Below are 57,671 nucleotides of genomic sequence, written 5' to 3'. Positions count from 1 at the left end.
CGTTACTTCAAGGCAAACGGTGCGGCCGATGGCAGTGACGACGCTGTCGCCAGTGGTGACGGCGCAACTGCTGCAGGTGTTGGTTCGGAGGCGTCGGGCGCACAGAGCACGGCGGTGGGTAGCTACAACGTCGCCGCCGGTGATTACGCCAGCGCCGTCGGCTATGTGAACACCGCCAACGGCACGAACAGTTCGGCGTTCGGCAACTTCAACCAGGTGGATGGCGAGAACAGCAGTGCGTTTGGCTTCGCCAACCTGGTCGATGGTGACAACGCCATCGCACTGGGCAGCAACAGCGTGGCCAGTGGTGAAAGTGCCATCGTGATCGGCAACGGTGCCAGTGCCTTGGCCAGTGGTGCCGCAGCCATCGGCATGAATGCAGTGGCCAGTGGCCAGAACGCTGCGGCGTTCGGCCAGAACGCACAGGCCACCGGCCCTGGAGCGGTGGCGGTGGGTGGCAATGCCGTGGACGAAAATGGCGATCCGCTGATCACCTCCAACGGTGAGCCGGTGCAGACCGGTGCCACCAGTGCCGGCGTCGGTGGTACCGCACTCGGTGCCAGTGCCAATGCATCGGGCTTTGCCGCAACCGCAACCGGTGTCGGCGCATGGGCACAGGGTGATCAGTCCACCGCCAGCGGAGCAGTTGCCAATGCGGTTGGCGACTTCAGCACCGCCAGCGGTTCGCAGTCGTATGCGGAAGGAGTTGGGACCACGGCGGTGGGCTACAACGCCGCCGCCTATGAAGACGGCAACGTCGCCGTTGGCCGCAATGCCTCGGCCTTGGGCGCAGGCAGCCTGGCAATCGGTGATGGCGCTGAGACCGGCTTCGGCTTGTTCGGCATCGGCGCAACCAATGCCGTCGCCATCGGTAGCGGCAGCTGGGCCTTCGGTGATGACGCGACCGCAGTAGGTGCCAACGCCTGGGCCTTTGGCCAGCAGAGCACCGCCGTTGGTACCGGTGCCGAAGCCGGTGCGACCAACTCGGTGGCGCTGGGTGCAGGCTCGATTGCCGACCGCGCCAACAGCGTGTCGGTGGGTGATGTAGGTGCCGAACGGCAGATCACCAATGTTGCCGCCGGCACCGAGGGAACCGATGCCGTCAACAAGGATCAGCTCGATGAAGTGGCTGCGGTGGCGGCGGAAGGCCAGACCACGGCGAAATACTTCAAGGCTACCGGCAGCGCCGACAGCGATGCCGGTGCCTATGCTGAAGGTGACAACGCGACGGCCTCCGGTGAGGCGACCAATGCCATCGGCAATGGCGCATCGGCATTCGGCAGCGGTGCCAATGCAGTGGCCGATGGCGCAACGGCGGTCGGCATGAATGCCTTGGCCAGTGGCCAGAACGCCGCTGCATTTGGCCAGAACGCGCAGGCAATGGGCCCCGGTGCAGTGGCGGTGGGCGGCAATGCGGTAGATGCAAACGGTGATCCGCTGATCAACGTGGGCGGTGAGCCGGTGCAGACCGGTGCCACCAGTGCCGGCGTTGGTGGTACCGCACTCGGTGCCAGCGCCAATGCCGAAGGCTTCGCCGCAACCGCAACCGGTGTTGGTGCGTATGCCAAGGGTGATCAATCCACCGCCAGTGGTGCGGTGGCCAATGCACTGGGCAACTACAGCACCGCGACCGGCTCGCAGAGCTACGCCGAAGGCGTCGGCACCACTGCAGTCGGCTACAACGCAGCCGCCTATGAAGATGGCAATGTCGCCTTAGGACGCAATGCATCGGCCTTGGGTGAGGGCAGCCTGGCGATTGGTGATGGTGCCGAGACCGGCTTTGGCTTCTTCGGCATCGGCGCGACCAATGCGGTAGCGATCGGCAGTGGCAGCTGGGCCTTCGGTGATAATGCAACCGCGGTGGGTGCCAATGCCTGGGCCTTTGGCCAACAGAGCACCGCCGTTGGTACTGGTGCCGAAGCCGGTGCCACCAATTCGGTTGCGCTGGGTGCAGGCTCCATTGCCGACCGTGCCAACAGCGTGTCGGTGGGTGATGTGGGCGCCGAACGGCAGATCACCAATGTCGCTGCCGGTACCGAGGCAACAGATGCGGTCAACAAGTCTCAGTTGGATGCCGTGGCTGATATCGCCGGCGAGACCAACAAGTACTTCCAAGCTTCCGGCGATGGTGTGGCAACTGCCAGCGGTACCAACGCGGTCGCTTCCGGTTCGGGGGCGGTTGCCAGTGCCGAGCGCAGCACGGCGCTGGGTGCGTCAAGTACCGCGAACGCCAATGGCGCCACGGCGGTCGGTGCCGATGCATCGGCACGTGCCAGCAATAGCACCGCGCTGGGCCGGCAGACCTCGATCACCGCCACCAATGGTGTTGCCATTGGTTACGGTGCCTTCGCCAACAATGGTGCCAACAGCGTGGCGATCGGCGCGGGCGCCGGGGTCTCGGGGGCCAACTCGGTGGCGCTGGGTGCAGGGTCGCGTGCAGTGGAGGCCAATGTGGTATCGGTCGGTGGCGGCAACGGCACCAGCGGTCCGGTAACGCGTCGCATCGTCAACGTTGGTGCAGGACGCATCGCCGAAGGCAGCAGCGACGCGGTGACCGGCGGCCAGCTGCATGTCACCAACCAGCGTGTCGGCGCGGTGGAAACCCGCGTCACCGACATCGATGGTCGCATCGGCAGCATCGAGGGCGTCACCGCCAATGCGGTGACCTATGACGATGCCAGCCGCGACAAGCTGAGCCTGGCGGGGATCCAGGGCACCACGCTGGATAACGTGGCTGCCGGCGCGATTGCTGCGGGCAGCATGCAGGCCATCAATGGCGGGCAGTTGTTCCAGTCGCTGGGCAATATGGCCAGCTTCCTCGGTGGCGGTGCAGGCATTGGCATGCAAGGCATGTTTGTCGCCCCGACCTATGTCATCCAGGGTGCCAGCTACAACAATGTCGGTGCAGCATTGTCGGCACTTGATGGCCAGGTCACCTCGCTCAACAACCGTATTGCCAACAACGGCAATGGGAACGGTCACGGCAATGGCAACGGCAACGGCAATGGCAATGGAAATGGTCCGCGCTCGGAGACCGCGGCAGCCGCCGCGAGCAGCGGCGTAGCTCTGGGCGAGCAGGCCAAGGCCAACAACGTGGCTGGCAGCGCCGTCGGCAACAACAGCTACGCGCATGGTCCGAATGACACGGCGATCGGCAGCAATGCCCGTGTCAACGCGGATGGCAGTACCGCGGTAGGGGCCAACACCAGCATTGCCGCTGTTGCCACGAATGCAGTGGCGATGGGTGAAGGTGCCACGGTCAGTGTCGCCTCGGGTACCGCGATCGGTCAGGGCTCCAGCGTCACCGCAACCGGTGCCGTTGCCCTGGGACAGGGCTCGATCGCGGACCGTGCCAACAGCGTATCGGTTGGCAGCGTCGGCCATGAGCGGCAGATCACCAGTGTTGCCGCAGGCACGCAGGCCACCGATGCGGTCAACAAGGCGCAGCTGGACAGCGGTATCACCGCGGCCAATACCTATACCGATACCAAGTTCAGCAGCATGGCCGACAGCTTCGACATCTTCCGTGGCGATATCGACAAGCGACTGCGTCATGTCGACCGCCGCCTGGATCGCCAGGGCGCGATGAGCGCGGCCATGTTGAACATGGCCACCAGTGCTGCGGGCGTGCGCACGCAGAACCGGGTCGGCGTCGGTGTCGGCTACCAGGGCGGCGAATCGGCGCTGTCGCTGGGCTACCAGCGCGCTATCAGTGAGCGTGCCACCGTCACCTTCGGCGGTGCCTTCACCAGTGATGACAGCTCGGTGGGCGTGGGCGCCGGCTTCGGCTGGTAAGCGGTTTGGTTTCGCCCCCGCCTGCTGCGGCGGGGGCTTCCAGGTTCATCGCCAGTGGCCGTGCTGCCCCCGCAGTGCGGCTGTTGCGAGCCAGGACGGCAAAGCGATGCAGCGTTGAAGTTCCATCCCTGTTCTATCAAGACGAGAGATCCGACATGAAGAAGAAGACCCAGCTTGGTTTGGCGATCACCGGTGTCGTACTGATGGCTTCGATCGGCGCGCCCGCCGTATCCGCTGCAGAAATTGGACCTGCAAAAGTCGTTGGCCTGAGTGCGTCCACGGTGGATACCAGCGGTGGCTATCGGTTCGTGGTCAAGTACCGTGCCGGTACCAGCGAGCTGCGTGATGCGGCCACCCTCAATCGTGGCCTGGGTGCCGCGGCGGCGCGCGCCGGCTTGGATCGCGCCGTGGCGAAGACCTCCCGTGCCGCCGCGCGGCCGGCCGTCGAGGCTGCGTTGCTGCGTCGCATGGGTGCACCGGGCTGGAGCGTGATCAAGACCTCGCGTGCGCTCAATGCGCAGGAAGCCGCGGACTTCGTGCGTGAGCTCAAGGCCAATCCGGCGGTGGAACGCGCCGATATCGATCGCATGTACCAGCGCATGGTCGACGTGGCACCGTCGATGACCCCGACCGACCCCAACTATGCACAGTACCAATGGAACTTCTTCAACCCGACCGCCGGCGTGCGTGCGCCGCAGGCCTGGGATCTGTCGCAGGGCGAGGGTGTGGTGGTGGCGGTGATCGATACCGGCATCACACAGGGCAATCCGGACCTGCAGAACAACGTCATTCCCGGTTACGACATGATCAGCGACAAGCGCGTGTCGCGCCGCGATACGGATGGGCGTGCGCCGGGTGGCTGGGATATCGGCGACTGGGTGGAAGCCAACTACTGCACCGGCTGGGCGACCGGCGGCTCGCACGCCGCCGATGTCAGCTCCTGGCACGGCAGCCATGTGTCCGGCACCATCGCCCAGGAAACCAACAACGGCCGTGGCCTGGCGGGCCTGGCCTACAAGGCCAAGGTGATGCCGATACGCGTGCTGGGTTCCTGCGGTGGCTTTGGCAGTGATATTGCCGACGGCATTGTCTGGGCCGCAGGCGGCGAAGTGCCGGGGCTGCCGCTCAACACCAATCCCGCCGAAGTCATCAACATGAGCCTGGGCAGTGTGTCCCCCTCGACCTGCCCGACCGAGTACCAGGAAGCCATCGATCTGGCCAACAGCAAGGGTGCCATCGTGGTGGTGGCGGCGGGTAACGACAATGCCAATGCCGCCAGCTACACCATGTCTTCCTGCAACAACGTGATCAGCGTCGGCGCTACCGGCATTACCGGTGCGCGCGCCTACTACTCCAACTACGGTGCGCGGGTGGATCTGTCGGCGCCGGGGGGTGGCGGTTCGGTAGACGGCAATCCGAACGGCTATATCTGGCAGGTGATGAACGGCGGTGAGAAGGGGCCGGAGCCGAGCAACTGGATCCTGGGCGGCATGGGCGGCACATCGATGGCATCGCCGCATGTGGCCGCGGCGGTGGCGATGGTGCAGAGCGTGGTGGATACGCCGCTGACCCTGAACCAGATGCGCGACCTGCTGAAGAAGACCGCCACGCCGTTCCCGGTGGCGATCCCGGCCTCCACACCGATCGGCGCCGGCATCCTCAACATCAACGCTGCCCTGGTCAAGGCCACCGAGCCGCCGTGCGATCCCAACGTGGAGCAGTGCGGTCCCGAGGCAACCCCGCTGGTCAACAAGGTGGCAGTGACCGGGCTGGCCGGCAGCGCGGGCAGCGAGACCGTCTACAGCTTCCAGGCCGAGGCCGGCAAGGTGCTGACCTTCATGACCTATGGCGGTGCTGGCGATGTATCGGTGTATGTGCGCTACGACGCGGTTGCCAGCAGCACCGCGTTCGATGCCAAGTCCACCCGCGCGGGCAACAGCGAGACCGTGCGCGTGAACAAGCCGCAGGCAGGCACCTACTACGTCACCCTGGTGGGGGCGGGTTCCTTCAGCGGCGTGAGCCTGGTTGCCCGTCAGTAAACCTGACTTCTGCACGAGCTTGGAACCCCGGCATTGCCGGGGTTCTTTTTGCCTGTAATGCAGGTTCATGTGCACGACCGGCGGGTACGAACTGCTAAAGTTCGGGCAACCCAGGAGGATTGCGTGAACGCGGTAGCCCACGACGCCCAACTTGCGCCATCACCTGCCGACCGCATCGTCACCGAACTGTTGGCGCAAGGCCGGCTGAAAGAGGCGGACCTCCAGCGTGCCCGCCAACTGCAACGCGAATCCGGGGGGGATCTGCTGGTGTTGCTGGCCCGGCTGGGCCTGGTTTCCGAACGCGACCACGCCGAGGCTTGTGCCAAGGTGCTGGGGCTGCGGCTGCTGGCCGCCCGCGACCTGCCCGAACATCCGCCAGAACTGGTGGAAGGCGCCGAGCCGGTGCCGCTGCGCTTCCTCAAGCAGTTTCTGGTGCTGCCGCTGGGCGAGCAGCGTGGCCGCATCCTGCTGTGGATGGCTGATCCACAGGATGGCTATGCGATCGATGCGATCCGTCTGGCGACTGGCTGCGAGGTGGCGCCGGTGGTTGGCGTGCGCAGCGAAGTGGATGAGCTGATCGAGCGCTGGTACGGGCAGGGCCGCAGTGCGATGGGCACCATCCTGGAAACCACCGATGGCGAGCTTGCGCCGCTGGACGATATCGAGCACCTGCGCGACCTCGCTTCCGAAGCACCGGTCATCCGCCTGGTCAATCTGTTGATCCAGCGTGCAGTGGAGCTGCGCGCATCGGACATCCACGTCGAGCCGTTCGAGAACCGATTGAAGGTGCGCTACCGCGTTGATGGCGTATTGGTTGATGGCGAAAGCCCGCCGGTCAACCTCACCGCGGCGGTGATCAGCCGCATCAAGATCATGGCCAAGCTCAATATCGCCGAGCGCCGCCTGCCGCAGGATGGCCGCATCATGCTGCGGGTACAGGGCAAGGAGCTGGACCTGCGCGTGAGCACCATGCCCACCGCGCACGGGGAGAGCGTGGTGATGCGCCTGCTGGACCGCGAGGCTGTGGTGTTTGATTTCCAGCGGCTGGGTTTCAGCGAGGATTTCCTGCCACAGTTCCGCAAGGTGCTGGAGCAGCCGCACGGCATCCTGCTGGTCACCGGCCCCACCGGCTCGGGCAAGACCACCACGCTGTACACCGCGTTGAACCAGCTCAATACCGACAAGGTCAAGATCATCACCGTTGAAGACCCGGTGGAATACCAGCTGGAAGGCATCAACCAGATCCAGGCCAAACCGCAGATCGGGCTGGATTTCGCCAACGCCCTGCGCAGCATCGTGCGCCAGGACCCGGACATCATCATGATCGGCGAAATGCGCGATCTGGAGACCGCGCGCATCGCCATCCAGTCGGCGCTGACCGGCCACCTGGTGCTGTCCACCCTGCACACCAACAACGCCGCCGGCGGTATCACTCGCTTGCTGGACATGGGCGTGGAAGACTACCTGCTCACCTCCACCATCAACGGCATCCTCGCCCAGCGCCTGGTGCGCAGGTTGGAGCCGACCCATGCGCTGCGTTACCGCGCGTCGGACGAGGAAATCCAGCGCTTCGGCCTGCGCCGTTTCCAGCCGCAGGGCGACATCCATCTCTATCGCGCGCAGCCCTCGCCGCACGCACCCACCGGCTATCTCGGCCGCACGACCATCGTCGAGTTCCTGGTGATGGATGACGCGCTGCGCACTGCGGTGATGCGCAAGGCCGGCATGGGCGAGATCGAACAGATCGCACGCAAGGCAGGCATGCGCACCATGTACGAAGACGGCATCGGCAAGGCACTGCGTGGCGAGACCACGCTGGAAGAAGTGCTGCGGGTAACGGAGGACGCATGAGCCATCGCGTTCGCCTGGAGCGGTGCTGCTGATGCCGCGTTACCGTTACAAGGCGCTGGATGCCCGTGGCGACCTGCTGGAAGGGCAGATGGATGCGGCCAGCGAAGGCGAGGTGATTGCGCGCCTGCAGGAGCAGGGGCATCTGCCGGTGGAAGCCAGGCCTGCGACCGGTTCGGCGTTCGAGGGTGGCAGTTGGAAGCAATGGCGGCAACGCCCGTTTGCCGGTGCGACGCTGGTCCAGTTCACCCAACAGTTGGCGACCTTGTTGGGGGCAGGGCAGCCGCTGGATCGCGCCCTGTCGATCCTGATGGAAACGCCGGAAGACTCGCGTTCTCAGCGGGTGATTGCCGACATCCGCGACAGCGTACGTGGCGGTGCGCCGCTGTCGCAGGCGCTTGAACGCCAGCATGGCCTGTTCTCGCGACTGTACGTCAACATGGTGCGCGCCGGTGAAGCCGGCGGCAGCCTGCATGAAACCCTGCAGCGGCTTGCGGATTACCTGGAACGCAGCCAGGAGTTGAAGGGCAGGGTGATCAATGCCCTGATCTATCCGGCGATCCTGCTGGTGGTGGTCGGCCTGGCGCTGTTGTTCCTGCTCGGCTACGTGGTGCCGCAGTTCTCGCTGATGTACCAGAGCCTCGACGTGACCCTGCCTTGGTTCACCCGCGCGGTGCTGGAAGTCGGCCTGCTGGTACGCAAGGGCTGGTTGGTTTTCATCGTGGTGCCTGCATTGCTGCTGCTGTGGGTGGAACGCAAGCGGCGCGATCCGGTTTTCCGTCTGGCATTTGATACCTGGCTGTTGAAACGGCCGATGATTGGCGGGCTGGTCGCCAAGCTGGAGAGCGCGCGACTCGCGCGCACGCTTGGGACCTTGCTGCGCAATGGCGTGCCGCTGCTGGCGGGGCTGGGCATTGCCCGCAACGTGCTCGGCAACCGTGCCCTGGTCGCGGATGTCAGTGAAGCCGCCGAGGCGGTGAAGAATGGTGCCGGGCTGGCTTCGTCGCTGGGTCGCAATGGCCGTTTCCCGCGGCTGGCCCTGCAGATGATCCAGGTTGGCGAGGAGTCGGGCACGCTGGAAAGCATGCTGCTCAAGACCGCCGATACCTTTGAACAGGAAAGTGCCCGCGCCATCGACCGCATGTTGGCGGCGCTGGTGCCGGTGATCACCTTGTTGTTGGCGTCGGTGGTGGGCGTGGTCATCATCGCGGTGCTGGTGCCGCTGTACGACCTCACCAATGCCATCGGCTAATCCCTGGATTTCGGAAAGGAAGAAGAAATGAGGCGAACCCTGAAACAACCGCTGTCACGCGCACGCCAGGCTGGCATGAGCCTGTTGGAAATCATCATTGTCATCGTGCTGATCGGTGCGGTGCTGACCTTGGTGGGCAGCCGTGTGCTCGGCGGTGCCGACCGCGGCAAGGCCAACCTCGGCAAGACCCAGATCCAGACGTTGGCCAGCAAGGTGGAGAACTACAAGCTCGACACCGGCCGTCTGCCGGGCAAGCTGGAGGATCTGGCCACCCAGCCTGCAGGTGTGGCGGGCTGGCTGGGACCGTACTCCAAACCGGCGGAGTTCAATGACCCGTGGGGCAATCCGGTGCAGTACCGGGTGCCGGGTGAAGGACGTCCGTTCGACCTGATCAGCCTGGGCGCCGATGGCCAGCCCGGTGGCGAAAGCTACAACGCCGACATCCGTTACGAATAAGCCTTGATGGTCGCGCCGCGTTCTCCACTTCCGTTTGTTACCGCGCGTACCGTATCTGCGCGGCGTGGCGCGATGCGCGGCATGTCGTTGCTGGAGATGGTGCTGGTACTGGCGTTGGTGGCTGCGCTGGCGATGATGGCGGCCATGGCCATGAATGGCGGCATGGATGGCCTGCGCCTGCGTTCAGCGGGCAAGGCCCTGGCTGCCGAGCTGCGCTACACCCGCACCCGCGCGATCAGCACCGGCACCGTCCAGCAATTGCAGATCAATCCGGGCAGTCGGCGCTGGCAGGGTGCGGATGGTCATCATGGAGAGCTGCCGCAGGCGCTGACGGTGCGCTTCACCGGCGCTGGCCAATTGCAGACGCGCAGGGATGAAGGCGTCATACGCTTCTTTGAAGATGGCGCCTCCAGTGGTGGCCGTATCGAACTGCGCGCAGGCAAGGCGGTGTGGCGGATCGACGTGGCGTGGATCACCGGCGAGGTCAAGGCCGGTCCGTTGCACGAGGGCGCCGGATGAGGCGTCAGCGCGGTTACTCGCTGATTGAAGTGATTGTCGCCTTCGCGTTGTTGGCCTTGGCGATGACACTGCTGCTGGGCAGTCTGTCCGGCGCCGCACGCCAGGTCAGCTTGGCCGATGGCTATGGTCGTGCCGCCCTGCATGCGCAATCGCTGCTGGCGGTTGCCGGGGTTGAAGCGCCGCTGCAGGCGGGTCGTCAGCAGGGCGAGTGGGAGCAGGGCCGCTACCACTGGAACCTGCAGGTTTCGCCGTACGTTGAGCCGCGCCAGCAACAGTCGCGGCTGTGGTTGCTGGACCTGCAGGTGCGCTGGGGTGACAGCGCGCAGGAACAGCTGCGTTGGCGCACGCTGCGCCTGCGTGGCAACGCGCCGCTGGAGGCGCAGCCGTGAGACATCCACCCCTGCGAATGCGTGCCCGCGGCTTCACCCTGATCGAGGTGTTGCTGGCGACGGTGCTGCTGGCAGTCGGCATGGCGCTGGCATTTGCCGCGGTGCGTTCCACCCTGGCCATCAGCAGTCGTGGTGAGGCGATTGCCAGTGGTAACGAGCGCATGCGTGCGGTCGAGGGCTTCCTGCGCAGGCGGCTGGTCTCGGCGATGCCGTTGCCGCTGCAACGTGATGCGCTGAGTGGCAATGCCAGCGTGTTCACTGGCACGCCACAGCAGCTGCGATTCGTGGCCAATGTACCGGACTATCTGGGCCGGGGTGGCCCCTACCTGCACACGCTCGAGGTCAGTGGCAGCGGTGACAGGCAGGAGCTTCGGATTGGCCTGACCCTGCTGCAGAACGGAGAGCTGCTGGAAGAAAATCCTCCGCGCGGCAGCGAACTGCTGGCGGAGGATCTCAAGCAGGTCAAGCTGCGTTATCGCGGTACCGATCCGAGCACCGGTGCAATGGGGCGTTGGCAGGACAGCTGGGATTCGCCCGGGCGCATGCCGGCCTTGGTCGCCATCGAGATCACCCCGGCGCGCGGCGGCGCGTGGCCGCCGCTGGTGGTTGCGCTGCCGCAGCATGGCGTCGCCGGGAGCTGGCGATGACGATGCGCGGCGCGGCCCTGGTGCTGGTGCTGTGGGTGGTGGCCTTGCTGGCCACCACCATCGCGGCGTTCGCGATGACGGCGCGGGTCGAGCATCTGCAGGGACGGGTCAGCGGCGACCTGGCCGGGGGTGAACAGGTGGCCCACGCCGGCATCGATTACGCGTTGTCGCGCATGCGAGCCACGCCGACCCAGCCCAGCTGGCACGCTGACGGGCGTCCTTATCGCTGGCAGTTCGACGGTCATGCAGTGACGTTGCGGATCGTTGATGAGACCGGCAAGGTCGATCTGAACCAGGCTGACCTGAACCTGCTGCAAGCGCTGTTGCGTGCGCTCAATGTGGCCCCTGACAAGGCCACCCGGCTGGCTGGCGCCATCGTTGACTGGCGCGACGTCGATGCGTTGCTGCAGGTCTCGGGCGGCGCGGAAACCGCGGATTACCAGGCCGCCGGACTGCCCTATGGTGCCAAGAACGCGCCATTTGACAGTGTCAGCGAGGTGCAGCGCGTGCTCGGCATGGAGCCCGCACTTTATGCACAGTTGGCCCCCTTGCTGACGGTGTACGGTAGCGGGCGGCCCAGCCCGCGTTTCGCGCCCGCACCGGTATTGACCGCCATGGGGATGGATGCGGCGCTGATCATGGCGCAGCGTGAGCGTGCAGACGGCGGTGCCGGGATGGGCGAAACTTCCCCCACGGGGGGCGACAGCGGCACTTATAGTGTGGAAAGCACGGTGCAGCTGGTGGCCGAGCGACAAGCGGTCATCCGCGCCGTGGTACGTCTTAATCCCGGTGCGATGGCCGGTGCACCGTATACGGTGCTGCAGTGGGAACAGGGAGCGATGTCCAGATGACGGGGTTGCGTGAACGACTGGGGCTGGCAACTGCGCGCATCGTGCCGGGTGCCGGTGGCTTCTGGGCATGGTGGACGCAGGGCTTGCTGGCATGGCTGCCGGCACGTTGGCGGAGCCTGCTCGGGGTATCGGACGCGCGCCTGCTGCTGGACGTTGCCGATGCCCAGTTGCGGGTGTCTTTACTGCAGGGGGGGCAGCAACAGCTGTTGCAGACCTTGCCCGCTGGCGCGGTACCCACTGCGGTCGAAGCGGCGTTGCCGCCGCGCATGCTGGGCCTGCCACGCCACGCGGTGTTGCCAGCCAGTGCGGTGCTGCGCAAGCCCCTGCGCATGCCGGCCGCGGCCGAGGCACGCCTGCGCGAAGTAGTGGGCTTCGAGATAGACCGGCAGACCCCGTTCAGCGCCGCCCAGGTGTATTACGACGTGCGCCTGCTGCAGCGCCGCGAAGACGGACAGCTGGATGTCGAACTGGTGGTCGCACCGCGACCGCTGGTCGAGGCGTTGCTGGGCCAGGCAGAAGCCTGGAAGCAGCAGCTCGACGGAGTGGACGCGGTCGATGCACAGGCCCAGCCGCTGGGCGTGAACCTGTTGCCACCGGCAATGCGCAGGCAACGCCATGACCCAATGCGGCGGCTCAACCGACTGTTGTTGATCGCCGGTATGGTGATGGTGGTGCTGGCGGCATGGCAGTTGCTCGACAACCGCCGTGCTGCGGCCGCGCAGTTGTCGGCGCAGGTGGATGCCGCCGCGGTGCGCGCGCGCGCGGTGGCCACGCAGCGGCAGCAGTTGCAGGATCTGGTCGATGGACATCAGTTTTTCACCGCGCAGCGCGCCGAGCAGGCTTCGGCCACTGAAATCATCAACGAACTCAGCCTGCGCCTGGGCGATGACACCTCGCTGGAGAAGCTCTCCATCGAAGGCGGTCGCATGCAATTGATCGGCATGAGTAGCAGTGCCTCATCGCTGGTCTCCAAGCTGGAAGGTTCCAGGCTGTGGAAGACCCCGTCATTGACCGGCGTGCTGCAGGCCGGCCAGGGCGCCGCGCGGGAGCGCTTCACCTTGACCGCGGAACTGCGTGGGCCCAACCCGGAGGCTGCCGATGGCAACGCACCGCGCGCACCGTGACCGTTGGCTGGCCCTGGCGCTGTTGTTGGCCGTCGTGGCCGTGGTCTGCCTGTTGGTGGTGCAACCGCTGTGGATCCGGCCGATGCAGGCGGTGGAGGCCGAGATCGCGGCCTTGCAGGAGCGCCAGCAGCGCATTGGCCTCCAGCTGCGCCAGGCACCGCAGGTCGCGCAACGGCTGCAGCAGGCACAACAGGCCTTGGCCGACCAGCCCGGCTTCATGGCGGAGAATTCGGTGGAGCTGGCGACCTCCAAGCTGGTGCAGCGACTGGAAGAGGCCGCGCGCCTGGCCAGCCCGGACCAGCGCAGTTGCGCGATCAGTGATCGTTCGCCACTGCCGGCCGACAACAGTGGCCGCTTCCCGCGGGTTGCGGTGCAGGCACGGCTGCGCTGTGGCATGAACGAATGGATGAGCGTGCTTCAGACACTGGAGACTGGCACGCCGCAACTGCGCGTGGATCGGCTCGATATCCTGTCCGCAGGCCTGGGCGAAGGGGGTGGCGGCCTGGATGTGAGTTTCGAACTCAGTGGCTATCTGCGCCCCGGGGTGGTCGCGCCAACGGCGGAGGTTGCCAATGCGCAATGACGCAGCAGGTCTGCGCACCTGGTTGCTGGGCGCGTTCGCGGCCTGGGCAATGCTGGTATGGGCAGCATGCCTGTTCGGCCTGGGTAGCAGGATTGGCGGCACCGCTACCGTGCTGGAGGTGCCGCCCTTGCCGGCGGTGCCGCAGGCAGCGCGGCTGGCGGTTGCAGACAATGCCGAAGCCTTGAACCGTCCCCTGTTTGCCAGCGATCGGCGCCCGCACCCATTCTTCATCGGCGAAGCGGGTGAACCGGCAGCGGCCAGTGTGCGTTTGACCGGCGTATTGATGACGCCAGGTTTGGACATGGCCACCTTGACCACCGAGCAGGGCAAGTCGTTGCGCCTGCGTCTGGGTGGCGAGGTACAGGAGGGTTGGCAGTTGCTGTCGCTGCAGCCGCGCAGCGCAGTGGTCAGCGGGCCGGCCGGCACGTTGAATCTGGAGCTGCAGGTATTCAGTGGCGGGCCGAGGCCACCCGTTGACGCTTCGGGCGTGCCTGCCGCAACCGCCGCGCAGGCGGCTGCTGCAACCGTCAGCGTGCCACCGCCGCCAGCAGCCGACCCGGTGACGCCTTCCGCAGACCAGATCAAGGCGATCCGCGATCGCATCCAGGCCCGCCGTCGGCAGGCACAACAGAATCAGAACGGCAGCTCCGGCCGCCAGAACCCGTAGAGTGAGCGTATGACATCACGCATAGTTGCAGTCAGCCTGCTGATCGGTGCCCTGAGTGGCTGCGTTACCACGCCGGCACCGGACATCCGTCGCAATGCTGCGACGGATACCAGTACGCCGGCACCCGGTGAGGCAGCGCGCACCAGTCCGCTCGGCGCCGAAGATGCCCCCAAGGCCGATGACGTCCAGGGCAGGGCGGTGATCCGTCGTGGCAACGGCACGGTGATCAACCGCGCGGCCGCCTCGGCTCCGGCTCCTGCCCTGACCGCCGCTGGCAATGGCACGGCGGTGTTCAACTTCGAGGGCGAGTCGGTACAGGCGGTCACCAAGGCCATCCTCGGTGACATGCTCGGCCAGAACTACGTCATCGCCCCGACCGTGCAGGGCACGGTAACCCTGGCCACGCCCAAGCCGGTGTCGCCGGCGCAGGCGCTGAACCTGCTGGAGATGGTGCTGGGCTGGAACAACGCCCGGCTGATCTACAGCGGTGGCCGCTACAACGTGGTGCCGGCCGATCAGGCGCTGGCAGGCACGGTCGCGCCGAGCACGGCACCGGCATCGGCCGCACGTGGTTATGAGGTGCGGGTGGTGCCGCTGCAGTACATCTCGGCCAGCGAGATGAAGAAAGTGCTGGAACCTTATGCGCGGCCCAACGCGATCGTCGGCGTCGATGGCTCACGCAATGTGATCACCCTGGGCGGCACCCGTACCGAACTGGAAAACTACCTGCGCACGGTCGAGATCTTCGACGTGGATTGGCTGTCGGGCATGTCGGTGGGCGTGTTCCCGATCCAGTCCGGGCGTGCCTCGCAGGTGGCCAGTGATCTTGAGAAGGTATTTGGTGAAGCCAGCAAGACACCCAGCGCCGGCATGTTCCGCTTCATGCCGCTGGACAACGCCAATGCGGTACTGGTGATCACCCCGCAGGCGCGTTACCTGGACCAGATCCAGCAATGGCTGGACCGCATCGACAGTGCCGGCGGCAGCGCCCGCCTGTTCTCCTATGAGCTGAAGTACATCAAGGCCAAGGACCTGGCGGACCGCTTGGCCGAAGTGTTTGGTGCTGGCAGTGGTTCGCGTGGCGGCCAGAGTGGTGCGGCTTCGCTGGCGCCGGGCGCCAGCGCAGTCAGCCTGCAAGGCGGTGGCACCGTCGATCCTTCGGCCAGCGCCGACGACAACCTCGGTGACGGCGGCGGTTCGTTCGGCAAAAGCGATGGCGTGGGCGGTGGTAGCGGCAACAGCGGCATGGGCATGGGCGAGGGCATGGCCTTGCCGCAGCGCAGCTCGGGCAATGGCAGCGTGACCCTGGAAGTGGAAGGCGACCGCGTCGGTGTTTCAGCCGTTGAGGAAACCAATGCCTTGCTGGTGCGCAGCACGCCGCAGGCATGGCGTTCAATCCGCGAGGTGGTGGAAAAACTCGACGTGATGCCGATGCAGGTGCATATCGAGGCGCAGGTAGCCGAGGTCGCCTTGAGCGGCGACCTGAGCTATGGCGTCAACTGGTACTTCGAACAGGCGGTCAACGCCGCCGTCGACAAGGGCGGCGCCGGCCTGCCGTCAGCCCTCGGGCGCGGCATCTGGGGTGATATCGCCGGCTCGTTGATTCCTGGCGATGGCAAAGGGGGCGGCGGGCTGAGCTGGACCTTCCTCGGCAAGAACGCCGCCGCGGTGATCACCGCACTGGACCAGGTCACGGATGTCCGCCTGCTGCAAACCCCGTCGCTGTTCGTGCGTAACAACGCGGTGGCCACTTTGAACGTGGGCAGCAAGATTCCGGTGTATTCGGTGTCGGTATCGGGCATCAGCGACAACCAGTACTCGCAGGTGCAGTACCTGGAAACCGGCACCATCCTCAAGGTGCGTCCACGTGTCACCCGTGACGGCATGGTGTTCCTGGACATCGTGCAGGAAGTCAGCTCGCCTGAAGGTGAGCCTGATGACAACGGCAATGTACGCATCAACACCCGCCGCATGAAGACCGAAGCGGCGGTCAATGCCGGCGACACGGTGATGCTGGCCGGCCTGATCGAGGACAGTGCCATCAAGGGTTCTTCCGGCTTGCCCGGCTTGAGCCGGCTACCGGTGATCGGTGGCCTGTTCGGGCGCAAGACCCAAAGCAGCCGACGCAGCGAAGTAATCGTGCTGCTGACCCCGACCATCGTTCGCAATCCGCAGGAAGCACGCAATCTCACCGACGAGTACGGCAGCAAGTTCCGTGCGCTGGATCCGATCAACGCCCCGAAGGGCCGCTGAGCATGACGCTGCCGGTCATCCTGCTGCCGGTGGGGGTGGACGACGCGGCGCTTGATGCCTGCCTGGCGGCATTGGAGAAGCACACGCCGGCAGGTACGCCGGTGTGGCTGGCCGATGATGGCCAGAGTGGCCCGCGCGGGCAGGTGGTGATCGAGCATTGGCTTGCCAGCACCCGGCTGCAGGCCGAGTACACGCGGCGCCCGCGCGCGATTGGTGAGGCGGCGCATCTGGACGAGATGCTCAAGGCCTGTGGCGACGCCGATGTGGCCGTGCTGGCGCCCGATGCCTTGCCGATGGCCGGTTGGTTGCAGCAACTCAGTGATTGCCTGGCGCGTGATGCCTCCATCGCCACCGCCACGCCGTGGAGCAACGCCGGCGAAGCGGTGTCGTGGCCGCGTGCGGGCGAACTCAATCCCTTGCCTGCCGATCCGGCGCGGCTGCTGCAGGCCTTGGCGATGATGCCCTTGTTGCAGCCCGAGCTACCTTCGGCGGTCACCCATGCGGTATTGATACGCGGCAGTGCGCGACGCCGTGCCGGCGGCCTGGATATCCACAGTTACGGCTCCTGGTATGCGGCCCTGGTGGACCTGAGCCTGCGCATGAGTGGCCTGGGCTGGCGCAATGTGCTGTGTGACAACGCCTTCGTCGGTCGCCAGGGCGAGGGTCGGCCGGCCGAAGGCGACATGGAGGTATTGGCCAACCGCTGGCCGGTATGGACGGCGCGTCTGGCCGCGTTTCTGATGAACGACCCGCTGCATGCGCACCGGCGGCAACTGCAGCAGTTGTGCGAGCAGGCGATAATGCCGCAAGCCCAGCCCGACCTGTTCGACGCCTGTGGTTCCCTTCCAGGCGCGGAGCCGGTGTGAGCGATTCGATTGCAGTAGTGGTGGTCAGTTACGAGAGTGCGAGTACGCTGGATGAGTGCCTGCAGCGGCTGCGTGCGGCCGAGGGTGTGGCCGAGATCCGGGTGGTGGACAATGACTCACGTGACGGCTCGGTGGCCATCGCACAACGTCATGCCTTGGCTGATGCACGGGTGCGTTTCATCGCGAACCCGGACAATACCGGCTTCGCCACTGCCAATAACCAGGGCGCGCACGCGTGCCATTCGCCGTGGCTGGCCTTTGTCAACCCGGATTTGATGATCGAGCCGCAGACCTTGTCGCAGTTGCGTGACCTTGGCCGATCGCTGGGCGATTGCCTGCTCGGCGTGGAGCAGGTGGACGAGGACGGCGTCGCTGACCCGGCGGTACGCCGCCGCGACCCGGATTTTGCCGCGATGCTGCGTAACCCCGGTGCGGGCTCGCGGTTGGCGGTGGAAGTGGATCACTCCACGGTATTGCAGCAGGTGCAGGCCTTGTCGGGCGCCTTGTTGTTGATGCCGCGATCGTTGTTCGATCGCCTGCAAGGTTGGGATGCTGGCTACCGGCTGCATGCCGAAGACCTGGATCTGTGCCGTCGTGCGCGCCAGGCCGGTGCGGTGGTGGCCATTGCCAATGATTTGCAGGTGGTGCATGTGCGTGGGGTCTCCAGCCGCTCGCGGCCATTCTTCGTGGAATGGCACAAGCATCGTGGCCTGTGGCGTTACTTCCGCAAGTTTGAAGCCAGCCAGCGCAGCCTGCCGGTGAGGGCAGGAGTGTGGTGTGCGATCTGGGCGCATGCGGCGTTGCAGGTGCCGCGGCTGTTGCTGAGATAAGTTTGGATATTGGGGTTTGGGGCGTTCAAAGCACCCCTCCCCAGCCCTCCCCTTGGCTGCGCCAAAGGGAGGGGGCAGGAGCGTGCATCGCTCCCGTCCTTGCGCAACGCGCAGGCGAGGGTTGGGGAGGGGGCTCGTCGAGCAAACGCCGTCAGCCCTAACTCCCAGGCCCGCCACAGACCATGAACAAGCCTCCGCGCCAGCCTGAATCCGAGCCGCCAGCCAGCGCATAATGCGGGACATGATCATCCAATCCCTGCTCGACACCGACCTCTACAAGTTCACGATGATGCAGGCGGTACTGCACCAGTACCCGGGCGCCATCGTCCAGTACCGGTTCAAATGCCGTACGCCGGGGATTGACCTGGCCGCGCATCTGGATGAGATCAGTGCCGAGATCGATCATCTGTGCAGCCTGCGTTTCACCGTGGACGAGCTGGAATACATGCGCCGACTGCGCTTCGTGAAGCCGGATTTCGCCGACTTCCTCGGCCTGTTCCACCTGGACCGCAAGTACATCGATCTGCGCGCATCGGAAACCATACCCGGCGAGATCGAGCTGGATATCACCGGCCCGTGGCTGCACACCATCATGTTCGAAGTGCCGCTGCTGGCGATCATCAACGAGGTCTGGTTCCGCAATACCAGCAACGCGGATTTCGCCGAGGGCGAACGTCGCCTGCAGGCCAAGACCGCCCTGCTGCGCGACACCCCCGGCTTCGAGAACTGCCGTATCGCCGACTACGGCAGCCGCCGCCGTTACTCGCGGCAGTGGCACGGCACGATGCTGCCGTTGCTGCGCGATGCGTTGGGCTCCCAGTTTGTCGGTACCAGCAACGTCTATTTCGCGCGCATGTACGGCATGACCCCGCATGGCACGATGGCGCATGAGTACCTGCAGGCCTTCCAGGCACTGGGTCCGCGCCTGCGCGATTCGCAGGTGGCCGCGCTGGAGTCGTGGGCGCGCGAGTACCGCGGCGACCTGGGGATCGCCTTGTCGGACGTGGTCGGGCTGGATGCCTTCCTGCGCGATTTCGACATGTACTTCTGCAAGCTGTTCGACGGCGTGCGCCACGATTCCGGCGACCCGTTCAGCTGGGGCGACCGCATGCTGGCGCATTTCAAGGCCAACCGGGTCGACCCGACCAGCAAGGTGCTGGTCTTCAGCGACGGCTTGAACATCGAGAAGGTGATGCAGCTGTATGACTACTTCCGTGGGCGCTGCCAGGTCGCCTTCGGTGTGGGCACCCATCTGACCAACGATCTGGGGCCGACGCCGCTGAACATCGTCATCAAGATGGTCCGCTGCAACGGCCAGCCGGTTGCCAAGCTCAGTGATTCGCCGGGCAAGAGCATGTGCGATGACCCCGGCTATCTGTCCTATCTGCGGCAGGTCTTCGAGCTCCAGTAAGCGTCAAATATCTGTCACTTCGTCTTGACAACTGCGGTTGCTTCCTTAACGCAGCGCATCACTGTGCCTATACCCCTATAAACGTGAGTGCCATCACGTTATTGTATTGCCCATGGAACAGATGACCAGGTACAGCCGTACTCGGCGTTGAATGGGTTCGGCGGTTGTCTGCAGGGGGGCAGGTGGCTCACAGGGTCAAGCCAGTGGCGTCGCGTTGTAGGCGATCACGTCGGTTTGCGCCTGTGTGTGCTTGTTTGGTTCGCATCAGCACAAGTGTCCGGCGTCTTAATGCGTTTACCGTTCTCAGATGCACTGTTTGCAAATACACGTCCGATAGTGATGCGCTGGTCGCGTCTGATGGCACGTATTTTCCACTTCTGCGCCGCGGTTTCGCCTGCGGCGCTGGTGCTGTTGCTGATGGGGGTACACGACGGCAGCCTGATACGCACCTACGGTGTGTTGGCCTTGCTGGCGGGCCTGCTGACCATCCTGGTATTCACCGCCTTCGGCATGTACGGGCGCGAGATGTTCAGCAACCGCGTGCTGATCCGCTCCACCATCGTCGCCTGGTCGGCCAGCTTCGGCCTGGTATTGCTGTTGCATACCGTGTTCCGGGTGATTGCCTACCTGCCGGTCAAGATGGCGGTGCTCTGGTACCTGACGACCCTGTTGCTGCTGGTGGTGGGGCGGCTGCTGATGCTGGCGTTCTTCCAGCGGCGTATCCGTGAAGGGCACTTCGTTGGTCGCTCGGTCATCCTCGGTGCGACCGAGAACGGCAGCCGGCTTGCGCAGCACATGCAGCAGAACGTGGACATCGCCAGCGGCCTGTTGGGCTTCATCGATGACCGCAGCCCGGACCGCATCGCCTCGCACCTGCGCCCGCAGCTGATAGGCAATTTCGCACTGCTCGAGCAGCTGATCCGCAACAACGAAGTGGACCAGGTATTGATGGCGTTGCCGGCGGCCGCCGAAGGCCGCAACCACCACTATGTGGAGCTGCTCAGGAAGATGCCGGTGCAGGTTTTCCTGGTGCCGGAGATGCAGGCTTTCAACTTCGCCCTGCCGCGGGTGGCGGATATCTCCGACGTGCCGATGCTGGTGGTGTCCGAGCCACCATTGAAGGGTTGGGCCCCGGCCTACAAGCGCGCCGAGGATGTGGTGCTGGCCAGCCTGGCGTTGCTGCTGCTGGCACCGCTGATGCTGCTGGTCGCGCTTGCCATCAAGCTGGATTCGCGCGGCCCGGTGCTGTTCCGGCAGCGTCGCTATGGCTACAACCACCAGCTGATCGAGGTCTACAAGTTCCGCTCCATGTTCCATGATCAGCGCGACATGGATGCGCAGACCCAGACCCGCGCCGGCGATCCGCGGGTGACCCGGGTTGGCCGCTTCATCCGCAAGAGCAGCATCGATGAGTTGCCACAGTTGTTCAATGTACTGGCCGGCAGCATGTCGATGGTCGGGCCGCGCCCGCACGCCACCGCCACCAAGGCGGCGGACATCCTGTTCGAAGAGGCCGTGGCCAACTACGTGGCACGGCACAAGGTGAAGCCGGGTATCACCGGGCTTGCACAGGTGCATGGCTATCGCGGCGAGACCGATACGGTCGAGAAGCTGCAGAAGCGCGTCGAGTACGATCTGGCCTATATCGAGAACTGGTCGCTGGGCCTGGATGCCTTCATCCTGCTGCGTACCTTGCCGGCCGTGTTGTCGATGAAGGCGGCGTACTGATGGCCAAGCCGCGTGTTGCCCTGATCATTCCAGTGCGGAACGGCGAAGCGCATATGGCGCGGATGCTGCCGGCGCTGCGTGCACAGTCGCTGCAGCCGGACGAGCTGCTGGTGATCGACAGTGCCTCCACCGACGGCGGCGTTGCGCGCTGGCGCGAGTTCGGTGCGCGGGTCGTGGAGATCGACCCGGCCACGTTCAATCACGGCGGCACCCGCCGCCTGGCCGCCAGCCTGGTCACCGCCGATGTGCTGATCTACATGACCCAGGATGCGATCCCGGTGCCGCCCAACGCATTGCAGGCGCTGGTGGATGGCGTATACGCCGCCGAAGACGTGGGGGTGGCCTACGGCCGGCAGATTCCGCACCCGGAGGCTGGCGTGCTGGCGCGGCATGCGCGCGCCTTCAACTATCCCGCGCAGGGGCGCATCAAGCGCCGCAGCGACGCCGCCGAGCTTGGGATCAAGACCTGCTTCAGTTCTGACGCGTTCTGCGCCTACCGAGCCGATGTCCTGCACGAGGTGGGCGGATTTCCAGAGGATGTGATCGGCACCGAGGACACCCATGTCGCAGCGCGGATGCTGCTGGCAGGCTGGGCGGTGCATTACGTGGCCGATGCCGAGGCCTGGCACTCGCATGACTACAGCGTCGTGGAGGAGCTCCGGCGCTACTTCGATATCGGCGTGTTCTATTCACGTGAGCGCTGGATACGGCAGAACTTCGGTGGTGCTGGGGGCGAGGGTGGGCGCTTCGTCCGGTCCGAATTGCGCGCGCTGCGCACGGCCGGTGCGGTTGGCGCCATACCCGGCGCGTTGCTGCGTACGGCTGCAAAGTTCATTGGTTACCGTCTGGGGCACATGGAGCGGCATCTGCCGTTGCGCCTGAAGCGGAATATTGGAATGTTTACCGGCTACTGGAGGCAATCATGAAGCCCTTGCGATTGGCGCTGCCGGCGCTGCTTACCCTGTTGTTCACCGCCTGCGCGATGTCCAATGTCGTCCAGTTGCCTGCCGGCAAGGTCGTACGCGAGCGCCAGATCAGCAATTTCAGCCCGGAGCAGCTGCCCAAGCCGGTACTCAAGGTGCATACCGGTGATGTGCTGCGGATCGTGCGAGACGCACAGACCCCGGCCGAGAAGGACGAGGCAACGCTGTACCGGGTCCGCCCCGATGGCAGCATCGCCTATCCGTTCATCGGCATCGTCAAGGCTGGCGGACGCACGCCGGAGGCGATCGGTGAAGAGATCAGCCAACGGCTTGATGCGATCTACCGCGAGCCGCGGGTGACGATCAATATCGCCGAGGCACCTGGCAGCCGGGTCTATGTCGGTGGCGCGGTGCGCAACCCGGGGACCTTCGACCTGATGTCGGCGGTGACCGTGCCGCAGGCCATCACCGCGACCGGTGGCGTGCTGCCAACCGCTGACAGCCATCATGTTGCATTGGTGCGGCAGGATGACGAAGGCGTGCAGCAGGTGTATTTCTTCGACTATGCCGCCCTGCTCAGCCCGGCCACCAACGGCCAGCCAGGGGTGCAACTGCAGCGCGGCGACCTGGTGTTCGTGCCCAGCTCGCGGATTGGCAATGCCATCCAGCGCGTGGACATGTACGTGGGCCAGTTGCTGATGTTCCGCGGCTTCGGTGCCTCGGCCAACTACCAGATCAATGAGCCGTCCTATCGGATCAATACCCCCACCGGGAGCGTGCCGTGATCGAAGTCCGTAGCCTTCGCGACGCCCTGCGTCTGCTGTTCATCTTTGCCCGCGAGTTCCGTTTGACCCTGCTGGTCACGATCGCGGTGGTGGTGGCCGGTGCCTTCCTGCTGCCCAATCGTTACGTGTCCGATGCGCGCCTGCTGGTCAAGCCAACGCAGAGTGCCAGCGTGCAGTTGCCGGTGCAGCCGGGTCCGGAATCGGGCTTCGTGCAGCAGAGTCCGCAGCGCGATCCACTGCTGGATGAGGAGAAGATGGCGACCAGCGCACCGGTCATGCTGAAGGTCGCCAAGGCCTATCTGGCAATGTCATCGGTGCCGCCGCAGGGTGGCTGGGCGCGGTTCAAGTTCCATATGGGCAAGGCGGCGGCCTGGTGCAAGGAACTCGTCCGTGATGTGTTCGTGGGCGTGGGCCTGATGGACACGGCGCCGCCGGAAGACAGGTTGGCGGCACGCCTGGCCAAACGCCTGGCGGTAAGCCATGACCCGGGCTCGAACGTGATGGAAATGCGCGTGACGTGGGGTGACCCGCATGTCGCGCAGGGCATTTCGCGTGCCTGGGTGGACGCCTATTTCGATGAGCGCGCCAATGCCGCCGGTGGCGACGCGCTGTTTGATTTTTACCAGCAGCAGAACACCGAGCTCAACGACACCATCGTCAAGCTGAAGCAGCAGCTGCGTGATCGCCTGCGTGTCATCGATGCCACCAGCGTCGAGCAGCGCATCGAAGATGTGACCGATCAACTGCAGAAGCTCTATCGGCAACGCCGCGAGTTGCAGGCCGAGCGTGAAGCCCTGCTCGGCATTCTCGGTGCGGCCGGGCGGCAGTTGCCGGCCGTTGCCGGCGAGGTGGTGACCGAGCGCGAGATCAGCCTGAACCCTGCGCGCGAAGACCTGAAGCTGAAGTTGAATGGACTCAAGCAGCAGCGCCTGGATCTGCTGCGCAACTTCAAGGAAGGCGCACCACCGGTGCGTGCACTGGACGAGAGCATTGCCGGGCTGGAGGCCGAGATCGCCGCGGTCAACGACAATGTCGTGCGTTCGCGCAATGTCGCCCCCAATGCACTGGGAACGCGCCTGCGCCAGGACATGCAGGATGCGCGGATCAACGTTGCCAAGATCGATGCCAACATTGCCGAGATCGACCAACAGTTGAAGCAGCTGCAGGCCTCACGCGAAGAAGTGATGGCCGCCGAGCCATCGCTGTCACGCCTGAGCCTGGAGTTGAGCTCGGCCGAAAAGACGTTTGCGCAGTACTCGGACTATCTGCTGCGCGCGCGCGTCATCCGTGACTTGAACCGCAACCGGCTCAGCAATGTGGCGTTGGTCGGTGAGTCGAGCTTCACCCCGTCGCGGGTGTTCCCGAAGAGCATGTTGATGCTGCTGCTGACCCTGCCGGTGGCGTTGGTCGTTGCCCTGGTGGTGGTGTTCCTGCTGTACCTGATGGACCAGCGCATCCATGATGGTGGTCGCATCGAGAGGACCTTCAACGTTCCGCTGCTGGCCACCGTGCCGGAGGTAGAGCGTGATCAGGACACTTCGCAGGCCCTGCGCGCCGCCTTGTACCGTATCTATTGCCGCTTGCCGTTGGAGCAGATCGCCGAACGTGGCCTGTCGGTGGGCTTGACCTCCAGCCGCTCCGGCGAGGGTGTCAGCTTCATTGCCTCCCGCCTGGCCATCGTGCTCCGGCAGCAGGGCTATACGGTGCGCGACGGCCAGCTGCCGGCGCAGCCAGGTGAGCTGGTGATCGTGCAGGCACCGCCCTTGAGCGATGAGCATGCGCTGATCGAGCTGCGTGGCTGTGAGCGCATCATCCTGGTTGTGCAGGCACGCAGCACCACCGTTCCGGCGGTGGAGAGCGCCCTGGCCTTGCTGCGCGATGCGCTGGGACGTGTCGATGGCATCGTGCTCAATCGCCGCGTATTCGAGATCCCGGCCAGGTTCTGGAAGCCGATCAGCCGTTGGCTCGGAGCGTACTGAGTGAAAGTTGCGCTGCTCGCTCCCTTGCCGCCGTTGCAGAACGGCATCGCCGACTACGCGCAGGCGTGGATGCAGGCGCTGCGTGGCGCGGGCGTGGAAGTGCAGGTGCCGCCGCAGCGTGCAGATGGCAGCTGGGACACCGACGACACGCAGTTCTGGCCGCACGTGGATATCGTGCATGCCCAGCTCGGCGGCGGACGTGGCCCGGAGTTTCTGGCACTGGAACAGCTGCGCGCGCGCTGGCCGCGGTTGGCGACCAGCGCAACGGTGCATGATCCGGAGCGGTTGGTGTGGCGGTCACCGGAGCCGGCCCGCGGCATGGCCCGCCGCATCGCCGGCTGGCCGCGACCGCTGCCACAACTGCTGGCGCTGGCGCAGGACCGCGGCACGCTCGCCCGTGAGCGCCATCTGGCGGCGGAGCTGGACGCGATGGTCGCCTTGACCCGCAGCGGTGGCGCCTGTCTCGTCGAGCGGATGCAGGTTGCAGCGGACAAGGTGCACTTCATCGCGCACGGCAATCCGCTGTTCGCGCCTGCCGAACTGCCCGCGGACGAGGTGCTGAAGCTGCTGTATTTCGGCTTCATCTATCCTGGCAAGGGCATCGAGGACCTGTTTGATGCCGTGGCCGCCGTACTTCGCCTGCGGCCACAGGCACGGTTTTCCTTGACCATGGCCGGCGGCTCATCGCCCGAGCTCGCGTTTGGCAGCCGCGGCAACTACCTGTCGCAGCTGCGTGACCTGGCCAACGGGCTGGGTATCGCCGAGCGGATCGAATGGCAGCTCGACCTGCCCGCCGAGCGCATCCTGCAGTGCGTGCAGGCCCATCACGTGATGGTGTTGCCTTATCGCGATTCCAGGAAGCTGGCCCTGCTGGGGCGGATGCGTGGCACCAGCGGTGCGCTGTCCTGGGCCAATGCCAGTGGACGCGGGGTGATTGCTTCCGATGCGCGTGCGTTTGCCGAAGAGGTTTCGTATGGCAATGGCGTGGTATTCGCGCAAGGTCGGAGCGAAGCCCTGGCCGGGCGCATGATTGCACTGCTGGACGATCCTGCGCAGGCGCGCAGCTGGGCAATGGCGGCGGCCGCGTTGGGAACGCAACGCCAGTGGACGAAGATCGCCGACGAATTTGCGGCATTGTTTGCCGCGGTGGTGGAGCGTAAGCGATGAAGGGAGCGGGTTTGTTCAAGACACGGCTGATGCGGCTTTTGGCTTCCGTGCTGCTGGTTGCGTCATTGCTCTGGGGCGTTACCGCCTGCGCCAAGGGCGAACGGCCGGCGCTGGAGCTGGTGCCGCCGCGACCGCTGCTGTGGTCCGACTATCTGGGCGTCAATGCGCACTTCCTGTGGTTTGAGCCCGCGCAGTACCGCAAACAGATGGATCAGCTGCAGGCGCTGGGCCTGCAGTGGGTGCGGGTGGACCTGCACTGGGACACCATCGAACCGCGGCAAGGTCAGTTCCGCTGGGATGTGCTGGATCCGCTGATGGCGGAGATCAAGCGCCGCGGCCTGAAGGCCGAGGTGTATCTGGTCGGTTCCGCGCCGCATGCGACCTCCGCGCCGGCGGGCAGTCCCAACCCGGATCAATATCCGCCGCGGGACCCGAAGCTCTATGCACGTGCGCTGGTGCAACTGGCACAGCGTTACCCCGAGGTCGCCGCGTGGCAGGTCTGGAACGAACCCAACCTGCCGGCGTTCTGGCAACCCCGCGAAGACCCCGCGGCCTACGGCCAGCTGCTGCTGACCACGGTGGAAGCCATGCGCCGGGAGGCGCCGGGGCGCCGGATCGTGTTGGGTGGCATGGGGTACTTCAGCCAGATGCCGACCCGCGGCGGCGCGCTGATGGTCGAAGCATTGGCCAAGGGCGGCTTGTTTTCGCTGGATGTGATCACCGCCTATCACCCGTACTCGCTGTATCCGGAGGGGGACGATGCGCACGCGCTGGACTTCGTGCAGCGTGCCCGGCAAGGCAACGCATCGCTGCGCGCGGCCGGCGCGCGTGACATCTGGGCCGATGAGTGGGGCTGGTCCAGCTATGCCGGGCCCAAGGAAGAGCAGCCGATCATCGGCGCGCAGGGGCAGGCCGACTTCGTCACCCGGCGCCTGGCCCTGATGAGTGCGCTGGATTACGACAAGATTTTCCTGTTCGCCCTGAGTGACCTGGATCAACGTGCAGGTGCACGCGATCGCCGTTATGGCCTGCTCGACGAGGCGGGTGACGCCAAGCCGGTCTACAACGCCGTGCAGCGGCTGTTGCAGATCACCGGGCCGCGTCTGGTCCCGGGCAAGGCGCCAGTATTCACCGGTAATACGCCGGGCATGATCAGCATTGGCTGGGAGCGCCCGGACGGCCGTCGGCTTTGGTTGTTCTGGGGCGCGCAACCCGGGCAGGTACAGGTCAATGGCCTCAGGCAGGCGGTGCTGCACGATGTATTGAGCGGCGCGCACAAGGAGATCGGCAGCGGCGATGCAGTCAACGTGCCGGTGTCGACATCACTGTCGGTGTTGGAGTGGTGATGCGACCGCTGCGCATCCTGTGGATCCTGCCTTACCTGCCGTGGCCGACCACCAGTGGCGGCAAGCTGCGCCAGTACCATCTGCTGCGCTGCCTGGCCGCGCGTGGCCACCGCATCACCTTGCTGGTGCAAAGCAAGGTACCGCTGGATGCCGCCACCCAGGCACAGCTGGAGCCGTTGCTGGAACGCCTGATCGTGCTGGAGCGGCGACCGCTGCGGTCACTGCGGACGATGCTTGCCGGATTGCTGTCGCCGATACCGCTGCTGGCCTCGGTCAACGGCCATGCGCCGGGTTTCAGCCGGACATTGGCGCAGTTGCTGCAGCAGTCCTGGGATGTCGTGCAGTTGGAACACTCCTATATGTTCGAGCCGTGCCGGCAACCGCTGCAGCACTACCCACGCGGCTTTCTGCTCAGCGAACACAACGTGGAATCCACGCTGGCCGAGGTGACCTACAGCCGATTGCCGGCGTTGTTCAGGCCTCTGGCGCGCTTGGATCGCTGGCGCTACCAGCGCTGGGAGCGGCAGGTCGTGGGTGCCGCACGCAAGGTGGTGGCCTTGACCGAGGGCGATGCGAAGGCGCTGGCGGCCTATAGCCGGCAAGCGATCGCAGTGGTCGTCAACGGCACCGACACCGAGGCGTTCTCCGATGTTTCGGCCGATCCTGCGGCCGGCCGGATCCTGTTCGTCGGCAACTTCGAATACGCGCCCAATATCGATGCGGTGGAGTGGCTGCTGGACGAGATCATGCCTGCGGTCTGGGCGGCGGCACCGGCTACACGGCTTTGCCTGTGTGGCTACGCCCTGCCGACGCAGTGGGCCAGGCGGTGGCCGGACCCACGCATCGAGTGGCGCGGTTTCGTGCCCAGCCTGCAGCCGGTACAGGCCAAGAGCAGCCTGTTCCTGGCCGCGTTGCGCGATGGCGGCGGCTCCAAGCTCAAGGTGCTGGAAGCCATGGCGGCCGGCTTGCCGCTGGTTGCCACGCCGCAGGCGGTATCCGGACTGGATGTGCAGCGTGGTACGCATTACCAGGGCGGAGCGGATGCGGCTGCGCTGATCGCAGCAGTGCTGCAGGTGTTGGCCGATCCGGCGTTGGCGCAGGCGACCGGCGAGGCGGGGCGGGACTACGTGCGCGCGCAACACGATTGGCAGCGCTCGGCGGACCAGTTGGAAGCGGTATACGCGGAGCTGACATGCGCGTAGGCATCGATTACCGACCGGTTACCGCCGCGCCGCATTCGGGCATTGCCCGCCAGGTGCTGGCGCTGGAACAGGCACTGTTGGCCGAAGGCTGCGAGGTGCTGCGCTTCAGCATGGCAGCGGACGGGCATCCGCACCGCCAACTGGCGATCTGCCCACCGGGCCCGGTGGCGGGCAACGGGCTGCATCGTCCGCGTGCGCGGCTGGCATTCGAGCTGGGCTTCCTGCCGACTGCGTTGCGGCAGCAGCGGATCGATCTGTATATCGCCACCGCCAACAGCGGCTTGCCGTTGCGCCGTCCCTCGACGCTGCGCAGGCAGGTCGTGCTGCTGCACGATGTGTTCCAGCTGACCTTGCCAGGCCGTCATGCCAGTGGCTTGCATCGTCTGGTCTATGGCGGCATGGATCGCTTCCTGATCGGGCATGCGGTGCGCGCTGCCGATGCGATCTGGACACCTTCGCAGTTCAGTGCCGGCGAGCTTGCGCGGTTGTACCCGCGCGCGCAGCCGCGGACCTCGGTACTACCCAATGCGGTGCCGCCGTTGGCCATGCCTGCCACGGCAGCGGATACCGACTTGCCCGCGCGCTACTGGCTGGTGGTGGGCACCCGTGAGCCACGCAAGAACATTCCCTTCCTGTTGCAGCAGTGGAATGCGTTGCGCCAGGAGGGCCATGCACTGCCGGACCTTGTGCTGGTCGGTGATCGCGCCGACGTAGACACGGCACAGGCAGGGCTGGCAGGGCTGCACTGGCGTGCAGGGCTTAGTGATGCGGCATTGTCGCGCTTGTATCACGATGCCGAGCGCCTGCTGCATCCGGCGACCGCCGAGGGCTTCGGCTTGCCGGTGATCGAAGCGCTGGGCTGCGGTACTCCCGTTGCGGTGGCCACTGGCAGCGCGCTGGATGAGATCACGCCAGCACAATCGCTGCGTTTCGACCCGCGCGAGGTGTCATCGCTGCGCAACGCATTGCTGGTTGCGGCGGAGGGACGGGGCGGGCAGGAAACAGCGGATGTCCTGATCAAGGCGGCACAGCGTTTTGGCGCCGGACCATATCGGCAGCGCGTCGCGCAGCTGCTGCGGGAGGTGCTGCAATGAGGCTGGGCAGCACCGTCGCCGTGGTTTGCGGCCTGCTGTTCGGCAGCCTGCTGCTGTTTCTGCCGCCATCGAAGTTCTTCGTGGTGCTGATGGGGCTGCCGGCCGCCCTGGTGGTGTTGCGCTGGCCGGTGGTCGGGCTGTCCCTGTTCGCGCTGGTGGCCACCTTCATGCCATTCAGTACCCTGCAGGTGGGTTTCCGTTTCACCCTGGCCGAGGCGATGCTCGGGCTCACCTGGGCCGGGGTTGCGTTGCAGCTGTTCTTCCAGCGCCTGGAGCGGCCACAGTGGGGCAACGTCGAGCGGGGCATGTTGCTGTTGATGGCCTTCAGCGTGCTGCCGTTCCTGGTAGGCCAGGTCACGGTGGTGGCCGATGGCAATGGACCCGTCAACTGGGTGCGCTGGCTGGCCAATTTGTCCTTGCTGCTGCTCGCCCCGTTGATGTTGTCGCAGGAAAAACAGCGCGAGCAGCTGATGCTGATGCTGTTGCTGGGCAACCTGGCGATGTTGCTGCTGTCGCTGGGCATGTTCGTGAAGTCACGCAGCGCACTGGACATGATCCCGGTGCTGGAGAAGATGCGCTACGCGCACCCGGAAGCCTTGCTGGACATCTTCAGTGCCGAGAACGCGCGCCTGGGTTCGCCGTGGGTGCATCCCAACCTGACCGGTGGCGCGATGGCCATGTTCGTGCCGCTGGCCGCGTTCTACGGGCTGTATCAACATGGCTGGCGTCGCGTGTTGGGAGCAGCGGTGGCTGTGCTTGGCGGGGCGGCACTGCTGCTGAGCAGCTCGCGCGGCGCGATCCTCGCCATCGGTGTGGTGCTGCTGTGGTTGTCATGGCTACGGGTGCCGTACGCACGGGCGATGGTCCTGGCCGGCATCCTCCTGGGCGGCGTATTGACCCTGACCTATGCACCACTGCAGGACCGTCTGGCAACGATGTTCTCCTCCGACAACGCCAGTACCGAAGTGCGCGTGGACGAGTACAAGCGCTTCCCCGAAGCGGTGGCGCGTTATCCCCTGGGCATAGGCTTCCGCACCGAACCGCCGGTTCCCGGCAGCGGATTGCTGGGTATCTCCAACCTGTGGCTCTACTACATGTACAAGCTGGGCCTGCTCGGCATGCTGCTGTACTGCGTGGTGACCTGGCGCTGGTGGCGACAGGTGCGGCCGCAGGGCAAGGTGCTGACGGTGGATCGGCGCAACGGACTGTGGATGGGCTGCACGACGGCGCTCGTGGCGGCCCTGCTGACCGGGCTGATCGATCACTACTACAGTTTCACCATGGTGCTGGTTGCCTTGTTCTGGTTGGTGATGGGGCTGGGGCTGCAGAGTGCCGCCGCCGTTCCGGCGGGCAGCCCTGGCCAGCCCTTATCGAGTTTGAGGAAGCAACAATGAGACATCGGATCTTTCATTCCGCGGACCTGCGTGCGCGCCTGGGCGATTACGCTGCGCGCATGGGCGTCGAACCAGCTGCGTTGAACGAGGCCTATGACTGGTTGCTGGCCAACGAAGGCGTGTTCGAGGAAGTCAGTGGTGATCAGCTGCGGGTGTCGATCTGCTCGGTCGATATCGAAGCGCAGCTGCAGCACCCACTGGGCAAGCAGCTCTATCACGTGCTGAAAACCGAGGTGCCGGCGCAGTTGGTGCCGCGCTATGGCATCAATTGGCCGACCTTCAAGGACCGCTGCCTGCGCCTGTGGGAGCAGATCTACAACATCGCCATCAACAAGGTGCCTTTCCACTGGGTGCGCTTGACCTGGTTGCGCATCGGTGGAGCCAGGATTGGTGAGGGTTCCACCATCTGGCGCAATACCGAGGTGCTGGGCGTCAATAATCTGGTGATCGGCAAGGACAGCGTGATTGCCTGGCATTGCCAGATCGACGCGCGCGCCGGGCTGCGCATCGGCGACCATGTGGCGGTGGCATCGCACGTACTGATCATTGCCGGCTCACATGATCTGACCGCGCCGGAATTCTGGTCGGTGTCGGCACCGATCGTCATCGAAGACTATGTGTGGATCGCCAGCCGCGCCTTGATCGCGCATGGTGCGCACCTGGGCCAGGGCTGCGTGATCACCGCCAATACGGTGGTGGCCAAGGAGGTGCCGCCATACAAGATCATTGGTGGCACCGGTGCCAAACCCATGGGCGAGCGCCCGCACAACCTGTCCTATCGGGTAGGCGGCAAGAACATCCTGACCCTGTTGCACTGAGCCATGTTCCGCGCCACGTTCTGGCTGACCTTGGTGACCGTGGCTGGGCTCGCGCTCGGCTTCGGGCGCGAGTGGCTGCTGGTCGATGCCTGGGGCGCCGGTGCGCGCAGCGATGGCTTCCTGGTGGCCCTGTTCGTGCCAGAGGCCATCCGCATGACCTTGTCGGCAGGGCTGTTGTCTTCCGCGGCGCTGCCCTTGTACCAGCAGCTGGAGGCGATGCGACGCCCGGCATGGGTGTCCACGCAGTCGAGCAGCCTGTTGCTGATGGGCGGCTTGATCGCCGCTGTGCTGGCGACCGGCGCGGATCTTTGGGTCCGTTTGATCGGGCCGGGCTTGGCGGCGGACGCGCGACACACTGCCGCCTCCAGCCTGTTGGTATTGAGCGGCGTGGTGCCGCTGTTGCTGGTGCATGCCTTGGCGGCGGCAGTCGGGCAGGCACAACAGCGCTTCCTGGTGGCCGGGCTGGGCTCGTTTCTGTACAACCTGCCGGCTGTGCTGCTGTTGTTGCTGCGACGCTCGGCGACCGACGAGCGCAGCCTGGCGTGGGCGTTTGTTGTTGGTGCCGTACTGATGCTGCTCTCGGTGCTGCCCTTGCTGTGGCACGGCGGCTGGCGGCCCTGGCGCTGGCGTTGGCAAGCCGCGGATGCCCGCGGCCTGTACGCCCGGCTCGGGCCCTTGCTCGCCAGTGCCGGTGCCAGTCAGGGCCTGGTCCTGCTGGAGCGCATCTGCGCTTCGTTGCTTGGCGAAGGCGTGATCACGCTGGTCAACCTTGCCCGCAAGCTGGTCAACCTGCCGCTGGTCGCGCTGATGAGCCTCAACCAGGTGGTGCTGGCGCGCATGGCACAGCTGGGCGAGGACCTGGTCGCACGGCGCAACGCGCTGCGCCTGGGCTTGTTGCTGACGGCAACCCTGACCTTGCCCGCCGCGGCCGGCATGATTGCCAGCGCGCCTTCGTTGGTGGCGTTGCTGCTGCCAACCGGCATGGCGCAGGGCCCGCTACCGATGTTGCTGGCGTGGTTCGCCTGCGTGATCGTATTCGGCGCATGGAACGCACTGCTTGCACGCTATGCCTACGCGGCTGGCAACACGCTGCTGCCAATGCGCTACGAGTTGGCGGGCAGTGGACTCAACGCGTTCGCCTTGCTGCTGGTACCGGCGCTGAGTGGCATCGCCGGTATCGCCTGGGCAGCGTTGGCCGGTTGCCTGCTCACCGCCTTCCTGTTCCTGCGCCGCTATGCGCTGCTGGCCGACCCCTTGATGCTGCGGCTGCCATTGCTGGCAGCCCTGGTGCTGGCCGGAGCGACGCCGTTGTTCACCTTCGTGCCGGGTGTCTGGATGCAGATGACGGCAGCAGCGCTCTATGGGTTCGCTGTGCTGCTGCTGTTGGGACGCTGGAGTTTGAAGGCGGCCAGGGAGCCGTTGCCCAGGGCGTGATCGGACCGGGCTGGCACCGCATCCGGCAGGTCCGTTCTGTGCGGGCCTGCCGGTAGCAGCGGCGGATGTCACGGATAGTCGATGACCACCAGGTAGCCATTTGCCGAGGGGTGCCAGGTCTGTACGTCGAGCCGGTAGTTCTGCGAGAACACGCGTGCGTTGGAATGACCAGCGGTCGCGGTCAGTGCGTGTCTGGCCAGTACACCGTTGCGGGTTGCGCCACTGTCTGCCGCAAACGGGGCTACGGTCACCTGGGCGCCCAGTGCGGCCAAGGGGCAGTGATCCAGACGCAGTTGTTGCTGGGTGAGGGCTAGGCTGGCCTTGCAGCCGGGGTCGACGATACGACCACTGAAATGGACGGTGCCGGCGCTGGCATGTGCGAGCGAAGTGAGCGAGAGCAGTGCCACACCCAGCATTGAATATCGGCTCATGGCGATTCTCCGCGTTGTGGGGCTCCAGTAAGCACCAATCGACGACCGTCGATAAGAGGCGAATGCAGGTTCTGCCCGCAGGCATCACGCGGTGATCGTGATCAACATCAATCTTGATTTCGCAGTCGCTTCCGTGCCCGCTGCTGGCTGCGAAAGCGCAGGTTTGGCAGTGTCGGCAAGGCAGGCCCGAGTTGCGTGATCCATACCTTTCCCTGCAGCGGTACAGCTGCGGGCAGTGCACGCGCTGTCTTGCTGCAGCGGATTTTTCAATTCGCAAATTTTGTGGAGCAAGTCACGTTCCGCAGCGCTAAGGTGCGCATCGGAGTCAACGGCAATGTCGCTGGCTTTGACACGGAAACAACGCAAGGATGGGCTTGGGTCCGCGCTGTTCCTTGCTGTCTCCGCCGCTCATCACTTCTCAAGGGCTGGATACCGGCAATGCGCACCATCAAATTTCTCCCGCTTCTGGTGCTGGCCGTAGCGCCATTCACTGCCAGCGCCGTCGATGGCACCATCACCTTCAGTGGTGAAGTGACCGACAAGACCTGCACCATCGTCACGCCACAGGGCAAGGATTTCACCGTTACCCTGCCGACGGTATCGAGCAGCACGCTTGCCGCCGCCGGCCAGGTTGCGGGCCGCACACCGTTCTCGATCAATCTGTCGCAGTGCAATCCGGGCAATGTAGCCACCTACTTCGAACCAGGCGCCACCGTCGACCTGGGCAGCGGGCGCCTGAACAATGCCGCCGCAACCAGTGCTGCGACCGAGGTACAGCTGCAATTGCTGGGCAGCAACAGCCTGTTCCTGCCCGTGGTGAGCGCCGGTGCCGGCAGCACCCAGGCCAATTCGCAATGGGTGACGGTCAATGCCGGCGGTACCGCGGACCTGAACTACTTCGTGGAGTACTACGCTACCGGTGCGGCGACGCCCGGTGAGGTCAGCAGCAGCGTGAAGTACACGATCATCTACAACTGATCGTTGCCGCTTGCAGCAGCGATTGCTTGCAGGTTGGCTGCTGCGGGCTTTCCGGGGTGTGCATTCCGTGACCAGATCTATCTCGATGGTAGTGCTATGCCTTGGGCTGATGCTGCCTGCGCAGTTGGTGGCCGGGGTTGTGGTCAACGGTACGCGGGTGATCTACCCGGCGCAGGCGCGTGAGGTCACGGTGCAGCTGGACAATGTGGGGGACGCACCGTCGCTGGTGCAGGCCTGGGTGGATGCGGGCGACCAGACGCAGACCGCCGAGAACAGCGATGCGCCCTTCATGCTGACGCCGCCGATCAGCCGCGTTGAGTCCGGCCGCAGCCAGGCACTGCGGCTGGTGTTCACCGGTGCCGATCTGCCAGCGGATCGCGAATCGGTGTTCTGGCTCAACGTGTTGGATGTGCCGCCCTCGCCACAGGCGGGTGGGGAAGGACAGAACTATCTGCAGGTGGCCTTTCGGTCGCGGATAAAGTTGTTCTATCGACCAAAGGGCCTGCTGGGTACTGCCAACGATGCGCCGCAGGCGCTGCGCTGGCAGTACCGGGACGGGCAGCTGCGGGTCAGCAACGCCACCGCCTATCACGTGACCCTGGCCGAAGTTTATGCGCTGGATGCGGCTGCCGAACGTGTGTTGGAACGCCAAGGCAGGATGGTCGGCCCGCAGCAGAACCTGCAATTCGACAGCAGCGAAAAGGTCGAGCGGGTGCGCTTCATCAGCATCAACGACTACGGCGGGCGGGTCGAGCACACCGCCAACGTCGACGCTGGCGGTTGAGGCCGGAGCCAGGTGCCAAGGTGGCCATGGATGCGCTGTCGTGCGCAATCGTCCTGAAGGAATAGCAGTGTGAGCCAGAGCAGATGGGGCACGTCAATCCAGCCGATTGCGACACGCCGGCCGATGCTGTTCGTGCCGCGTTTGTGCCTGGTGGCCGGCACCCTTTGCCCCGCTGCGGCGATGGCGGCACCAGCAGCAACATCCAATCCTGGCGCGCAGATGCTGCTCGCGCAGGGTGTGACTGGCAGAGCACCGGTGCCTGCACCTGCACAGTTCGACGCTGATTTCCTGTCCGGGCAAGGCCAGCGGGTTGATCTGTCGGCTTTCAGCCATGGCAACCCGATGCTTGCCGGCAGCTACCGGGTGGACATCTATGTCAACGGCCGCTGGCAGGGGCGGCGCGACCTGCAGTTCAAGGCCAACGCGGAAGGCGTCGTCGACGCATGCCTTGGCATTGCATTGCTGGAAGAGCTGGGGGTCGATAGCGCGCGTCTACAGGCCGCGCCGCAGGCGGATACCGCGGCCGCGGCGGAAGATTGCGTGCAGTTGGCGCAACGCATGGCCGATGCCTTTGGCAGCTACAACAGCGCCGACCTGCGTTATGACCTGAGCATTCCCCAGGCATTCCTGCGTCGTGAGGCGCGCGGCTACGTCAATCCTGCGCTATGGGACCGGGGCATCAATGCGGCCTTCATCGGCTACAGCATCAATGCGATGGACAGCGATATCCGCCTCCCGGGGGGAGACCGCAATCGCACGGCCTATCTCGGCTTGAACATGGGCTTGAACATGGGCGGCTGGCAGTTGCGACAGGATGCCAACCTGACCTGGAACCAAGCCGTTGCCGATGGCAGCCATTGGCAGCGGATCGCGACGTATGCGCAGCGTGGCTTCCCGCAAGTGCGCGGAATGCTGACCATCGGCGAAGCCTTCAGCAATGGCGAACTGTTCGATTCGGTGGGCTATCGCGGTATCAGCCTGGCCAGCGATGACCGCATGCTGCCCGATGCGCTGCGCGGCTACGCGCCGGTGGTGCGTGGCATTGCCGAGACCAATGCGCGGGTGGAAATCCGCCAGAACCAGCAGCTGATCTATTCGGCCACGGTTTCACCGGGCAGCTTCGTCATCGAGGATCTCTACCCGACCGGTTATGGAGGTGACCTTGAGGTCACGGTGGCCGAGGCGGACGGTCGCCAACGGCAATTCAAGGTGCCATTCGGTTCGGTGCCGCAGATGCTGCGCCCGGGAGTGTCGCGCTATGCATTGATTGCGGGGCAGGTGCGCGACGCGCGCCTGCTGGATGAGCCGTGGCTGCTGCAGGGAACATACCAGCGTGGTATCGGCAACCAGCTCACGCTCTATGCCGGTAGCGTGCTGAGCGAAGGCTATGCGTCTGCGCTGTATGGCGCAGGTGTGGCCACGCGATGGGGCGCGTTTGCCACCGATGTCACCCACGCCCGCAGCCGTCTGCAGCGCCTGGGCAATCGCCAAGGTGCAAGTGTGCGCTTGAGCTACAGCACCTTGTTTGCTGATACCGGTACCAACCTGACCCTGGCCGCGTATCGCTACTCGACGCGTGGCTTCTACAGCCTGCAGGATGCCTTGTACGCGCGTGATGTCATCGATCGTGGGTTCGCCGCGCTGCCGGGCGGACGCCAACGCAGCCAGCTCCAGCTGACCCTGAATCAGCCTTTGGGACAGCGCTGGGGGGCCTTGTACCTGACCGGCGCAGTGCGTGATTTCTATGACGTGGCGGGGACGAGCACGCAATATCAGTTGGGCTACAACAACACCTGGCGATCACTGAACTTCGGTTTCTCCGCGTTGCGCAGCGAACAGGGGCCGAACGCTGAGAAGGACACCCACTACCTGTTGAGCGTGAGCATGCCGCTGGGCCGAAAGGCGGGGCCGTTGGCTGTCAGTGCGGATCTGGGCATGGGCGACCGTGGTCGCTATGACAGCAGTCGACTCGGCATCACCGGTAGCCTGGGCGTGGACAACAGCTTCAGCTATGGCCTGGCGCTGTCGGACAGTCGCGATGGCGGTGGCAGCAGCATCGCCGATGCCGGTTATCAGGGCCGTTATGCTGCCTTGACTGCGTCCTACGGTCAGTCCAGCGACTTCCGGCAGTTCTCGCTGGGAGCGACCGGCAGCCTGGTTGCCCACGCGGGAGGGGTAACGCTGACCCCGCAGCGCGGTGACACCATGGTCGTGGTGCAGGCCGATGGCGCACGCGATGCGCGCCTGACCAATGCCAGTGGTGTACGCATCGATGGCCGCGGTTTCGCGGTTGTGCCGTATGCCGCACCGTACCGGCTCACCACGGTAACGCTTGATCCGCAGGATATGTTGCGCGGGGTGGAGCTGGAGAGCAGCAGCCAATCGGTGGCGCCGTATGCCGGTGCGATCAGCTTCCTCCGTTTTGAAACCCGCAAGGGCCGGGCGGTGTTGATGCAGCTGCGTGATGGTGATGGCCAACTGCTGCCGTTTGGGGCACAGGCCCGTGACGCGCAGGGCCAGCCGGTGGGCATGGTCGGGCAGGCCGGGCGTCTGTATGTGCGTAGCGAACAGGATGCCGGCCATCTGCAGCTTGTCTGGGGTGAAGGTGCCACTCAGAGCTGCGGTATCGACTATCAGCTGCCTGCGGTGGATGAGGCCGAGCCCATGGGGTTCGTCAAGGTGGAGACAATATGTCGTTGATCCGTGGAATTTGCCGCAGTCACGCGGCGGTGGCCCTGGGTCTTGCAGGGGCGTTGCTGGTGCCGACAGCGCAAGCCGCATGCGCGTTGAACTCCGGTGCTTTCGTGCCGCAGGACGTGCAGATGGATATGGGGCAGGTGGTGATACTGCCGGGTCTTCCGGTAGGTGGCGTGATCAAGGAACTGGTGGTCAACATCGATCAGCGTGATCGTGTCGCGCAATGCACCGGCTCCGGCAGCGCCAATGGGCGATACATCAACGCCGCGCAGCAGACCTTGCTGGCGGGCTTCAGCAACGTCCATGCGACCGATGTTGCTGGCGTGGGTATTCGTGTCTACCGTGACTCCGGCACCATCCAGACCTTCTATCCACATACGTTGGCGCTGAATACCAACGGGGCGGTGAACCTGGTCGGTGGTACGTTCCGGGTGGAGTTGATCAAGACCGCAGCCATCACTGGCTCAGGGTTGATCGCTCCCAGTGGCAGGTTCACCACGTATTACTTCGATGGGGATGGCCCGATCAAGCCGGTGCTGGTCTCAACCTTCAGGGGTTCCGGAACCACCGTGGTCAACCCCACCTGTGTGGTGGAGGCAGGGAGCCGGAACATCGTGGTCGAGTTTGGATCGGTACCCGCCAGCACCTTCAGTGGGGTCGGTACGCGCGCGGTCGATCGCGATTTCGATATCCACCTGGAGTGCCAGGGCAGCAACGTCGCCCAGTACCAGAGCAGGATCGGCATTCGCTTGGATGCGATCCAGGACAGCTCCAATCTGCCGGGTGTCCTGCCCTTGGCTGCCGTCGCGGACGCGGCAGGCGGCATCGCCATCGAACTGGTGCAGCGCAATGGCAGCGCGGAGAAAACAGTGCGGTTTGCCGAGAACATCGACCTGGGGGCCAGCGTGGCGGGTAGCAGCAGCTTCAGCCTGCCGCTGCGTGCCCGTTACATCCAGACCCGGGCCGGCAGGGTGACGCCCGGCAAGGCCAACGGCACGGCGACGTTCACCATCCAATACAACTAGGTCGTGCCGGGCAGGACTGCATCGATGCCGGCCGGCGGCGGGAGCGGCCGGGTTACGGTGGTAGTGCGCGCAGCTGGCATTGGGCTGTCGGCAGCTGGGCGATGGCGTAGATTCTTCGCCTCGTTCTAGAATGCCGACTTGCCATGAACGGGGGCGCTGCATGGGGATGCACGTCGATACCAGTTGCATCAATTGTGATCGCGCCACCGGCGGTCCTGAGCAGAAGTACTGCCCGAACTGCGGCCAGCCGACGCCGGCGCACCGCATCGACTGGCATTTCCTGGGCCATGAGTTGGAGCACAGCGTGCTGCACATGGACCGGGGCATTCTGTATTCGCTGAAGCAGCTGATGCTGCAGCCGGGCAGGTTGCTGCGCGATTACATCGAAGGGCGGCGTGGCAACCAGGTCAAGCCGCTGCTGCTGATCACGATGATGGCGGCGGCGGTGGTGCTGTTGAATCGGCTGATTACCGGCGGCAGCATGATGGATACCGGTGCAAGTGAAGCAATGGCGACCGCGCAGGCAGTGCCTGCCGAGGTACTGCGGGTGATGGCCGCCTATCGCACGGTCGGGGCGTGGATCGACTCCCATTTTGCCGCGTTCACATTGATGTTGCTGCCCATTGAAGCGCTGGTGTTCTGGCAGGTGTTCCGCCGCTACAGCCAGCTGAATTACCCCGAATGGCTGGTGATGATCACGCTGCTGACCGTGCAGACATTCGTCATCTGGTCGGTTCTGGTGCTGCTGCACCGTTGGCTGCCGCATGCGCAGCTGATGGCGGCGTTGCTGGGGATGATCTACGCCGCCGTCTCGCTGGTGCAGTTCTTCCAGGATCGAGCGGTGTGGTCGACGATATGGCGAACCGCGGTATCGCTGGCCTTGTTCTCGCTGATCAGTTCGTCTGCGGTCATGGCAGCTGCGTTGGTCGTGATGCGGGTCGGATGACCCGCGCACGTTCGGGTTGAGCCGCGACCGCGATCATTCCAGCGCGTAGCGCAGCACGAACAGGCTCGCCACCAGCCATACCGCCGGGTGTACTTCGCGCCAGCGGCCGGTGCCTGCCTTCAGCGCCGCATAGGCGATGAAGCCGAAGGCCAGGCCGTTTGCAATCGAGTAGGTGAACGGCATCGCCAGCGCACACAATGCGGCGGGCACAGACTCGGTCAGGTCATCCCACTTCACTTCCACCAGCTCGCGCAGCATCAGCCCGGCGACGAACAGCAGTGCCGGTGCGGTGGCATAGGACGGCACCATTGCCGCCAGCGGCGAGAACAGCAGCGCAGCCAGGAACAGCGCTGCAACCACCAATGCGGTCAGGCCGGTTCGACCGCCGACCTGCACGCCGGAGGCGCTTTCGGCAAAGGCGGTGGTGGAGCTGGTGCCCAGCAGGGAGCCGGCGACAATCGCGCTGCTGTCTGCCAGCAAGGCGCGGCTGAAACGCTTCTTGCCGTCCGCCAGCTTCAACAGGCCGGCGCGTCCGAGCACGCCATACAGCGTGCCGGTCGCGTCGAAGACTTCCACCAGCACGAATACCAGCACCACCTGCAGCAGCACCGCCAGCGGCGCGCCGCCGTCGTGGTGCAGCAGCCCTGGCAGGTCCAGTTGCAGGAAGGTCGGGGCCAGGCTTGGCGGCAGCGAGACGATGCCCTGGTACTGCACCGAGCCGATTGCCCAACCAATGCCGGTGACGGCGAGAATGCCGATCAGGATCGCACCGCGCACCTTGCGTGCTTCGAGAATGGCGATCAGCAGGAAGCCGGCCAGTGCCAGCAGCGGCGGTGCGGTATTGAGCGGGCCGAGCGTGAGCATGGTGTCTTCATTGGCGACGATCACATTGGATTTCTGCAACGCGATGATGGCCAGGAACAGACCGATGCCGGCAACGATGGCCGAGCGCAACGAGGCGGGAATGCCGGCCACCAGCCAGGCGCGGATGCCGGTCAGCGAGAGCACCCAGAACACGATGCCGGAAATGAACACCGCCGCCAGCGCCTGTTGCCAGGGCAGGCCGGCGGCACCGACCACAGTAAAGGCGAAGAAGGCATTCAAGCCCATGCCCGGGGCCATGCCGACCGGGAAGTTGGCGGCCAGCGCCATCACCGCCGAGCCGATTGCTGCCGCCAGGCAGGTCGCCACGAACACCGCGCCCGGATCCATGCCGGTAGTGCCGAGGATTTCCGGGTTGACGAAGACGATGTAGGACATCGTCAGGAAGGTGGTGATGCCGGCCAGCACTTCGGTGCGGACGCTGGTGCCGTGCTGTTGCAGTTTGAAGATTCGGTCTAGCAGGGACATGGGGGGATTCCGTGGATTGCAGGCTGTGCCTCTCGCCGGCGGAGAGGGTTCGGGAGCATGAGCAGGAGCGCCGCTGCAGGAGCTGTGGCTGCCGGTACAGCCCGAGCGCGCCGAGCTTGCCGTCCCTTCTCCCGCTAGCGGGAGAAGGTGCCCCGAAGGGGCGGATGAGGGGGCTTCACCCACTCTTGAGCTCTTCCAGCTCTTTAATCAATGCAAGGCGATGTCGGTTCCCGTGCAGAGCTTGCCCTCACCCCAACCCCTCTCCCGCAGGCGGGAGAGGGGCTAAAGCGGTGTCCTGCGCCTGCTTTGGGCACCGCAAAAGCAGACGGCCGCACTGGGCGGCCGTCTGTCGGGTATTACTTCAGTGCCTTGAAACGCAGGCGCTTGGGACCGGCATCGTCGCCGAGGCGACGCTTCTTGTCCTCTTCGTACTCGCGGTAGTTGCCCTGGAAGAACTCCACGTGCGAGTCACCTTCGAAGGCGATGATGTGCGTGGCGATGCGATCCAGGAACCAGCGGTCATGCGAAATGACGAAGGTGTTGCCCGGGAACTCCAGCAATGCATCTTCCAGTGCACGCAGGGTTTCGATGTCCAGGTCGTTGGACGGTTCGTCGAGCAGCAGCACGTTGCCACCCTGCAGCAGGGTCTTGGCCATGTGCAGGCGGCCACGCTCACCACCGGACAGCGAGCCCACCAGCTTCTGCTGGTCCTGGCCCTTGAAGTTGAAGCGGCCGATGTAGGCGCGCGACTGGATCTCGACACCGTTGATGTTGAGGATGTCCAGACCGCCAGCGATTTCCTGGAACACGTTGTGGTTGCCGGTCAGCGCATCGCGGCTCTGGTCGACGTAGGACAGCTTGACGGTCGGGCCGACCACGATCTCGCCCGAGTCCGGCTTTTCCTGGCCAGTGATCATCTTGAACAGGGTCGACTTACCGGCACCGTTCGGGCCGATGATGCCGACGATGGCACCCGGCGGGATGATCATCGACAGGTTGTCGATCAGCAGGCGCTCGCCGAACTTCTTGGAGACGTTCTTGAACTCCATCACCGAGTTGCCCAGGCGCTCGCCCGGCGGGATGAAGATTTCATTGGTCTCGTTGCGCTTCTGGTAGTCAACGCTCTGCAGTTCTTCCAGGCGGGCCAGACGGGCCTTGCCCTTGGTGCGGCCACCCTTGGCGTTCTGCCGCGACCACTCCAGTTCCTTCTGGATCGCCTTCTGGCGGGCCTTTTCCTGGTTGTCTTCCTGCTTCAGGCGCTCGTCCTTCTGCATCAACCATTCGGTGTAGTTGCCCTTCCACGGAATGCCGCGACCGCGGTCCAGTTCCAGGATCCACTCGGCGGCGTTGTCCAGGAAGTAGCGATCATGGGTGACGGCCACCACGGTGCCGGTGTAGCGCGCCAGGAACTGTTCCAGCCATTCCACCGACTCGGCGTCCAGATGGTTGGTCGGTTCGTCGAGCAGCAGCATGTCCGGCTTCTGCAGCAGCAGGCGGCACAGCGCCACGCGGCGCTTTTCACCACCGGACAGGTTGCCGATCACCGCATCCCACGGCGGCAGGCGCAGCGCGTCGGCGGCCACGTCCAGCTGGTTTTCCAGGGTGTGGGCATCGCCGGCGGCCAGGATGGCTTCCAGCCGTTCCTGTTCCTTGGCCAGTGCATCGAAGTCGGCGCCTTCCTCGGCATAGGCGTCGTAGATCTTGTCCAGCGCGGCTTGGGCCTGCAGCACTTCGCCCACGCCTTCTTCAACCGCTTCACGCACGGTCTGGGCCGGGTCCAGGCGCGGTTCCTGCTCCAGATAGCCGACCTTGATGCCGGCCTGCGGGCGGGCCTCGCCCTCGAAATCGGTGTCCACGCCGGCCATGATCTTCAGGACGGTGGACTTGCCGGCGCCGTTCAGGCCCAACAGGCCGATCTTGGCGCCCGGGAAGAACGACAGCGAGATGTCCTTGATGATCTGCCGCTTGGGCGGGACCACCTTGCTGACGCGGTTCATGGTGTAGATGTATTGCGAGGACATGACGTCTCCGTAGCGCACGCCTGCACCCGGTCCGGGGGGACAGGGCGCAAAGCAAAAGGGAATCGCTCATTATAACCGCAACCCCTGATGCCCGGCTTGACGGTGGCTGCCCTTGCTGATTTATGAATGGGAAAGGCCGTAACCGTTTCCAGCCGGAAACTGTTCAGATGAAGTGAGCATTATGGAAACCGTCCACCAACCCAGTGAGGGCCACCCATGAAGATGAACCGCTTAGCTGTCGCAGCGATGACCACCCTGCTGGCATTTGGTGCCACCGCCCCGGCCTTTGCGGCAGGTGACCGCGACGACCACGACCGTGGCCGCCATGGCTGGGATGACCGTGGCAGGGGCCATGATCGCGGCCGTGGCCACGGCCATGATCGCCACGACCGCCGTGACGACCGTCGTCATTACAGCAATGGTTACCGCGAGGGCTACCGCGATGCCCGCTACAACGACCGCCGCTACTACGCGCCGCCGCGCGTGGTGTATCGCCCGTATGGCTTCGAACGTGGCCACCGGTACAGCATTACTACGGCGGCCCGGTCTATGTGGTCAATGACTACGACCGTTACCACGTGCGCCGCCCGCCCTACGGCCACCGCTGGATCCGCGATGACCGCGGCAACATGCTGATGGTGGCCATCGCCACCGGCATCATCGCCGACATCGTGTTCAATCACTGATCGTCGGCGGGCTGGGTAACATGAAAAAAGGGCGCATCCATTGGATGCGCCCTTCTCCATTCCGGGCAGGCCATCACTCGGGAGGCATGCCCAGGCAGCTGCCCCGTTCCGCACCGGTGCAACTGGCCGGCTGCCTTAGGCCGCCCTCGCTGATCGAGATCAACGGGTTGGCGACATCCGGCAGCGGAGCAGGGCCGCGCGGCAAGCTGGCGGCGACCAGCTGTGCTGCCAGTGCCGCAGCCTGGGGGGATGTGCCGGCCACCTCGAGTTGGCCACCCTGGTAGTGGATGTCGTAGTTGCCCAGGCGGGCGCCAATGGCATCGCTGGCGAAGATGGCGTACCTGCCCGGCCGGGCTGACGCCTCGCTACCGGCACTGAGCAAACGCACGCTATCGACGGTATCGCCGTTTATCAGCCCGTCCACCGTGTAGCCATGCAGGGGCAGGCTCTGTCCTATCCACTTCCACGTGTCGGTGGCGGTGATGGTCAGGCCGGCCTTGCCGATGGACAGGGTGCCGTCGACATAGGTGATGTCGTAGTTGGACAGTCCAGTGCCGTCGGCGTTGCCGGCGGTAATGGTGTAGTCACCGACAGTGGCGGTGGCGGCTGTGCCGGTGCTGCCGAGGTCGACCGAGGACACGCTGTCACCGTTGACCAGCCCATTGCTGGTGAAACCATCGAGGCCACCGGTCTGCCCGTAGGTCTTGCCACCGTTGTTGGCGGTGATGGTCAATGCCTTGGGGTCAACCCATAGCTCGCCTTGCACGAAGGCAAGGGCATATCTGCTGGTCCCGGCATTCAGTGTCCCCGCGGAGACATCAAGGGCATACGGGGTCGCCTTCACCCCGGCGGTCGCTGATGCGCCTGTGGAAGCCAGCAAGGGAGTGCCGGTTATCAGGTCGGCGACGCTGTCGCCCAGGTAGGCGCCGGTGACACCTGTCATGGCGCCGGCAATGGAAAAGGCATTGCTTGGATCGATGCTGCCGCCATAGATCTTGCGCAGCGTGTTTGCGGTGATCGTCAGTGTCGGCTGCCAGGCGAACAGGTACCTGTTGTCGGAGCCCGTTGCATGTGTGAAGGCGGCGGTGTTCCACACCGCGGTATTGCCGCTGTCAAGGCCGCCAAATACATGGTTCTGGAACGGAGATGCCAGGTAGACCTGCCAGCGACCCTGGCCGGTCAAGGCAATGGCGCTGCTGCCGAAGCGGTTGTCGAAAACACCGGCGGTGGCCAGGTCCACATTCGCCGCGCGTATCTGGCCGTCCAGGCGCAGCCCTGCATCCGCATCCACCTGCAGATTGCCGGTGGTGGTGGTATTGCCCAACTGCATGCTGCCAGCGCTGCTGATACTCGCCGAGGCGGCATTGATATCCATCCGCCCGCCAAAGTGGTTGCCTGCCTGTCCAAGTTGGATGCCGCCGTTGGCCTGGAACTGGCTGCTGCCGGCAATCCGCAGGGCTGCGGTTTGTTGGATGGTACCCAGTGAGGTTGCGATCAGATTGCCGCCGATGCGGCTATCGCCAAGCCGCAGTTCCTGGCCCTGCACAGTGGCGTCGCCACTCACGATGGCGTTGTCGAGGACAAGCGAAGTGCCCGCGTCTGCGTCCAGATTTCGGGCGTTGACGGCCTGCAGATTCAACCCGGCATCGGCATGGATCTGTACATCACGGCCATCGATCTGCACCTGGCCATCCAGGCGGTTGTCTGCATGCCGCAGGGTGATGTCACCGGTGGCGCGCAGGTCGGCCGTGCGGCCAACGGACATCTGTGCCTGCTGCTGGATGCTGCCGCCGCTGTCCAGGTGCAAGTCACGGCTGGCATGCACCATGCCCAGCGTGAGGTCGCCCGCCGCCACGCGCACGTCCCGCCCGGACAGGCTGGTCACGCCGGTGAACCGGTTGCTGGTGCTCTCCAGCAGCAGGTCGCCCTGCCCGGCGCCCAGCAGCGTGGTACCCGACTGGATGCGGCCGGCCTGCTGTTCGACATTGTTTCGGGAGGAGACCAGCGACAGGCTGTTGGCGGTGATGTCGCCGCCGATGCGGATGCCCTCCACGCCGGTGATCGACACCTGGCTGCCAGTGAGCGCGGTAGCCGTGCGCACCTGTCCAGCACTGGACAGAAGACTCAGCAGGTTGGTGCCGGTGTTGACCGCCGTACCCCCCAGGTCGATATCGCCAGTGGTCACCAGCTGCACGGCACCATTGCTGCCGTTGCGCAGGCTTTCTACATCCAGGTCGCCGTCCGCCCTGAGCAGGATGGACTGGCCCTCGACCGCAATCACGCCATCGAACGCGTTGCCCGGAGCGTCCAGCTGCACGTTGCCACTGGCCGCCAGGTCGCTGCGTCCCTGCACGTTTACCACAGCGTTCTGCAGCAGGTTGCCTGCGTGGGCCGTGGCGCGCAGGTCGCCTGTGGCGTTCACTCCGGCCAGGGTGAGCCCACCGGCGCTGTCGATGCGGATGTCATGGCCCGACAACTGCACGCCAGCAGCGAATGTGTTGTTCACGTTGTCCAGCACCACATCACCCGTGGCGTTGAATACGGCCGTACCCGCCACCGCCAGCGCAGTGCTCTGGGTGATGCCGGCACCGCTCTGCACCTGCAGGCTGGCCGCCTGCACGGAACCCAGGTGCACGCCGCGCCCGCTGAGCCGGGCCGCGCCCGCCGTCGTGACGGAGCCAAGATTCAGTGCGCTGTCGGCACTGAGGGTGATGTTGCTGCCTGCGGCGCTGACCGCGCCTCCGAACTGGTTGGTGCCATCGCCCAGCACGATGTCGCCCGTTGCGGTCCAGGTGCTGGCACTGTCGATGCCGACGGCACCGGTCTGGCTGATGTTGCCGCCCGTGGCGGTGACCGTGCTGGTCTGGCCCAGTGCCACGCTATCCAGCCTCACCGCTTCGCCGGTCAAGGCCGTGGACTGCGCCATGGTGGCATCACGCAGGGTGAGCAGGGCTCCGGCGCTTGCCTGCAGTGTCGTTGCGTCTACGCCGGATAGGGTGAGCGCGCCGAGGCCGCTGATCTGGACGGTATTGCCGCTCAGCGCCACATCCCCCATGAACTGGTTGGCGGTGTTCTGCAGGGTGATGTTACCCAGCGAGGTGAAATCCGCGTTTCCACCCACGTAGTAGCGCGCCGACTGGGTGAGGCTGGTGACGCTGTCGATGGACAGGTTGTTGCCGATATTCAGTGCGGCGGTGGATATCGCATTTCCGGACAGGGACAGGTCATGCAGACGCATGAAGCCCCCCGTGGTGCCTTGCAGGGCCGCGCTACCTGCCGCGTTGATGGCCAGGGTATCGCCATTGTCGGTGGTGCCGTTGAGCGGCCCGTTGATCCTGACCGAGCCAGCCGTGCTGGTCAGCGCCACATCGCCCTGCACGCGGCTGTGGCCCAGGTCGAGATTGCCTTCCGTGGTGATGTCGGCCGCCAGCTGGGTTTCCGCTGCGGTGATGGACGACAGGGACCCGATGGTGCTGATCGCCCCAAGGTGCACGGTGCCGGCCGCAGCATCGAGGCTCAGCGCGTGCGGTCCATTCAGGGTGCCGTAGAACGACAGCCCACCGAGGGTGCTGCTGAGGCTGGTATCCCCCTCGAGTAGCAGCGCGCCGGACCAGGACTGCGCACCCCGTGTGACGAGGTTCTGCGGCAGGTAAAGCGTGGTGCCGCTGGCAAACAGTGATCCGACATCGATGTTGCCGAAGCGCAGCGTGCCATCGGCAACGACCTGGGCCGCGCCGCCGGCCTGCAGCGTGACCGCCCCGCCGAACACGTTGCCGCCCCTGCCCAGCGTGATGCCGTTGGTGGCGGTGAAACTGCTGGTGGTGTCGACATTGATGGCGGTGGCCGTGCTCTGGGAAATGCTGCCGCCGCTGCTGATCGCCAGCGCCTGCGCATCCACGTCGCCCAGGATCAGGTTGCCCTGGTTGGACAGCTTCACCGTGCCGCCCTTCAGGGCCACGCTGCCGCCGAACTGGTTCTGCGGGTTGTCCAGGGTGATGTCGTCGGCAACATCGAACGTGGCCGCGCCGCCTGCGGCGTAGTGACCGCCCTGCACCAGCCCCCCCTCACTCAGCGTGACAGTCAGCGCACCGCTGCTGTCGATGCCGGCACCGTCGAACGTGCCGCCGTTGATCGCCACGCTGCTGGCGGCGATGGTGCCATCCACGACGATGTCGCCACCCTGCAGGTGCAGCGCATCCGTCGATTGGAAGGGCCCCCCCACGTGGATGTCACCGCTGGTGCTGGCCAGCGTCGCCGCGCCGGTCGCGTTGAGCGCGCCCTGCAGGTCGATGTTGCCCACGGTGGAAATGCTGCCGCCCAGCTGGGTGGCACCCGTGCCGGTGCGGGTGAGGCTGGCCAGCACGCTGCTGCCGCCCACGCGGCCCCCCAGGATGGCGAGTTCATCGGTATCAAGCGTGAGCGCCCGTGCCGTGCCATCACTGTCGACGGTACCTGCCAGGCTGATGGTCTGGTTACCGCTGCTGGTGATCGCCACGTCGGCGCCAAGCCTGACGTTGCCCGACAGGCCGATGGCACCGCTGCTGGTGACATTGCCGTTGAGCATGGTGGTGCCAGTGCCCAGGGTCTGCAGCGAGGACAGCGCCGTTGCGCTGCCCACCGCGGCACCGAAGGTTTTGGTGCCTGCGGTGTCGACCGTCATCGCGTGTGCGCCATCCACGGTACCGTTGAAGGACACCGCGCCGCCCGACGTACTGGACAGCATCATGCTGCTGCCCAGCGTCACCGGGCCGGTGTAGGACTGGGCACCGGTACTGGTCACGTCGCCGCCCAGGGTGATTGCACTGCCGCTGGCCGCCAGACTGTCCACATTGAACGCGCCCAGGCGGAGGGCTCCGCTGCTGCCCAGTTGCAGCGTCCCGCCGCCGCCACTGACGGTGCCGCCGAACTGGTTGCCGCTGTTATTGAAGTTGAACCCGGCCAGGCGGCCATCGCTGCCCGCCAGACCCGTGAGGGTGGTCGTCCCGCCGATGATCAGCGTGCTGGTCTGGCCCACGTCCGTCGTGGATGTGAGCAGCAGGTTGCCATCCACCTTGCCGCCCAGCCGGGTGATGGTATTGCTGCTGCTGTTGAGCGTAGCGTGGCCCGTGGTGTTCACGGTAACGGCTCCCTTCAGGGCGCCGGAGGTCTGCCCGATCTGCTTCCCGCTGAGCGCGATGGTGGTGCTGTTGAGCGTCGCCGCCAAGTCGAGGGCATTGTCGCTGACCAGTGAAATGGAGCCGGCGGTCGCGGTCCCCCGGGCGGACAGCGCGCTGCTGGTGCTGGTGATCGAACCCGCCGTGGTGCCGCTGCCGAAATCGATGTTGGCTGGCGCGTTCGTCCTGAAGTCCAGGCTGCCCCCGTAGATGCCCTGCGCCTGCACCACACCGGTGGAGTTGATGCCGAAGAAGAACGTTCCCGATTGCACCATCGACTTCATGTCCACCGATGCGGCGGACAGGTAGCCGGTGTTGTTGATGGCCGAGGCGGCCACCCCGCCAGCGCTTTGCGCCGTGAGCATGTGCTCCCAGGTGCCCGCGTCGTTCGCGGAGGGAGCGGCGGGCTGCATGAAGATGGAGTTGACGCTGTTGGCGGCCAACAGGCTGGCGGTGCCCGCCGCGTTGATGGTGCCGCTGTTTTCGACGATGGCGCCGATCAGGCTCACGCCGCCGGTGGCGGCGTTGATGGTGCCGCGGTTGACGATGGCACCGGGCGTGCCCGAGCCGGTGAAGGTCCACATCGCCGGCAGCGACGCGCTTTCACTCACATCCAGGTTGGACATGATGGGCGGCAGCGATGTGGCCAGCAGCCCACCCACGTTGATCGTGCTTCCGCCGTTGAACACGATGCCGTTGGGATTGACCAGGAAGACGTTGCCGACCGAGGACAACGATCCGTTGATGACAGAGGCGGCACCGGAAATGATGTTGATCGACCCCGCCGCGGTGCTCGGCATGTCGAAGGTCACCGAGCTGCCCTGGGCGATATCGAATCCCGTCCAGTTGATCAGCGAGACCTTGCCGTTCTGGCTGATGACCATCGTGCTGCCGTTCTGGCTCATGGTGGCGCTGTTCTGCACCGGCGCGAAGCCGGTCGGCAGGTCGGCGGCCTGCACGGCCGGCGCCATGGTGGCGAAAACTGCAGTGGCCAGCAGCGAGGGCAGCAGGCGTCCGGCGCGCGTGCTGCGCGTCGCAGGGCGTTGCGGTGCGTTGGCGAATTCGGCGGCGACCTGGATCTGGCCGAGGGCGGCGTTGAAGACAAGGCGGTAGATGCGGTTCATGTCGATGTCCTCAGAACGTGCTGCTGATGCGCGCCCAGTACTGGGTGCTGCGTTGGTCACTGCCGATGTAGCTGCCGGTGGGTTTGGCCGCGCTCATGTCCAGACGCAGCTCCGGTTTCCAGGGCAGGCGCAGGCCTATGCCCAGACCGGCGCCTTCCAGGGTGACGGGCAGGGCGCCCTGGCGCCGGTTGGCTGCGGCCGGCGAACTGCGTCCCCAGTCATAGAACAGATTCACTTCGAGCAGGTCGCCCCAGCGCCGCCCATCGAACGGTGAAGGCGTATCGGCAAAGCCCGGGGCGCTGAGCTGGTACTCGAAGCTGGCCTGCACACCGCGATCATCCAGCGCGCTGGACAACGGGTAGGCGCGCACGCTGGTGGGGCCGCCGATGCTGAACTGTTCCAGCGGGGTAAGCGCATCGTCGGTGAACTGTGCGCTGCCGCGCAGCAGCAGTCGCTGGTTGCCGGGTAGCGCCTGCAGGCGGGCAAGCTGGGCGCGCACGATCCAGAAATAGGCGGTATGCGAGGGATACAGCCAGTTCAATGCCGGCGATTCGTCGTTGATCGACTTGCGCACCGACACCTGTGCCAGGTTGATGCCGCGCCAGCGCTGGTCGGTATGGCGCAGGCTCAGCCCGGCATCGATCACGTCAAAGGTATGCCGCGACAACTCCATGCCCAAGGCATCCAGCGTTGACTGTTCGTGCACCCAACGTGCCGAAGCCTGTACCTGCAGGTTGCTGCGCTGGATGAACTTCCAGTCACTGCCGGCGTAGAACAGGGTGGTGGGCCCGGTCAGCTGCATGGCCGCGAGCGGCCCGTTGTTGATCTCCATCTCGCTGCGGCTGACGCCGGCGGTGGCGCTGAGGCCCGCAACCTTGGACGAGGGGATGCTCAATGACAGGGCGGCTTGCCAGCTGTCGGCCGGGTCCAGTCCGTAGCCCAGACTGGCGGCCAGCACATCGCCCGCGCCCAGTGCGTTGAAGGCGCTGACGCCCAGTTCGGCGCGGTACTTGCCGGTGCTGTCGGTGCCATGGTTGCTCAGCCCGGCAGTGATCTCGTAGGGATGGGCGCTGTCCGCGGCGACGAGGATGATGTCGGTGTCGCCGGGCTCAAGGCCGGGTTGCAGCACCGAGCTGACCGATACGCCGGGCAGGTCACGGGCATACAGCAGGGCGCGTTCGAGTTCCGGCCTGCGCAGGGGGCGGCCGATCAGCGCCAGGCTGCTGGCGCTGAGCTGGTCGTCGCGGTAGCGGCGGCTGCCTTGTACCAGTACCCGTCCTACCCGGCCTTCCATGACCTTCAAGGTCAGGGTCTGGCTGTCACCGATCTGCTGCGGCGGGATATAGGCCACCGATACCAGAAAGCCCGCATCGCGGTAGGTCTGGGTGATGCGGGCGGTGATCTGCTCGATCTGGGCGAAGCTGAGCGCAGCCGGCAGGGTGGGGCTGATTTCGCGCAAGGCCTGGTTGGCTACTGTCTCCACCGAGGCTGTACTGATGCCGTTGTCGGGGTGTTCGCCAACCCCTTCCACGGTGACCCTTGCGACCTGCACGGTGGCGGCCGTCGAATCGGCGGCCTCGGCGGTGCCCGGGTGCGCGAGGGCTGCGGCCAGGACGGCGGCAAGCAAGGCGGCGCTGGCGCGCAGGACACGGGGGGGAATAGGGAGGGTGGTGCTGCCGGGAGCGGGCATCAGTAGGGTAGTCCTTGCGATTCAACGGATTGGCTGGCGACTGAAAAGTCGCGGCCCTACTCTGTTAACCGTCAGAACCCGGGACAGGCGATCACGGAAATCAGGTAATTCCCCCTGTTTGTGATGGATGTCACTTTTTTAGGGTGGACTGCAGGGGCAGCAATCGCTGAATGAATAGGCGGTCCAGCGGCCGGAACGGGCTACAATCGACAGCTCCCTCGCCCCCGTACCAGGAGCTGTGATGTTCCCGCGTGAAGCCCGTATCGAGTCCTACGATCCCGAGTTGGCCAAGGCCATTGCCGATGAGTGCCAGCGTCAGGAAGACCATGTCGAGCTGATTGCCAGCGAGAACTACGCCAGCCCGATGGTGATGGAAGCCCAGGGCAGCCAGCTGACCAACAAGTACGCCGAGGGCTACCCGGGCAAGCGCTACTACGGTGGCTGCGAGTACGTGGACATCGCCGAGAAGCTGGCCATCGACCGTCTGAAGCAGCTGTTCGGCGCCGATTACGCCAACGTGCAGCCGCACAGCGGCTCGCAGGCCAACCAGGCCGTCTACTTCGCCCTGCTGCAGCCGGGCGACACCATCCTGGGCATGAGCCTGGCCCATGGCGGTCACCTGACCCACGGTGCCAAGGTCAATGCCTCGGGCAAGATCTTCAATGCGATCCAGTACGGCGTGAACGAAGCCGGCCTGATCGACTATGACGAAGTCGAGCGCCTGGCGCTGGAGCACAAGCCGAAGATGGTGGTGGCTGGTTTCTCCGCCTATTCGCAGGTCGTCGACTGGGCGCGCTTCCGCGCCATCGCCGACAAGGTTGGCGCCTATCTGTTCGTGGACATGGCGCACGTTGCCGGCCTGGTCGCTGCTGGCGTGTACCCGAGCCCGATCGAACACGCGCACGTGGTCACCTCCACCACCCACAAGACCCTGCGCGGTCCGCGCGGCGGCATCATCATCGCCAAGGGCGCTGGCGAAGAGATCGAGAAGAAGCTGCAGTCGATCGTGTTCCCGGGCATCCAGGGCGGTCCGCTGATGCACGTCATCGCCGCCAAGGCCGTGGCCTTCAAGGAAGCACTGGAGCCGGAATTCAAGGCCTACCAGCAGCAGGTGGTGAAGAACGCCCAGGCCATGGCCACCACGCTGATCGCGCGCGGCTACAAGATCGTCTCCGGTGGCACCCAGAACCACCTGATGCTGGTCGACATGATCGGCAAGGACGTGTCCGGCAAGGATGCGGAAGCCGCGCTGGGCAAGGCCCACATCACCGTCAACAAGAACTCGGTGCCGAATGACCCGCGTTCGCCGTTCGTGACCTCGGGCCTGCGCCTGGGCACCCCGGCCATCACCACCCGCGGTTACCAGGAAGCCGACTGCGTTGCGCTGGCCAACTGGATTGCCGACGTGCTGGACGCCCCGGCCGACGAAGCTGTCATCGCCCGCGTGCGTGATGCAGTCAGCGCACAGTGCCGCAAGTACCCGGTTTACGGCTGACGCGGAGATAACGGGAATGGCGAACAAACGATTGCTCGTATTCCCGTTGTTGTTGCCGCTGATGTCTGGCGGCAACGTTTTTGCCTCTGATCCTGCCAGGTCAACGGAGCTAAAGCCCGCGCCGAACCTGGTCGAACTAAAAATCGATACTTCGGAAAACGGGCAGCCTCTTGGGGTTGCATACGACTCCGTCTGGGGTGTGTGCAGTGTTGGGGCAGTGCAGTTGTTGAGAGGGGATGAGGTGCGGAAGATCGCGGCGAGGCCGCCGGTCGTCACCGACTGTGATCCCGTGCAGCCTTTGTCAAATCCCCGTCAGGCCGAGTATCCGGTGGAGATGATCGAGGCCAATAAGTCTGGTAGCGCACAGGTGGTGGCGCTTATCGATGAAGGCGGGCACGTGATGACGGCGGATGCCGTGTGTGTCAGTGAAGCTGGTTTTGCGGCGTTGGCCGAAAATGTCATCCGCGCGATGCAGTTTGTCCCGGCACGCTGCGGCGTTGACAAGCTCCCGGTAAAGAGCGTGATTATCTTGCCGGTGTCGTACGATGTTCACTACCAACGAACTTTTTTACGCTGAGTCTGCGATGTACTGCCCTTTCTGCCAGCACACTGACACACGCGTGATCGATTCACGCGTTTCCGAAGATGGCGCCACCATCCGCCGCCGCCGTGGCTGCGAAGCCTGTGGCGAGCGCTTCAGTACGTTGGAAACCATCGAGCTCAAGTTGCCGGTCATCGTGAAGAGTGATGGCGGCCGCGAAGCCTTCGATGCGCGCAAGCTGCGGGTTGGCTTTGACCGCGCGCTGCAGAAGCGGCCAGTGTCCGAAGAACGCATCGAGGCGGCAGTACGCGCGGTGGTGCACCAGCTGCGTATGTGCGGCGAACGCGAGGTGCCGTCGATCAAGGTCGGCGGTTTCGTGATGGATGAGCTGCGCAAGCTCGACCATGTCGGCTATGTGCGCTTCGCCTCGGTCTACCGCAGCTTCGAGGACGTGGCGGATTTCCGCGACGAGATCGAAAAGCTCGAGCGTGATCATTCCAGTGACGAGGATCAGCTGCCTCTGTTGGCGCATGCGCGGGCGGAAGCGGCACGGGCAGGCAAGGGCGGCAAGCGCTGACGGGTTGGTTGGCTCGGTAGGGAGGCCGAAGTGGTGACGCAATCAACGGGGCGGCGGTTCTCGCGTAATGGGTTGGTCGTGGCCGCGTTGTGGCTGGCCACGACTGCGCATGCGCAGGAGCGGTCCAGTCCTGCGGATCCGGCTGAGCGCGCCCGGTTGGCCGCGCAGCAGGCTTTCAATGCTGTTGCCGCGCTGGATCAAACGCAGCGCGACCCAACTTCCTGTGTAGGAGATGCCTGTACGCCAGCGATGCTGGCAGGGCGTTATCGTGTCGTCGAAGACGCATTTGCAGGCTCGCTGCTGGAGTTGGGTGTCGGCGGGAACTATGCGTTGCAGCTGGCGTTGTCTCCCTTGCCGCGGAGCTCGAAAGGGCAATGGTCGCTGGAGGACGGCATGCTGTTGCTGCATCCGCGCGATGACCTCGCCAGCACCGTGCAGCTGGTGCCGTATGAAGCCAGGTCAGCCGAGCGCGCGCAGTTGCAGCAGCTGCTTGCCGACCTGCAACAGGCGCATCCGGATCCGGCTGATCGCAGCGGCCAGGGCGAGCTCGAGGAGCTGCAGGCGCAACTGGCAGACACGCACGTAGCAGGCAGGCCGCTGTACGTGAATCTGCTCGATCCAATGAGCGGCGTAGCCAGCGACGGCGTGCAGGTGGTATTGGAACTGGCCCAGGGCGAGCTGGCTGCTGAAGGCGGGTTGGCCGGGGGAAATACCTATCGTTTCCCGTCGCCGGCACCGGGGCAGGTGGTGACTGGCCTGCGTTTGCACTTCTCTGGCATCGGGGCGACGCTGCGTTTGCCGTTACAACCGCCGCTGCGGCCCAGCTACCGGGTGCTGTTCGATGGCTGCGCAGTAGGAATGTGCGAGTCGGAGACGATGGGCATGGTGCTGGAGCAGGCGGAGGGGGGTGTGCGCTTTGCTGCCTGGGGCGTTGGCGTGTTCCAGCGTGTGAACGACTAGTTGTTTGGATGTGCAGGCCGCCGAGCGTGGCCGCGTGAGTTGAATCCGATGAAGATCATCAATCTACAGGACCGGCCCGAACTGTTGCCGGTAATCGCGCTTGCCCATGTGCAGGCCTTCGGCACGTTGTTGCCGGACTGGACGCTGGCCCAGGCCGAGGCCGAGCTGCGTGCGCAGCAGCGCGATGGCATCCCCTGTACGTGGCTTGCCGAAGATGACAGCGGCTGGCTGGGCTCGGTCAGCCTGTTGCATGACGATCACGAACAGATCCGTGGCTGGTCGCCCTGGCTGGCCTCGCTGTATGTAGACGAAGCCGCGCGCGGCAAAGGCGTCGGCGCAACGTTGGTGGCCCACTGCGTGGCGCAGGCGGCGGCGCTGGGTGTGCCGGTACTGTATCTGTATTGCGAAACACCGATGGTGGCGTGGTACCGCAGCCTGGGCTGGCGCGTACATGCCGAGCTGCAATTGGGGCCGTTGGCGATCACCGTGATGGCAACCGATACCGGATCTCCCTGATTTGCCGAAAAGACGGGTGCTGGCACCGGTGCGCATACACTTGGCGCACGGCTACTGCCGAACGGGCAGCACAATCGCAATGAGGTTTTACCGATGAGTCAGTTCACCGCCACCGATCACCTGCTGATGGCTCGCGCGCTACGCCTGGCCGAACGCGCGGCCTGGACCACCCGCCCCAATCCCATGGTGGGTTGTGTCATTGCCCAGGGCGATGAGGTGGTGGGCGAGGGCTGGCATCAGCGCGCTGGCGGCCCGCATGCCGAAGTGTTTGCGTTGCGCCAGGCCGGTGAGCGCGCGCGTGGCGCTACCGCTTACGTCACCTTGGAGCCCTGCGCGCACTATGGCCGCACGCCGCCCTGCGCATTGGCGTTGATCGATGCGGGCGTGGGCCGGGTGGTGGCGGCGATGGCCGATCCCTTCCCGGATGTGGACGGCGGCGGCTTTGCGCTGCTGCGCCAGGCCGGTATCTCCGTCGAGATGGGTTTGATGGCCGCGCAGTCGCGTGAACTCAACCACGGCTTTCTATCGCGCATCGAACGTGGCCGGCCGTTTGTGCGGGTGAAACTGGCCGGCAGCCTGGATGGGCGCACGGCAATGGCCAATGGCGAATCCAAGTGGATCACCGGTGAGGCGGCGCGCGCCGACGTGCAGCAGTGGCGTGCCCGCGCGGGCGCCATCCTGACGGGCGCGGCCACGGTGTTGGCAGATGATCCGCTGCTGACAGCACGCCCGGAGGCTGGCGAATTCCTGCCGCCATTGCGGGTGGTGCTGGATGCCCGCTTGCGCACATTGGAATGCAGACGTGTGCGCGAAGGTGATGCGGCGACTTTGTATCTGCACGATCCGTCGGTACCGCCGCCCGCGCTGGAGGATGCCGAATTTGCCGGGGTGGGTGTGCAGGACGATGGCCGGCTTGATCTGGCCGGGGTGATGGCGATGCTGGCGGCGCGTGGCATCAACGAAGTGCATGTCGAAGCGGGGCCAACCTTGTGTGGTGCCTTGCTCAAGGCCGGATTGGTCGACGAACTATTGCTGTACATGGCGCCCTTGCTGATGGGCGATGGCGCGCGGCCGCTGTTGGCGGGCCTGGGCATTGAGCATATGGCCCAGGCCCTGTCGTTGGAGCTGCATGACGCCCGCATGCTCGGCAAGGACCTGCGCCTGCAGTTGCGGCCGACGGCGCAGATCTGTAGTGGCGCGCGCCACGGAGCGGGGGGCGCCGCGGCCAGCAACCCGCGGCCGCGGAGCGCCCGGGGACCAGGAACACAAACCGCCGGCGGCGCACGAAAAAAAACCC

The 57,671-nt window shown here is 65.2% G+C and carries 42 protein-coding genes and 2 pseudogenes (1 of these 44 running past the window's edge); 39 read left to right on the top strand and 5 right to left on the bottom strand.

Annotated features, from left to right (window positions below):
* The 27 genes from ACVOLQ_RS11000 to ACVOLQ_RS10870 form a co-directional block, all read left to right on the top strand.
* Positions 1-3,795 carry the end of an ESPR-type extended signal peptide-containing protein gene (locus tag ACVOLQ_RS11000; protein ID WP_481528023.1) on the top strand. The gene continues 4,545 nt to the left of window position 1, outside the view, so the window shows 3,795 of its 8,340 coding nt (coding positions 4,546-8,340); the start codon falls outside the window, past its left edge; it ends in the stop codon at positions 3,793-3,795.
* 155 nt (positions 3,796-3,950) lie between these two features.
* Positions 3,951-5,834, top strand: coding sequence for a S8 family peptidase (locus tag ACVOLQ_RS10995; RefSeq protein ID WP_313493086.1), 1,884 nt, complete (start codon positions 3,951-3,953; stop codon positions 5,832-5,834).
* A 123-nt stretch (positions 5,835-5,957) separates the two neighbouring features.
* Entirely contained in the window at positions 5,958-7,685 is a 1,728-nt protein-coding gene (gspE, locus tag ACVOLQ_RS10990; RefSeq protein WP_313172435.1) for a type II secretion system ATPase GspE, read from the top strand.
* A 31-nt stretch (positions 7,686-7,716) separates the two neighbouring features.
* Positions 7,717-8,934 (top strand): type II secretion system protein XpsF, encoded by a 1,218-nt coding sequence (gene xpsF, locus ACVOLQ_RS10985; RefSeq protein ID WP_481528022.1) that lies wholly within the window; start codon positions 7,717-7,719, stop codon positions 8,932-8,934.
* A gap of 27 nt (positions 8,935-8,961) precedes the next feature.
* Complete coding sequence (gene gspG, locus ACVOLQ_RS10980) at positions 8,962-9,390, top strand: type II secretion system major pseudopilin GspG (RefSeq protein ID WP_313172429.1); 429 nt, start codon at positions 8,962-8,964, stop codon at positions 9,388-9,390.
* A gap of 6 nt (positions 9,391-9,396) precedes the next feature.
* Entirely contained in the window at positions 9,397-9,909 is a 513-nt protein-coding gene (xpsH, locus tag ACVOLQ_RS10975) for a type II secretion system protein XpsH (protein WP_481528021.1), read from the top strand.
* The gene (gene xpsI / locus ACVOLQ_RS10970; RefSeq protein WP_313172427.1) at positions 9,906-10,298 is read left to right on the top strand and encodes a type II secretion system protein XpsI; all 393 of its coding nucleotides are present in this window, start codon (positions 9,906-9,908) and stop codon (positions 10,296-10,298) included. The genes xpsH and xpsI overlap by 4 nt, the downstream gene beginning before the upstream one ends.
* Positions 10,299-10,315: 17 nt before the next feature.
* A complete protein-coding gene (locus ACVOLQ_RS10965; RefSeq protein WP_481528035.1) occupies positions 10,316-10,945 on the top strand; it encodes a prepilin-type N-terminal cleavage/methylation domain-containing protein in 630 nt (209 codons plus the stop codon).
* Entirely contained in the window at positions 10,942-11,796 is an 855-nt protein-coding gene (locus ACVOLQ_RS10960) for a type II secretion system minor pseudopilin (protein WP_481528020.1), read from the top strand. Before ACVOLQ_RS10965 ends, ACVOLQ_RS10960 begins: the two co-directional genes overlap by 4 nt.
* A complete protein-coding gene (locus ACVOLQ_RS10955) occupies positions 11,793-12,920 on the top strand; it encodes a PilN domain-containing protein (protein WP_481528019.1) in 1,128 nt (375 codons plus the stop codon). Before ACVOLQ_RS10960 ends, ACVOLQ_RS10955 begins: the two co-directional genes overlap by 4 nt.
* Positions 12,895-13,503, top strand: coding sequence for a type II secretion system protein GspM (gene gspM, locus ACVOLQ_RS10950; protein WP_313172421.1), 609 nt, complete (start codon positions 12,895-12,897; stop codon positions 13,501-13,503). The genes ACVOLQ_RS10955 and gspM overlap by 26 nt, the downstream gene beginning before the upstream one ends.
* A complete protein-coding gene (locus ACVOLQ_RS10945) occupies positions 13,493-14,170 on the top strand; it encodes a hypothetical protein (RefSeq protein ID WP_481528018.1) in 678 nt (225 codons plus the stop codon). The genes gspM and ACVOLQ_RS10945 overlap by 11 nt, the downstream gene beginning before the upstream one ends.
* A 9-nt stretch (positions 14,171-14,179) precedes the next feature.
* A complete protein-coding gene (gene gspD, locus ACVOLQ_RS10940; RefSeq protein ID WP_481528017.1) occupies positions 14,180-16,423 on the top strand; it encodes a type II secretion system secretin GspD in 2,244 nt (747 codons plus the stop codon).
* Positions 16,420-17,289 (top strand): glycosyltransferase family 2 protein, encoded by an 870-nt coding sequence (locus ACVOLQ_RS10935; RefSeq protein ID WP_313172654.1) that lies wholly within the window; start codon positions 16,420-16,422, stop codon positions 17,287-17,289. The genes gspD and ACVOLQ_RS10935 overlap by 4 nt, the downstream gene beginning before the upstream one ends.
* Positions 17,286-18,119: a glycosyltransferase family 2 protein gene (locus ACVOLQ_RS10930; RefSeq protein WP_481528016.1), complete on the top strand. Its 834-nt coding sequence runs from the start codon at positions 17,286-17,288 to the stop codon at positions 18,117-18,119. Before ACVOLQ_RS10935 ends, ACVOLQ_RS10930 begins: the two co-directional genes overlap by 4 nt.
* 241 nt (positions 18,120-18,360) lie before the next feature.
* Positions 18,361-19,530 carry a nicotinate phosphoribosyltransferase gene (gene pncB / locus ACVOLQ_RS10925; protein WP_481528015.1) on the top strand — a complete coding sequence of 390 codons (1,170 nt, stop codon included), beginning with the start codon at positions 18,361-18,363 and terminating at the stop codon, positions 19,528-19,530.
* A 357-nt stretch (positions 19,531-19,887) separates the two neighbouring features.
* Positions 19,888-21,258: an undecaprenyl-phosphate glucose phosphotransferase gene (locus ACVOLQ_RS10920; RefSeq protein ID WP_313172411.1), complete on the top strand. Its 1,371-nt coding sequence runs from the start codon at positions 19,888-19,890 to the stop codon at positions 21,256-21,258.
* Positions 21,258-22,184 carry a glycosyltransferase family 2 protein gene (locus tag ACVOLQ_RS10915; RefSeq protein WP_481528014.1) on the top strand — a complete coding sequence of 309 codons (927 nt, stop codon included), beginning with the start codon at positions 21,258-21,260 and terminating at the stop codon, positions 22,182-22,184. The genes ACVOLQ_RS10920 and ACVOLQ_RS10915 overlap by 1 nt, the downstream gene beginning before the upstream one ends.
* Complete coding sequence (locus ACVOLQ_RS10910; RefSeq protein ID WP_313172407.1) at positions 22,181-22,966, top strand: polysaccharide biosynthesis/export family protein; 786 nt, start codon at positions 22,181-22,183, stop codon at positions 22,964-22,966. The genes ACVOLQ_RS10915 and ACVOLQ_RS10910 overlap by 4 nt, the downstream gene beginning before the upstream one ends.
* A complete protein-coding gene (locus ACVOLQ_RS10905; protein WP_313172405.1) occupies positions 22,963-24,945 on the top strand; it encodes a GumC domain-containing protein in 1,983 nt (660 codons plus the stop codon). Before ACVOLQ_RS10910 ends, ACVOLQ_RS10905 begins: the two co-directional genes overlap by 4 nt.
* The gene (locus ACVOLQ_RS10900; RefSeq protein ID WP_481528013.1) at positions 24,946-26,112 is read left to right on the top strand and encodes a glycosyltransferase; all 1,167 of its coding nucleotides are present in this window, start codon (positions 24,946-24,948) and stop codon (positions 26,110-26,112) included.
* Positions 26,109-27,458, top strand: a complete 1,350-nt coding sequence (locus ACVOLQ_RS10895) for a beta-galactosidase (RefSeq protein WP_481528012.1) — start codon at positions 26,109-26,111, stop codon at positions 27,456-27,458. The genes ACVOLQ_RS10900 and ACVOLQ_RS10895 overlap by 4 nt, the downstream gene beginning before the upstream one ends.
* A complete protein-coding gene (locus ACVOLQ_RS10890; protein ID WP_313172400.1) occupies positions 27,458-28,660 on the top strand; it encodes a glycosyltransferase family 4 protein in 1,203 nt (400 codons plus the stop codon). The genes ACVOLQ_RS10895 and ACVOLQ_RS10890 overlap by 1 nt, the downstream gene beginning before the upstream one ends.
* Complete coding sequence (locus tag ACVOLQ_RS10885; RefSeq protein ID WP_481528011.1) at positions 28,651-29,754, top strand: glycosyltransferase family 4 protein; 1,104 nt, start codon at positions 28,651-28,653, stop codon at positions 29,752-29,754. Before ACVOLQ_RS10890 ends, ACVOLQ_RS10885 begins: the two co-directional genes overlap by 10 nt.
* On the top strand, positions 29,751-31,148 hold the full coding sequence (locus tag ACVOLQ_RS10880) for an O-antigen ligase family protein (RefSeq protein ID WP_313493099.1): 1,398 nt from the start codon (positions 29,751-29,753) through the stop codon (positions 31,146-31,148). Before ACVOLQ_RS10885 ends, ACVOLQ_RS10880 begins: the two co-directional genes overlap by 4 nt.
* Positions 31,145-31,966, top strand: coding sequence for an acyltransferase (locus ACVOLQ_RS10875; RefSeq protein WP_313172394.1), 822 nt, complete (start codon positions 31,145-31,147; stop codon positions 31,964-31,966). The genes ACVOLQ_RS10880 and ACVOLQ_RS10875 overlap by 4 nt, the downstream gene beginning before the upstream one ends.
* Before the next feature lie 3 nt (positions 31,967-31,969).
* Positions 31,970-33,400: a lipid II flippase MurJ gene (locus ACVOLQ_RS10870; protein WP_481528010.1), complete on the top strand. Its 1,431-nt coding sequence runs from the start codon at positions 31,970-31,972 to the stop codon at positions 33,398-33,400.
* A gap of 68 nt (positions 33,401-33,468) precedes the next feature.
* Here the strand turns inward: ACVOLQ_RS10870 and ACVOLQ_RS10865 are convergent, their stop codons facing one another.
* Positions 33,469-33,831 (bottom strand): hypothetical protein, encoded by a 363-nt coding sequence (locus ACVOLQ_RS10865; RefSeq protein WP_481528009.1) that lies wholly within the window; start codon positions 33,829-33,831, stop codon positions 33,469-33,471.
* A gap of 438 nt (positions 33,832-34,269) precedes the next feature.
* Between ACVOLQ_RS10865 and ACVOLQ_RS10860 the strand changes: the two genes are divergently transcribed.
* The 5 genes from ACVOLQ_RS10860 (at position 34,270) to ACVOLQ_RS10840 (ending at position 40,261) form a co-directional block, all read left to right on the top strand.
* Positions 34,270-34,809, top strand: a complete 540-nt coding sequence (locus ACVOLQ_RS10860) for a fimbrial protein (RefSeq protein ID WP_481528008.1) — start codon at positions 34,270-34,272, stop codon at positions 34,807-34,809.
* A gap of 67 nt (positions 34,810-34,876) precedes the next feature.
* On the top strand, positions 34,877-35,593 hold the full coding sequence (locus tag ACVOLQ_RS10855) for a fimbrial biogenesis chaperone (RefSeq protein ID WP_481528007.1): 717 nt from the start codon (positions 34,877-34,879) through the stop codon (positions 35,591-35,593).
* A gap of 69 nt (positions 35,594-35,662) precedes the next feature.
* Positions 35,663-38,293, top strand: a complete 2,631-nt coding sequence (locus tag ACVOLQ_RS10850; protein WP_481528006.1) for a fimbria/pilus outer membrane usher protein — start codon at positions 35,663-35,665, stop codon at positions 38,291-38,293.
* Positions 38,284-39,315, top strand: coding sequence for a fimbrial protein (locus ACVOLQ_RS10845; RefSeq protein WP_481528005.1), 1,032 nt, complete (start codon positions 38,284-38,286; stop codon positions 39,313-39,315). The genes ACVOLQ_RS10850 and ACVOLQ_RS10845 overlap by 10 nt, the downstream gene beginning before the upstream one ends.
* Before the next feature lie 160 nt (positions 39,316-39,475).
* Complete coding sequence (locus ACVOLQ_RS10840) at positions 39,476-40,261, top strand: DUF3667 domain-containing protein (RefSeq protein ID WP_313493108.1); 786 nt, start codon at positions 39,476-39,478, stop codon at positions 40,259-40,261.
* Between the two features lie 33 nt (positions 40,262-40,294).
* Here the strand turns inward: ACVOLQ_RS10840 and ACVOLQ_RS10835 are convergent, their stop codons facing one another.
* Together ACVOLQ_RS10835 and ettA are read right to left on the bottom strand one after the other, a co-directional pair.
* Positions 40,295-41,611 carry an NCS2 family permease gene (locus ACVOLQ_RS10835; RefSeq protein ID WP_481528004.1) on the bottom strand — a complete coding sequence of 439 codons (1,317 nt, stop codon included), beginning with the start codon at positions 41,609-41,611 and terminating at the stop codon, positions 40,295-40,297.
* 356 nt (positions 41,612-41,967) lie between these two features.
* Positions 41,968-43,632: an energy-dependent translational throttle protein EttA gene (gene ettA, locus ACVOLQ_RS10830; RefSeq protein ID WP_192286702.1), complete on the bottom strand. Its 1,665-nt coding sequence runs from the start codon at positions 43,630-43,632 to the stop codon at positions 41,968-41,970.
* Positions 43,633-43,848: 216 nt separating this feature from the next.
* Here ettA and ACVOLQ_RS10825 point away from each other — a divergent pair.
* A pseudogene (locus ACVOLQ_RS10825) lies at positions 43,849-44,318 on the top strand (RcnB family protein).
* 73 nt (positions 44,319-44,391) lie between these two features.
* Here ACVOLQ_RS10825 and ACVOLQ_RS10820 read toward each other — a convergent pair.
* Together ACVOLQ_RS10820 and ACVOLQ_RS10815 are read right to left on the bottom strand one after the other, a co-directional pair.
* Positions 44,392-50,595, bottom strand: coding sequence for an MBG domain-containing protein (locus tag ACVOLQ_RS10820; RefSeq protein ID WP_481528003.1), 6,204 nt, complete (start codon positions 50,593-50,595; stop codon positions 44,392-44,394).
* A 10-nt stretch (positions 50,596-50,605) separates the two neighbouring features.
* Complete coding sequence (locus tag ACVOLQ_RS10815) at positions 50,606-52,285, bottom strand: ShlB/FhaC/HecB family hemolysin secretion/activation protein (protein WP_481528002.1); 1,680 nt, start codon at positions 52,283-52,285, stop codon at positions 50,606-50,608.
* A 241-nt stretch (positions 52,286-52,526) separates the two neighbouring features.
* Between ACVOLQ_RS10815 and glyA the strand changes: the two genes are divergently transcribed.
* The 6 genes and pseudogenes from glyA to ribD form a co-directional block, all read left to right on the top strand.
* Positions 52,527-53,780 carry a serine hydroxymethyltransferase gene (glyA, locus tag ACVOLQ_RS10810; RefSeq protein WP_313172374.1) on the top strand — a complete coding sequence of 418 codons (1,254 nt, stop codon included), beginning with the start codon at positions 52,527-52,529 and terminating at the stop codon, positions 53,778-53,780.
* A 16-nt stretch (positions 53,781-53,796) separates the two neighbouring features.
* Positions 53,797-54,357, top strand: coding sequence for an energy transducer TonB (locus tag ACVOLQ_RS10805; RefSeq protein ID WP_481528001.1), 561 nt, complete (start codon positions 53,797-53,799; stop codon positions 54,355-54,357).
* A gap of 7 nt (positions 54,358-54,364) precedes the next feature.
* A complete protein-coding gene (nrdR, locus tag ACVOLQ_RS10800; RefSeq protein ID WP_313172370.1) occupies positions 54,365-54,898 on the top strand; it encodes a transcriptional regulator NrdR in 534 nt (177 codons plus the stop codon).
* 33 nt (positions 54,899-54,931) lie between these two features.
* Positions 54,932-55,858, top strand: a complete 927-nt coding sequence (locus tag ACVOLQ_RS10795) for a hypothetical protein (RefSeq protein WP_481528000.1) — start codon at positions 54,932-54,934, stop codon at positions 55,856-55,858.
* A gap of 48 nt (positions 55,859-55,906) precedes the next feature.
* Positions 55,907-56,374 (top strand): GNAT family N-acetyltransferase, encoded by a 468-nt coding sequence (locus ACVOLQ_RS10790; RefSeq protein WP_481527999.1) that lies wholly within the window; start codon positions 55,907-55,909, stop codon positions 56,372-56,374.
* A gap of 93 nt (positions 56,375-56,467) precedes the next feature.
* Positions 56,468-57,550 (top strand): annotated as a pseudogene (gene ribD / locus ACVOLQ_RS10785) (bifunctional diaminohydroxyphosphoribosylaminopyrimidine deaminase/5-amino-6-(5-phosphoribosylamino)uracil reductase RibD); the annotation flags it as partial.
* Positions 57,551-57,671 lie beyond the last annotated feature (121 nt).

This window comes from Stenotrophomonas sp. STEN031 (genome assembly GCF_056759975.1).
Note: the sequence above shows the minus strand (reverse complement) of the source record. Positions and strands in the feature narration are given on the sequence as shown.

What these genes read in the sequence shown, in the direction of transcription:
- glyA (WP_313172374.1), top strand. Translation starts at nt 52,527, where the DNA reads ATGTTCCCGCGTGAAGCCCGTATCGAGTCCTACGATCCCGAGTTGGCC.
- ettA (WP_192286702.1), bottom strand. Translation starts at nt 43,632, where the DNA reads ATGTCCTCGCAATACATCTACACCATGAACCGCGTCAGCAAGGTGGTC.
- gspD (WP_481528017.1), top strand. Translation starts at nt 14,180, where the DNA reads ATGACATCACGCATAGTTGCAGTCAGCCTGCTGATCGGTGCCCTGAGT.
- ACVOLQ_RS10910 (WP_313172407.1), top strand. Translation starts at nt 22,181, where the DNA reads ATGAAGCCCTTGCGATTGGCGCTGCCGGCGCTGCTTACCCTGTTGTTC.
- ACVOLQ_RS10960 (WP_481528020.1), top strand. Translation starts at nt 10,942, where the DNA reads ATGACGATGCGCGGCGCGGCCCTGGTGCTGGTGCTGTGGGTGGTGGCC.
- xpsI (WP_313172427.1), top strand. Translation starts at nt 9,906, where the DNA reads ATGAGGCGTCAGCGCGGTTACTCGCTGATTGAAGTGATTGTCGCCTTC.
- ACVOLQ_RS10840 (WP_313493108.1), top strand. Translation starts at nt 39,476, where the DNA reads ATGGGGATGCACGTCGATACCAGTTGCATCAATTGTGATCGCGCCACC.
- ACVOLQ_RS10815 (WP_481528002.1), bottom strand. Translation starts at nt 52,285, where the DNA reads ATGCCCGCTCCCGGCAGCACCACCCTCCCTATTCCCCCCCGTGTCCTG.
- gspG (WP_313172429.1), top strand. Translation starts at nt 8,962, where the DNA reads ATGAGGCGAACCCTGAAACAACCGCTGTCACGCGCACGCCAGGCTGGC.
- ACVOLQ_RS10880 (WP_313493099.1), top strand. Translation starts at nt 29,751, where the DNA reads ATGAGGCTGGGCAGCACCGTCGCCGTGGTTTGCGGCCTGCTGTTCGGC.
- ACVOLQ_RS10870 (WP_481528010.1), top strand. Translation starts at nt 31,970, where the DNA reads ATGTTCCGCGCCACGTTCTGGCTGACCTTGGTGACCGTGGCTGGGCTC.
- ACVOLQ_RS10820 (WP_481528003.1), bottom strand. Translation starts at nt 50,595, where the DNA reads ATGAACCGCATCTACCGCCTTGTCTTCAACGCCGCCCTCGGCCAGATC.
- ACVOLQ_RS10835 (WP_481528004.1), bottom strand. Translation starts at nt 41,611, where the DNA reads ATGTCCCTGCTAGACCGAATCTTCAAACTGCAACAGCACGGCACCAGC.
- ACVOLQ_RS10845 (WP_481528005.1), top strand. Translation starts at nt 38,284, where the DNA reads ATGTCGTTGATCCGTGGAATTTGCCGCAGTCACGCGGCGGTGGCCCTG.
- ACVOLQ_RS10945 (WP_481528018.1), top strand. Translation starts at nt 13,493, where the DNA reads ATGCGCAATGACGCAGCAGGTCTGCGCACCTGGTTGCTGGGCGCGTTC.
- ACVOLQ_RS10865 (WP_481528009.1), bottom strand. Translation starts at nt 33,831, where the DNA reads ATGAGCCGATATTCAATGCTGGGTGTGGCACTGCTCTCGCTCACTTCG.
- ACVOLQ_RS10890 (WP_313172400.1), top strand. Translation starts at nt 27,458, where the DNA reads ATGCGACCGCTGCGCATCCTGTGGATCCTGCCTTACCTGCCGTGGCCG.
- ACVOLQ_RS10790 (WP_481527999.1), top strand. Translation starts at nt 55,907, where the DNA reads ATGAAGATCATCAATCTACAGGACCGGCCCGAACTGTTGCCGGTAATC.
- ACVOLQ_RS10805 (WP_481528001.1), top strand. Translation starts at nt 53,797, where the DNA reads ATGGCGAACAAACGATTGCTCGTATTCCCGTTGTTGTTGCCGCTGATG.
- xpsH (WP_481528021.1), top strand. Translation starts at nt 9,397, where the DNA reads ATGGTCGCGCCGCGTTCTCCACTTCCGTTTGTTACCGCGCGTACCGTA.
- ACVOLQ_RS10860 (WP_481528008.1), top strand. Translation starts at nt 34,270, where the DNA reads ATGCGCACCATCAAATTTCTCCCGCTTCTGGTGCTGGCCGTAGCGCCA.
- ACVOLQ_RS10965 (WP_481528035.1), top strand. Translation starts at nt 10,316, where the DNA reads ATGCGTGCCCGCGGCTTCACCCTGATCGAGGTGTTGCTGGCGACGGTG.
- nrdR (WP_313172370.1), top strand. Translation starts at nt 54,365, where the DNA reads ATGTACTGCCCTTTCTGCCAGCACACTGACACACGCGTGATCGATTCA.
- ACVOLQ_RS10915 (WP_481528014.1), top strand. Translation starts at nt 21,258, where the DNA reads ATGGCCAAGCCGCGTGTTGCCCTGATCATTCCAGTGCGGAACGGCGAA.
- pncB (WP_481528015.1), top strand. Translation starts at nt 18,361, where the DNA reads ATGATCATCCAATCCCTGCTCGACACCGACCTCTACAAGTTCACGATG.
- gspM (WP_313172421.1), top strand. Translation starts at nt 12,895, where the DNA reads ATGGCAACGCACCGCGCGCACCGTGACCGTTGGCTGGCCCTGGCGCTG.
- ACVOLQ_RS10875 (WP_313172394.1), top strand. Translation starts at nt 31,145, where the DNA reads ATGAGACATCGGATCTTTCATTCCGCGGACCTGCGTGCGCGCCTGGGC.
- ACVOLQ_RS10920 (WP_313172411.1), top strand. Translation starts at nt 19,888, where the DNA reads ATGGCACGTATTTTCCACTTCTGCGCCGCGGTTTCGCCTGCGGCGCTG.
- ACVOLQ_RS10885 (WP_481528011.1), top strand. Translation starts at nt 28,651, where the DNA reads ATGCGCGTAGGCATCGATTACCGACCGGTTACCGCCGCGCCGCATTCG.
- ACVOLQ_RS10955 (WP_481528019.1), top strand. Translation starts at nt 11,793, where the DNA reads ATGACGGGGTTGCGTGAACGACTGGGGCTGGCAACTGCGCGCATCGTG.
- ACVOLQ_RS10895 (WP_481528012.1), top strand. Translation starts at nt 26,109, where the DNA reads ATGAAGGGAGCGGGTTTGTTCAAGACACGGCTGATGCGGCTTTTGGCT.
- ACVOLQ_RS10995 (WP_313493086.1), top strand. Translation starts at nt 3,951, where the DNA reads ATGAAGAAGAAGACCCAGCTTGGTTTGGCGATCACCGGTGTCGTACTG.
- xpsF (WP_481528022.1), top strand. Translation starts at nt 7,717, where the DNA reads ATGCCGCGTTACCGTTACAAGGCGCTGGATGCCCGTGGCGACCTGCTG.